At 64.6% G+C, this 57,671-nt stretch carries 50 protein-coding genes, 1 tRNA gene and 2 pseudogenes (2 of these 53 running past the window's edge); 26 read left to right on the top strand and 27 right to left on the bottom strand.

Annotation, left to right across the window (positions count from 1 at the left end):
* Nucleotides 1-1,109: the 3' portion of a family 20 glycosylhydrolase gene (locus ACQPW1_RS43895; RefSeq protein WP_433659412.1), read on the top strand. It extends 457 nt beyond the left edge of the window; only the last 1,109 of its 1,566 coding nucleotides appear in the window; its start codon lies beyond the left edge, outside the window; its stop codon occupies nt 1,107-1,109.
* Nucleotides 1,110-1,121: 12 nt separating this feature from the next.
* Here ACQPW1_RS43895 and ACQPW1_RS43890 read toward each other — a convergent pair whose 3' ends face one another.
* Nucleotides 1,122-1,583 (bottom strand): hypothetical protein, encoded by a 462-nt coding sequence (locus tag ACQPW1_RS43890; RefSeq protein WP_433659410.1) that lies wholly within the window; start codon nt 1,581-1,583, stop codon nt 1,122-1,124.
* Nucleotides 1,584-1,794: 211 nt separating this feature from the next.
* Here ACQPW1_RS43890 and ACQPW1_RS43885 point away from each other — a divergent pair, with 211 nt between their 5' ends.
* The gene (locus tag ACQPW1_RS43885; RefSeq protein ID WP_364723042.1) at nt 1,795-2,361 is read left to right on the top strand and encodes a LysM peptidoglycan-binding domain-containing protein; all 567 of its coding nucleotides are present in this window, start codon (nt 1,795-1,797) and stop codon (nt 2,359-2,361) included.
* 75 nt (nt 2,362-2,436) lie between these two features.
* Here the strand turns inward: ACQPW1_RS43885 and rpsR are convergent, their stop codons facing one another.
* Genes rpsR through rpmB form a run of 4 tightly spaced genes read right to left on the bottom strand, consistent with a single transcriptional unit; the run spans nt 2,437 to nt 3,489 of the window.
* The gene (gene rpsR, locus ACQPW1_RS43880) at nt 2,437-2,691 is read right to left on the bottom strand and encodes a 30S ribosomal protein S18 (protein WP_433659408.1); all 255 of its coding nucleotides are present in this window, start codon (nt 2,689-2,691) and stop codon (nt 2,437-2,439) included.
* Between the two features lie 32 nt (nt 2,692-2,723).
* Entirely contained in the window at nt 2,724-3,029 is a 306-nt protein-coding gene (gene rpsN, locus ACQPW1_RS43875; RefSeq protein ID WP_433659406.1) for a 30S ribosomal protein S14, read from the bottom strand.
* A 39-nt stretch (nt 3,030-3,068) separates the two neighbouring features.
* On the bottom strand, nt 3,069-3,239 hold the full coding sequence (gene rpmG / locus ACQPW1_RS43870) for a 50S ribosomal protein L33 (RefSeq protein ID WP_150402028.1): 171 nt from the start codon (nt 3,237-3,239) through the stop codon (nt 3,069-3,071).
* 13 nt (nt 3,240-3,252) lie between these two features.
* Nucleotides 3,253-3,489: a 50S ribosomal protein L28 gene (rpmB, locus tag ACQPW1_RS43865; protein WP_433659404.1), complete on the bottom strand. Its 237-nt coding sequence runs from the start codon at nt 3,487-3,489 to the stop codon at nt 3,253-3,255.
* A 95-nt stretch (nt 3,490-3,584) separates the two neighbouring features.
* Between rpmB and mrf the strand changes: the two genes are divergently transcribed.
* From mrf to rpmF, 3 genes are read left to right on the top strand one after another with little or no spacing between them, the layout of a single operon-like run.
* Nucleotides 3,585-4,907 carry a ribosome hibernation factor-recruiting GTPase MRF gene (gene mrf / locus ACQPW1_RS43860; protein WP_433659402.1) on the top strand — a complete coding sequence of 441 codons (1,323 nt, stop codon included), beginning with the start codon at nt 3,585-3,587 and terminating at the stop codon, nt 4,905-4,907.
* On the top strand, nt 4,904-5,167 hold the full coding sequence (locus ACQPW1_RS43855; RefSeq protein WP_433659400.1) for a type B 50S ribosomal protein L31: 264 nt from the start codon (nt 4,904-4,906) through the stop codon (nt 5,165-5,167). Before mrf ends, ACQPW1_RS43855 begins: the two co-directional genes overlap by 4 nt.
* 1 nt (nt 5,168) lies before the next feature.
* Nucleotides 5,169-5,342 carry a 50S ribosomal protein L32 gene (rpmF, locus tag ACQPW1_RS43850; RefSeq protein WP_150402032.1) on the top strand — a complete coding sequence of 58 codons (174 nt, stop codon included), beginning with the start codon at nt 5,169-5,171 and terminating at the stop codon, nt 5,340-5,342.
* A 71-nt stretch (nt 5,343-5,413) separates the two neighbouring features.
* On the opposite strand, the gene ACQPW1_RS43845 is transcribed toward rpmF, so the two are convergent.
* The 7 genes from ACQPW1_RS43845 to ACQPW1_RS43815 form a co-directional block, all read right to left on the bottom strand.
* Nucleotides 5,414-5,638, bottom strand: a complete 225-nt coding sequence (locus ACQPW1_RS43845) for a hypothetical protein (protein WP_364723029.1) — start codon at nt 5,636-5,638, stop codon at nt 5,414-5,416.
* A 452-nt stretch (nt 5,639-6,090) separates the two neighbouring features.
* Nucleotides 6,091-7,110: a glycoside hydrolase domain-containing protein gene (locus tag ACQPW1_RS43840; RefSeq protein ID WP_433659397.1), complete on the bottom strand. Its 1,020-nt coding sequence runs from the start codon at nt 7,108-7,110 to the stop codon at nt 6,091-6,093.
* A gap of 70 nt (nt 7,111-7,180) precedes the next feature.
* Nucleotides 7,181-7,939: an MHYT domain-containing protein gene (locus tag ACQPW1_RS43835; protein ID WP_433659395.1), complete on the bottom strand. Its 759-nt coding sequence runs from the start codon at nt 7,937-7,939 to the stop codon at nt 7,181-7,183.
* Complete coding sequence (locus tag ACQPW1_RS43830; RefSeq protein WP_379281097.1) at nt 7,936-8,562, bottom strand: GTP-binding protein; 627 nt, start codon at nt 8,560-8,562, stop codon at nt 7,936-7,938. The genes ACQPW1_RS43835 and ACQPW1_RS43830 overlap by 4 nt, the downstream gene beginning before the upstream one ends.
* A complete protein-coding gene (locus tag ACQPW1_RS43825; RefSeq protein WP_107659355.1) occupies nt 8,552-8,923 on the bottom strand; it encodes a DUF742 domain-containing protein in 372 nt (123 codons plus the stop codon). The genes ACQPW1_RS43830 and ACQPW1_RS43825 overlap by 11 nt, the downstream gene beginning before the upstream one ends.
* Before the next feature lie 7 nt (nt 8,924-8,930).
* The gene (locus ACQPW1_RS43820; protein ID WP_107659354.1) at nt 8,931-9,338 is read right to left on the bottom strand and encodes a roadblock/LC7 domain-containing protein; all 408 of its coding nucleotides are present in this window, start codon (nt 9,336-9,338) and stop codon (nt 8,931-8,933) included.
* Nucleotides 9,335-12,118: an ATP-binding protein gene (locus tag ACQPW1_RS43815; RefSeq protein WP_433659391.1), complete on the bottom strand. Its 2,784-nt coding sequence runs from the start codon at nt 12,116-12,118 to the stop codon at nt 9,335-9,337. The genes ACQPW1_RS43820 and ACQPW1_RS43815 overlap by 4 nt, the downstream gene beginning before the upstream one ends.
* A 363-nt stretch (nt 12,119-12,481) precedes the next feature.
* Here ACQPW1_RS43815 and ACQPW1_RS43810 point away from each other — a divergent pair, with 363 nt between their 5' ends.
* The 7 genes from ACQPW1_RS43810 (at nt 12,482) to ACQPW1_RS43780 (ending at nt 19,830) form a co-directional block, all read left to right on the top strand.
* Nucleotides 12,482-13,168, top strand: a complete 687-nt coding sequence (locus tag ACQPW1_RS43810) for a response regulator transcription factor (RefSeq protein ID WP_150402038.1) — start codon at nt 12,482-12,484, stop codon at nt 13,166-13,168.
* An 8-nt stretch (nt 13,169-13,176) separates the two neighbouring features.
* The gene (locus ACQPW1_RS43805) at nt 13,177-14,661 is read left to right on the top strand and encodes an ATP-binding protein (protein ID WP_433659389.1); all 1,485 of its coding nucleotides are present in this window, start codon (nt 13,177-13,179) and stop codon (nt 14,659-14,661) included.
* A 202-nt stretch (nt 14,662-14,863) separates the two neighbouring features.
* The gene (locus ACQPW1_RS43800; protein ID WP_433659387.1) at nt 14,864-16,324 is read left to right on the top strand and encodes a trypsin-like peptidase domain-containing protein; all 1,461 of its coding nucleotides are present in this window, start codon (nt 14,864-14,866) and stop codon (nt 16,322-16,324) included.
* Between the two features lie 80 nt (nt 16,325-16,404).
* On the top strand, nt 16,405-16,899 hold the full coding sequence (locus ACQPW1_RS43795; protein WP_357381779.1) for a MogA/MoaB family molybdenum cofactor biosynthesis protein: 495 nt from the start codon (nt 16,405-16,407) through the stop codon (nt 16,897-16,899).
* A 695-nt stretch (nt 16,900-17,594) separates the two neighbouring features.
* Complete coding sequence (locus ACQPW1_RS43790) at nt 17,595-18,269, top strand: MspA family porin (protein WP_433665509.1); 675 nt, start codon at nt 17,595-17,597, stop codon at nt 18,267-18,269.
* Nucleotides 18,270-18,331: 62 nt separating this feature from the next.
* Nucleotides 18,332-19,000: an MspA family porin gene (locus ACQPW1_RS43785; RefSeq protein ID WP_433659385.1), complete on the top strand. Its 669-nt coding sequence runs from the start codon at nt 18,332-18,334 to the stop codon at nt 18,998-19,000.
* A 167-nt stretch (nt 19,001-19,167) separates the two neighbouring features.
* Nucleotides 19,168-19,830: an MspA family porin gene (locus ACQPW1_RS43780; protein ID WP_433659383.1), complete on the top strand. Its 663-nt coding sequence runs from the start codon at nt 19,168-19,170 to the stop codon at nt 19,828-19,830.
* Between the two features lie 80 nt (nt 19,831-19,910).
* Here ACQPW1_RS43780 and mscL read toward each other — a convergent pair whose 3' ends face one another.
* The 4 genes from mscL to ACQPW1_RS43760 all read right to left on the bottom strand — a co-directional run bounded on the left by mscL (nt 19,911) and on the right by ACQPW1_RS43760 (nt 22,201).
* On the bottom strand, nt 19,911-20,315 hold the full coding sequence (gene mscL / locus ACQPW1_RS43775) for a large conductance mechanosensitive channel protein MscL (protein ID WP_433659381.1): 405 nt from the start codon (nt 20,313-20,315) through the stop codon (nt 19,911-19,913).
* Nucleotides 20,316-20,460: 145 nt separating this feature from the next.
* Nucleotides 20,461-21,120, bottom strand: coding sequence for an SAF domain-containing protein (locus tag ACQPW1_RS43770; protein ID WP_433659379.1), 660 nt, complete (start codon nt 21,118-21,120; stop codon nt 20,461-20,463).
* 88 nt (nt 21,121-21,208) lie between these two features.
* Entirely contained in the window at nt 21,209-21,535 is a 327-nt protein-coding gene (locus tag ACQPW1_RS43765) for an FmdB family zinc ribbon protein (RefSeq protein WP_433659377.1), read from the bottom strand.
* Nucleotides 21,536-21,604: 69 nt separating this feature from the next.
* Complete coding sequence (locus tag ACQPW1_RS43760; protein WP_433659375.1) at nt 21,605-22,201, bottom strand: 5-formyltetrahydrofolate cyclo-ligase; 597 nt, start codon at nt 22,199-22,201, stop codon at nt 21,605-21,607.
* A 79-nt stretch (nt 22,202-22,280) separates the two neighbouring features.
* Between ACQPW1_RS43760 and ACQPW1_RS43755 the strand changes: the two genes are divergently transcribed.
* The 5 genes from ACQPW1_RS43755 (at nt 22,281) to ACQPW1_RS43735 (ending at nt 26,878) form a co-directional block, all read left to right on the top strand.
* Complete coding sequence (locus ACQPW1_RS43755) at nt 22,281-23,237, top strand: UTP--glucose-1-phosphate uridylyltransferase (RefSeq protein ID WP_433659373.1); 957 nt, start codon at nt 22,281-22,283, stop codon at nt 23,235-23,237.
* A 132-nt stretch (nt 23,238-23,369) separates the two neighbouring features.
* Nucleotides 23,370-24,629, top strand: a complete 1,260-nt coding sequence (gene glp / locus ACQPW1_RS43750; protein ID WP_357381761.1) for a molybdotransferase-like divisome protein Glp — start codon at nt 23,370-23,372, stop codon at nt 24,627-24,629.
* 12 nt (nt 24,630-24,641) lie between these two features.
* Nucleotides 24,642-25,295 carry a GNAT family N-acetyltransferase gene (locus ACQPW1_RS43745; protein WP_433659370.1) on the top strand — a complete coding sequence of 218 codons (654 nt, stop codon included), beginning with the start codon at nt 24,642-24,644 and terminating at the stop codon, nt 25,293-25,295.
* A 281-nt stretch (nt 25,296-25,576) separates the two neighbouring features.
* Nucleotides 25,577-26,704, top strand: a complete 1,128-nt coding sequence (sepX, locus tag ACQPW1_RS43740; RefSeq protein WP_433659368.1) for a divisome protein SepX/GlpR — start codon at nt 25,577-25,579, stop codon at nt 26,702-26,704.
* Between the two features lie 101 nt (nt 26,705-26,805).
* Nucleotides 26,806-26,878 (top strand) — tRNA-Ala (locus ACQPW1_RS43735).
* Between the two features lie 196 nt (nt 26,879-27,074).
* Here ACQPW1_RS43735 and ACQPW1_RS43730 read toward each other — a convergent pair.
* Complete coding sequence (locus ACQPW1_RS43730) at nt 27,075-28,577, bottom strand: recombinase family protein (protein ID WP_433659367.1); 1,503 nt, start codon at nt 28,575-28,577, stop codon at nt 27,075-27,077.
* A gap of 905 nt (nt 28,578-29,482) precedes the next feature.
* Here ACQPW1_RS43730 and ACQPW1_RS43725 point away from each other — a divergent pair.
* Entirely contained in the window at nt 29,483-30,022 is a 540-nt protein-coding gene (locus ACQPW1_RS43725; protein WP_433659365.1) for a hypothetical protein, read from the top strand.
* Between the two features lie 261 nt (nt 30,023-30,283).
* Here ACQPW1_RS43725 and ACQPW1_RS43720 read toward each other — a convergent pair whose 3' ends face one another.
* Nucleotides 30,284-32,440 (bottom strand): recombinase family protein, encoded by a 2,157-nt coding sequence (locus ACQPW1_RS43720; RefSeq protein WP_433659364.1) that lies wholly within the window; start codon nt 32,438-32,440, stop codon nt 30,284-30,286.
* A gap of 256 nt (nt 32,441-32,696) precedes the next feature.
* Between ACQPW1_RS43720 and ACQPW1_RS43715 the strand changes: the two are divergent.
* Nucleotides 32,697-33,920, top strand: a pseudogene (locus tag ACQPW1_RS43715) (ISAs1 family transposase).
* 580 nt (nt 33,921-34,500) lie between these two features.
* Nucleotides 34,501-35,778: a group II intron reverse transcriptase/maturase gene (gene ltrA / locus ACQPW1_RS43710; RefSeq protein WP_433659362.1), complete on the top strand. Its 1,278-nt coding sequence runs from the start codon at nt 34,501-34,503 to the stop codon at nt 35,776-35,778.
* A 627-nt stretch (nt 35,779-36,405) separates the two neighbouring features.
* Here the strand turns inward: ltrA and ACQPW1_RS43705 are convergent.
* From ACQPW1_RS43705 to ACQPW1_RS43685, 5 genes are all read right to left on the bottom strand, one after another.
* Nucleotides 36,406-36,633 (bottom strand): DUF7336 domain-containing protein, encoded by a 228-nt coding sequence (locus ACQPW1_RS43705; protein WP_433659360.1) that lies wholly within the window; start codon nt 36,631-36,633, stop codon nt 36,406-36,408.
* A 14-nt stretch (nt 36,634-36,647) separates the two neighbouring features.
* Entirely contained in the window at nt 36,648-36,869 is a 222-nt protein-coding gene (locus tag ACQPW1_RS43700; protein WP_433659358.1) for a DUF7336 domain-containing protein, read from the bottom strand.
* A gap of 31 nt (nt 36,870-36,900) precedes the next feature.
* Complete coding sequence (locus tag ACQPW1_RS43695; RefSeq protein ID WP_433659356.1) at nt 36,901-43,440, bottom strand: PA14 domain-containing protein; 6,540 nt, start codon at nt 43,438-43,440, stop codon at nt 36,901-36,903.
* A 1,418-nt stretch (nt 43,441-44,858) separates the two neighbouring features.
* Nucleotides 44,859-46,244 (bottom strand): IS1380 family transposase, encoded by a 1,386-nt coding sequence (locus tag ACQPW1_RS43690; RefSeq protein ID WP_433655183.1) that lies wholly within the window; start codon nt 46,242-46,244, stop codon nt 44,859-44,861.
* Nucleotides 46,245-47,157: 913 nt separating this feature from the next.
* Complete coding sequence (locus ACQPW1_RS43685; protein ID WP_433659354.1) at nt 47,158-47,325, bottom strand: hypothetical protein; 168 nt, start codon at nt 47,323-47,325, stop codon at nt 47,158-47,160.
* 23 nt (nt 47,326-47,348) lie between these two features.
* Here ACQPW1_RS43685 and ACQPW1_RS43680 point away from each other — a divergent pair.
* Nucleotides 47,349-47,516, top strand: a pseudogene (locus ACQPW1_RS43680) (IS982 family transposase); the annotation flags it as partial.
* A gap of 422 nt (nt 47,517-47,938) precedes the next feature.
* Here the strand turns inward: ACQPW1_RS43680 and ACQPW1_RS43675 are convergent.
* The gene (locus tag ACQPW1_RS43675) at nt 47,939-48,772 is read right to left on the bottom strand and encodes an IS5 family transposase (protein ID WP_433665222.1); all 834 of its coding nucleotides are present in this window, start codon (nt 48,770-48,772) and stop codon (nt 47,939-47,941) included.
* 494 nt (nt 48,773-49,266) lie between these two features.
* Here ACQPW1_RS43675 and ACQPW1_RS43670 point away from each other — a divergent pair, with 494 nt between their 5' ends.
* Nucleotides 49,267-49,680: a hypothetical protein gene (locus ACQPW1_RS43670; protein WP_433659352.1), complete on the top strand. Its 414-nt coding sequence runs from the start codon at nt 49,267-49,269 to the stop codon at nt 49,678-49,680.
* A 156-nt stretch (nt 49,681-49,836) separates the two neighbouring features.
* Entirely contained in the window at nt 49,837-51,381 is a 1,545-nt protein-coding gene (locus ACQPW1_RS43665; RefSeq protein WP_433659350.1) for a DUF6119 family protein, read from the top strand.
* A gap of 48 nt (nt 51,382-51,429) precedes the next feature.
* Here ACQPW1_RS43665 and ACQPW1_RS43660 read toward each other — a convergent pair whose 3' ends face one another.
* The gene (locus ACQPW1_RS43660; protein WP_433659348.1) at nt 51,430-52,533 is read right to left on the bottom strand and encodes an IS630 family transposase; all 1,104 of its coding nucleotides are present in this window, start codon (nt 52,531-52,533) and stop codon (nt 51,430-51,432) included.
* Between the two features lie 41 nt (nt 52,534-52,574).
* On the bottom strand, nt 52,575-54,062 hold the full coding sequence (locus tag ACQPW1_RS43655) for an alpha/beta fold hydrolase (protein WP_433665508.1): 1,488 nt from the start codon (nt 54,060-54,062) through the stop codon (nt 52,575-52,577).
* A 279-nt stretch (nt 54,063-54,341) separates the two neighbouring features.
* Between ACQPW1_RS43655 and ACQPW1_RS43650 the strand changes: the two genes are divergently transcribed.
* Nucleotides 54,342-55,400 (top strand): alpha/beta hydrolase family protein, encoded by a 1,059-nt coding sequence (locus ACQPW1_RS43650; protein ID WP_433659346.1) that lies wholly within the window; start codon nt 54,342-54,344, stop codon nt 55,398-55,400.
* 25 nt (nt 55,401-55,425) lie between these two features.
* Here ACQPW1_RS43650 and ACQPW1_RS43645 read toward each other — a convergent pair whose 3' ends face one another.
* Nucleotides 55,426-56,220 carry an alpha/beta fold hydrolase gene (locus ACQPW1_RS43645; RefSeq protein ID WP_433659344.1) on the bottom strand — a complete coding sequence of 265 codons (795 nt, stop codon included), beginning with the start codon at nt 56,218-56,220 and terminating at the stop codon, nt 55,426-55,428.
* A gap of 118 nt (nt 56,221-56,338) precedes the next feature.
* On the opposite strand from ACQPW1_RS43645, the gene ACQPW1_RS43640 reads away from it, so the two are divergent.
* Complete coding sequence (locus ACQPW1_RS43640; protein ID WP_433659342.1) at nt 56,339-57,181, top strand: helix-turn-helix domain-containing protein; 843 nt, start codon at nt 56,339-56,341, stop codon at nt 57,179-57,181.
* Between the two features lie 71 nt (nt 57,182-57,252).
* On the top strand, nt 57,253-57,671 hold the 5' portion of the coding sequence (locus ACQPW1_RS43635) for a dihydrofolate reductase family protein (RefSeq protein WP_433665507.1). The gene runs 196 nt beyond the window's last position; the window shows 419 of its 615 coding nt (coding positions 1-419); the start codon lies at nt 57,253-57,255; the stop codon falls past the right edge of the window.

Below are 57,671 nucleotides of genomic sequence, written 5' to 3'. Positions count from 1 at the left end.
CCGTGACGGATTGGCCGCAATACCGCGAACGCAGCCTCATGCTGGACGTCGGCCGCGAGTTCATGCCGATCGATATGCTGCGCGCCCAGATCCGCCGCATGGGCTACCTCAAGCTGAACCTGCTGCACCTGCACTTCTCGGACACCTTCGGTTTCCGCCTCGACAGCGACAAGCACCCCGAAATAACTGCCGCACAGCACTATTCGAAGCAGGAGATCCGCGACCTGGTCGAGTACGCCGCCAGGCACCAGGTCGAGATCATGCCCGAGGTGGACTTCCCCGGCCACATGAACGGCATCCTGGCCGCGCACCCCGACCTGAAGCTGCGCAGCGCGAACGGCCGGGTCTCCGACGCCGCCATCGACATCGCGAATCCGCGCGCCTACGACCTGATGCGCGACATCCTCGACGAGTTCCTACCGCTGTTCTCCGGCCGCTACTGGCATCTCGGCGCCGACGAGTTCCTGCTCGACGGCGCCCGCGTCGCCAGCTTCGACGAGTACCCGCAGATCGGCGAGTACGCGCGCGCAACCTACAGCTCGCAGGCGCAGCCCGTCGACGCATTCCTCGGCCTGATCAACTGGGGTGCGGCCATCGTGCGCACGCACGGCAAGCGGCCGCGCATCTGGAACGACGGACTACACACCGGCGCAGGCACCCTGACCGTCGGCAGCGACATCGTCGTCGACTACTGGAGCAGAGCGGGCATCCCGCAGCTGCCGCTGCCGTACTTCGGAACTGCCCGCAGCCCAGCCGATCTCATCGCGGCGGGCCACGAGCTCAGGAACGCCTCGTTCACGCCCACCTACTACGTCGCGGGCGGACCGACCTCGGCGGGCAACGTACCCCCGCCCATCGCCTACCAGGTGTGGGATCCCACGCTGTTCGTGGACGGCACCCGCCTGACACCGGAACAGAACACGCACAACCTCGGCTCGGGTCTGTTCGTCTGGTGCGACGACCCGACGGTGCAGACACCGGACCGGATCGCGGCGTCCATCACGATGCCTTTGCGGGTCACCGCACAGCAGACCTGGGGTCCACCGCAAGCAGGCAGCTATCCCGAATTCGCGGCACTGTCCGACGCCGTCGGCGAACCTGCGGCGTAGCGCGGCCGCGGCTTACGCCGCGCTCAGCACCTGACGGTTGCCCAGCGGTGCCTTCAGCGGCAACTCGACCGTGCCGAACACCGCGTTCATGGTGCACATCCGGCCGACCGCGTCGGCGCGGGTGCCGGCCCGCAGCTCGACGGTGACCGTCGAATCAGTCTCGCGCACAGTGGCGTCCACGCCGTAGCACTCGGGCGTCCCGGTCTGGAAGTTGACCGCGATCCGGTCGTCTGCCAGCCGCGTCCACGAGCTGAACGGAATCGGGCGCGGGTTGACGATGGTCGGGTCGGCGGTGAACGCCCTGCCCTGGTTGCCGCCCGTGTCCTCGGTCGGCGTGCTCGGCGCCGCGGTGGTGGTCGTGCTGGTTTTCGGTTGCGTCCCAGCATCATCCGAACTACTACACCCCGCCGCGACGAGGCACCCGAACACAACGGCAACAGCTGCGGCGGCACGCCCGCCCGAGATCCGAGTCATGGCGACCACCCTAGTGGGCAACGCCCGCGGCCATCTCACATAGAACATGACACGGCAATAGGACACACCCCACAGTGAACTTTCGGCGAACCATGCGCGTAATCCCTACGTAACCCGGTCCAGGCCAGTATCTTCGGGCCTAGATGCGCGCCTGTGTCTTCGGCGCGCGTCGATTGTCGGATGCTCTTCAGAACCTTCGAAAGGAAGAACCGTGGGCGACACACTGCGCGTTGGTGAAGAACTCGGACTGGGTCAGTCCCTGCAGGGTGGTGCTTACACCCTTACGTTGCAGGACGACGGCAACCTGGTGTTGTCCGAGCCGGACGGAAATGTGGTGTGGTCCACCCTGACTCACGGTCAGAGTGTCGACCGCGCGGTGCTGCAGGACGACGGCAACTTCGTGGTGTACAAGGGCGACGCGTCGGCCTGGTCCACCGAGACCAATGGCAAGGACGCGGACCGGCTGGTCGTGCAGGCCGACCGCAACGTGGTGCTGTACGGCAAGGACGGCAGCGCGCTGTGGGCCTCGAACACCAAGTCCGACAACCCGCTCTCGGCCCCCGAGCCGGAGCCGGTCGCCGAGGCCCCTGCCGCCGAAGAGGTTCCGCCGCCGCCGGCCCCCGAGGTGCGCACCTACACGGTCGAGCCGGGCGACACCCTGTGGGCGATCGCCGAGCGCTTCTACGGTGACGGCAACCGCTACCAGGAGATCGCCAACGCGAGCGGCATCGACAACCCGGACCTGATCAACCCCGGCCAGGTGCTGACCATCCCGTAATTTATTGCGGCGCAAGACAAAACGTGGGACCCCGGCAACATGCGGGGTCCCACGTTCGTGTTCGGGGGAGTGCGACTACCGGCTGGTGAAGGGGAGCAGCGCCATCTCGCGGGCGTTCTTCACCGCGACGGCAACTTGACGCTGCTGCTGCGGGGTGAGCCCGGTGACCCGGCGGCTGCGAATCTTGCCGCGATCGGAGATGAACGTGCGCAGCAGATTGACGTCCTTGTAGTCGACCTTCTCGATGCCTGCGGCAATGAGCGGGTTCTTCTTCGGACGGCGGGCCTGTTCGGCGCGAACCTTCTTCGACGGTGCTCGCTGGACTGCCATATACGGATCCTTCGTACGAGAACGGTGGTTGTCTACCAGCTCGATTTGCGCACACCGGGCAACTCGCCCCGGTGGGCCATCTCGCGCACACGCACACGGGACAATCCGAACTTCCGGAGGTGACCGCGCGGTCGTCCGTCAGCGGCGTCCCGATTGCGCAATCGTACCGGACTGGCGTCCCGCGGCTGTCGTCGCAGCTCAGCGAGGGCTTCGGCGCGCACGGTGTCCGATGTGCTGGGCTTGCGGATGAGCTCCTTCAGCTCGGCCCTGCGCTCGGCGTAGCGCGCGACGACGGCCGCGCGCTGCTCGTTGCGGGCGATCTTCGACTTCTTCGCCATGTCAGCGCTCCTCGGGAAAGACGTTGTCCGGCATGGTGTTCAACGCTCCTCGCGGAAATCGACGTGCTTGCGCACGACCGGGTCGAACTTGCGCAGCACCATCCTGTCAGGGTCGTTGCGGCGGTTCTTCCTGGTCACGTACGTGTACCCGGTGCCCGCGGTGGACTTCAGTTTGACGATCGGCCGGAGCTCGGTCGACTTGGATGCCATGGGTTTCTCCTGGTCAGATCTTGTCGCCCCGGGCCCGGATGCGGGCCACCACGGCCTCGATCCCGTCCCGGTCGATGGTCTTGATGCCCTTGGCCGAGACGGTCAGCGTGACGCGCCGCCCTTCGCTGGGCAGGAAGTAGGTCTTGCGCTGGATGTTGGGGTTCCAGCGGCGGTTCGTTCGCACGTGTGAGTGCGAGACGGACTTGCCGAACCCGGGTTTGCGCCCGGTGACCTGGCAGTGGGCCGACATGCGGGCTCCCTCCGGTAGATGACAATCATTTTCGACAACGCTCGATCGACAATGTACCGTTGCCTTGACGCAAATGAAAATCGTTATCGAAAGGGGTGCTGTCAGTGCTCCCACCTGGGACCGACCGGAGAACGCCGGTCGTGGTGCTCGCGGGATTCGCCGGACCGGCCGCGGCGGGCGCCGACCACGCGGCGACCGCGCTGTGCAATGACGCGCCCGGCACCGTCGTCGTGCACCACGACCTCGGCCAGTTGCGCGAGGGCATCGTGCATCGCACGGTGCGCAGCGCGACCTATGAGACCTCGGACGTGCTCGAACTCGCGCACGGCTGCGTCTCCTGCACGCTGCGGATCGACCTGCTCCCACTGCTGCGCACGCTCGCCGCGCGGGACTCCGTCGACCGCATCGTGCTGACGCTGGATCCCGCCTTCGAAGCCGAGGCGGTCTGCCACGCCATCGAACATGTTGTGGTGGAAGGCATTCTGGGCCGTGTCGACGGCCCGGCCGGACGTGATGTGCGGATCGATGCCGTGCTGACGTTCCTCGACGCGGGTGCGTGGCTCGCCGACGCCACCGGCGAGGAGACCCTCGCCGAACGCGGCCTCGCCCGGGCCGACGATGAGCGCACGGTCGCGCAGGTAGCCGTCGGCCAGGTCGAATTCGCCGATGCCGTAATCGCTTTGGGCCCTGTCGCGCCGGGCGACGAAATCGATCGCGGCAGGCTGGGCGCGGTACTGGCCCGGCTCGTCCCCGACGCGCCGGTGGGCTGGGTGGATGATCCCAACATGCTCACCGCGGCCCGCATCGAGCGGCTGCTGCGGCGAATCCCGGCCCACTCCCGCCGCGGCAGGATGTTCGACGCACACGCCCCGCTGCTCCGCGGACAGCCGCCGCTCACCAGCGATTACGGTGTCGCCCTGCTGGAATTCGCCGCCAGCAGGCCGTTCCATCCGACACGCCTGCACGAGGCGCTCGACGTGCTCTTCGACGGCGTGGTGACCGCCCGCGGCCGCATGTGGCTGGCCACCCAACCCGACGAGGTGACCTGGCTGGAGTCCGCGGGCGGCGGACTGCGTGTCGGCAGCGCGGGCCGCTGGCTGGCCGCGATGTCGGAAGCCGAACTGGCGCAGGCGGATCCGGACCGGCGGGCGATGGCCGCGCTGCGCTGGGACGACCAGTTCGGCGACCGGGACATCTCGCTGGTGATCCTGGTGCACGACGCCGATCCCAACGAGATCCGCGCGGCGCTGCACTGGGCGCTGGTCGAGGACGACGAGCTGCGGCTGGTCGAACGCGCACCCGAGCGAGTTGCCCAGTGGGAGGACCCTTTCGGCGCCTGGCATGCCGACCCCTGCGAGACCGTCGAAGCCACGTTACCCATCGAAGACGTGAAAAGCCCGAGAGGAGAAGCGAAATGAAGACAGGGATCCATCCGGACTACCACCCGGTGGTGTTCGAGGACGCGGGCACCGGCAAGCAGTTCCTGACCCGGTCGACCGCGACGAGCACGCGCACCGTGCAGTGGCCGGACGGCAACACCTACCCGCTGCTGACCGTCGACGTGACGTCCGACTCGCATCCGTTCTGGACCGGCGCGCATCGCGTGCTGGACAGTCAGGGCCGGGTGGAGAAGTTCGAGCGCAAGTACGGCAAGCGCCCGCGCCGCGGGGAGGGCTGAGATGGCGGTTCCGAAGCGGAAGATGTCGCGGTCGAACACCCGCAGCAGGCGCGCGCAGTGGAAGGCGACCCCGCCGGATCTGGTGCCGGTGACCGTCGCGGGTGTGGTGCACAAGGTGCCGCGCCGTCTGGTCGCGGCCGTGAAACGGGGACTGATAGACCTCGATCGGCTCTGACTGGTCGACCGGGAAACGACAGCGGGCCTACGGAATCTTCCGTAGGCCCGCTGTTATCGATCTCGGCTCGCTCAGCCTTCCTTGGCTGCGAGGTCCGCGAGGGTCGCGGCGAGCCGGAAGTACTTGTTGTTGGCCAGATCGGCGATCGTCTTGATCTTGAGCGCGTCCAGCAGCTGCTTGTCGTGCGCTTCGGTGAGACCGGCGAGGGCCGAGGGCGGAGCGGAGAGGATTTCGTTCAGCGACTTGTTCTCGTACGCCTTGTCGAGAGCCTTGTCGAGCACCACGTTGACGGCCATGCGAACTCCTTCGAACGAACCTGGATGTGCGGCGCCCGATGAGCGCCATGTGCCAGCCGACGATAACTCGCATGGTGCTGTTGTGGGTGGCGAACGCGCCGGGTCGATGGTCGAACGACCGGATCGGGACGTCGGGCCGGGTTGATGACCAACTTTCGGCCGAGCCAGGAACGTGTGGCAATCGGATAGCAACTGCCCTGGTCAGGGCGACGTTGCAACCTTGTGCGCGATGCAATTGCGGCCGGGTAACTACCGGGCGAAATACCTACTGTTAGTTGGTTTTTGGCGGCCGGAAAAGTCTCCGCGAAGTGATGCGAACGTGTCCTGACGTCAGTATTCTCGTGCACGAGGGCGGGTTCTCCCGGTTTCCGAGAGAACCCGCTCATCGCCAATATCCCGGCCGCGGAACGTCTGTCCCGCGCATGCGGAACCACCCACCGCACCAGCCGACATCATCGCGTTGAACGCGAATCCAGCGCACCACTACTAGATGTGTGCTGCGTACCCGGAGTCGGCCCCGGCAAACCGGGCAAGTCGGGCAGAATCGCCTCCAGTCGCGCCAGCTGCTCACCGACCAACGCCGCGGGTCCCTCGATCAACGAGAACGGCCACGGCCAATGCCGCCCACTCAACCGCGCCACCTGCTCCGCCAGCTCGGCCGTAGTCGCCTCCAATTCGCTGATCTCGGTGCGCAACTCGCCGACCTCGCCCTCCAACTCCGCGATCCGGGTCAACGCGGCCGCGACACCGTCCACCAGCGTGCGCGCTTGCCCGTCCCCGTCGCCCAACTGCGGCCAGCCTGCCAGACCGGGCCCACGCAACTGGACCTGGATATCGCGCAGCACTGCCTCTTGCTCCGGCGTCACGTCGGTGTCCTCCTGTGCAAAGAAATCCCACTGACCGAAATCGGTCGTCTCGGCCTCGTTCACATCGCAGACCACGCCACCGACCACCTGCTGCCGCAGCGTCTGATGCATGTTGCGCCGCGTCTCCACATTGCCCCCGGACCAGGCATCGGTCTGCCACGCCCAGCTCGCGCTACCCGCGTCCAACGCCCGGCTCACCGACCAATACCCGCCATAGATACCGACATTCGCGCGACCGAGCACCGTCGCCGCACCATCGAGGTAGGTATTGATCCGCTGCTGATCCTGCGGCGTCACATCGAAATCGGCGGAGAAGTAGATCGGCCGGTCCGGCCGGCCACCGCAGCGCAGCACCTGAGCCAGGCCTGCGCGCGCGTCCACCACCCCCGCGCCGTAACCGTCCAGCATGCGGGTCGCGGTGGTCTCCCAGTTCGCCGCGATCGACACCCCGTGCGCGCGCAGATCATCGGCCTCGGCCGGGGTCAGCAACTTGCCTGGCAAGGTGACACCACCGTCGGACAGATACCGGACCACGAAGTCGAAACCCGCCGCGCGGATTGCCGCGCCGCCCGGACGTGCCGCGGCGTAGTCCAGACCGAAACGCATGTCTCTCACTGTAAATCGGGCTGTCAGGGATTTCGGCGGCATTACCGAACCGGTGCCGCGTGAACTCGGCTCAGAACGCGGAATTCGGCGCGGGCACCCGCACGGGCGCCGAGGTGCGCCGATCCGGTGCGATCAGGATCGCGCTGATCGGGATGGCCAGCGACAACATGCCGACCACGAACGCGGGCACGAAGAACCCGAACAAGTCCTCACCCGGTGGCGTCGAATTGGCCTTGGCGAGGTCGATCTGCAAGCCGAGCAGATCGGTGTAATGCATGCCCGCGATCCCGGCGGCGAACACCAGCGCCGCGCCCGCCAGCATCGACAGCGGCCGCCTCGGCTGGGTGAACCACAGGGTGGCCAGCGACAGCACGACCGCGATCGCCACCGCGCCGGTGACCAGCAGCGGCTTCAGCGTGACCGAACCCTGGATGTGCATGGCGTCCAAGGCCAGATAGTGCATCAGGCCGAACCCGCCGCCCATCACCGCGCCCGCGCCGATCAACCGTGGAATGTTCAGCGTCCGGCCCATGAGCACCAGCGCGGCCCACACCGCGAACACCGAAATGGCCGCTGCCGCAGTGACACTCCACACGTCATAGTGAACCAGGCTGCCCGGCACCGTGACGCCGAGCATCGAGACGAAGACCGGGAGCCAGACACCGATCCCACCGATCGCGACTGCCGCCGACGCCTGCCACACCACCCGGAACTTGGCCGTCACCGATCTCGTCGACTGCCGGATGCAGCTGAAACCGACCAGCGCGCCGACCAGCGAGACCGCGATCGACAGGCCGATGATCCAGTAGCCCATGCTGAAGTAAGTCAAAGTACCGCCTGTTCCCGTTCCTGCGCGGCGAGGCGTTGAATGGCGTACTCGGTCACCGCGGCCAGCGACTGGCGCACCTCATTGGCATTGCGCGCGTCGATGTCCACGATCGGCACACTCTCCCGCACCGCGAGCGCCTCGCGCAGTTCGGCAATCGGGAAGCGAGGCGCGTTGGGGAAGCGGTTGACCGCCACCAGGAACGGCAGCTGCCGCGCCTCGAAGAAGTCGACCGCCGCGAAGCTGTCCTCCAGCCTGCGGGTGTCGATGAGCACCACGGCGCCGATCGCGCCACGGATCAGGTCGTCCCACATGAACCAGAAGCGGCGCTGGCCCGGCGTGCCGAACAGATACAGCGCCAGGTTGCCCGGCAGGATGATCCGGCCGAAATCCATGGCGACGGTGGTGGTTTCCTTCTCCGGCGTTTCGGCGAGATCGTCGATACCGTCGGAGAACCGGGTGACCATGGCCTCGGTGCGCAGGGGAACGATCTCCGACACCGCGCCGACAAACGTTGTCTTACCTACCCCGAAACCGCCGGCGACCACGATCTTCGTGGACGCGGTCCGATTGTCCCCGTCGGCCTGGCCGGGGTTGGTGTCGGGCCCGATTCTCTTATAGGGCACGGAGTCCACGCAAAGTCCTCTCCATCAAAGAACGGCGCTCATCGAAACTCGCCTCGTCAGTCAGTGTCGAATGCAGGCGCACAATGCCGTCGACCACGAGGTCACCGATCATCACCCGGATCATGCCGAGCGGACGATCCAGGTGAGCGGCGATCTCGGCAACGGAAAGCCGGTGTGTACCGAGACGAAGGATATCCGTGCGGACATCACCGGTGGGCCAGTCGAGATGCGCAGTGTAGGACAGGGTCTCGATGACCGCTTCCAGCGGCAGGTCGACCGCGGGCTCGGTGCGCCCGGAGGTCAGGGCATACGGGCGGACGCGCGTGGTCGGTCGCGGTCCAGGTCCGTAGGGATTGGACATCTCCCGCTCAAACCGCGGTACGCGCGGTAGCCGTGACCACCGTGCCGACCCGGTCGACCAACAGCGCCATCTCGTAGCCGATCCGGCCGATGTCGTGCGACTTGTTGGCGAGCACAGCCAGGTGCGAGCCGTTGCCCACGCTCATCACCAGCAGATAGCCGCGCTGCATCTCGACGATCGACTGCATCACCTTGCCGCCGTCGAACAGCGACGCCGCGCCCATCGACAGACTGGCCAGGCCAGCGGTGACCGCCGCGAGCTGCTCGGCCCGGTCGGACGGCAGATGCGGGCTGGTCGCCTGCAGCAGGCCGTCGGCCGACACCAGCACCGCATGGGACACGCCGGGCACGTCCCGGGTGAATCTGGCGACCAGCCAATTCAGGTTCTCATCCGTGGTGCTGTTCGCGTTGGTCATGCAAGCCCTCCGTCGTCGTACTGCGCATTGGCCCGCCCACTGCGGACCCCGCTGAGATGCCTGGTCAGGTTGTTCCGAATCTCCTCGGGATCACGGGCTCCCGATTCGTCTGCCTGGGCCAGACCGCCGGGGACGAGCTGCGCGCCCGGCGTTCGGATAGGAAGTCCACCGGTGGTGCGACCGGTCGGTGTCGGGTGGGTCGCCTCTTCGGCGGCGGTCCAGCCCACGTCTGCGGGCGAGGTCCAAGTGCTCTCCGCGGCTTGCGAAGTCGCCGGTTCGACCAGCCATTCCGAAACCATGCGCTGATAGATCGGGGTCGGCGAGGCACCGGCCACCGGCTGCAACCGGGATGAGGTCACCATCGCGGGCTCGACCGCTCGCGGCGGCGCGGGTTCGGGTTCCGGCACGGCGGACGGTCGCCGGATGGGCAGGCCGGATCGCGCGGTGGTGCGCGACGGCTCGCGCGCGACGCTCGGTTGGTCCGGCTCGCGCGGCACCCGCTGCTGCGGGATCGTCGGCTCGGGTTCCGGCTCGTCGGCCTCGGACTCGGCCCAGAAACCGGCGAGCCGTTCCTGTTCCGGTTCGGCCGGTCGACTCGGCCCGCTGTTCGAGCCGACGCCCACCGTCGGCGGGCCGAACGGGGACCGGTCATCGGTCGGGGTGTTGATCGACCACGGCTCGGTCGGCGGTTGCGTATCGGAGTCGGTGTCGGGGGTGTTGGTCCGGGCGGGCACCGAGACGGCGGGCTGGCCGGGCGGCTCGGCGACCCGGATGGCGGGCCTGCGCTGCGGCAGACCGGAACCGGTGCTGGACACCTCGAACCTCGGCGAGTTCGGCTGCGGCAGGTTCGGCACCGGTATCAGCGTGCGCGGCTGGGCGGGCAGCTCGTAGTCGCCGGTCAGTTCCAGCGGCTTGCCGGTCGGGTCGGTGGCGTCCAGCGGCGGCGCGACCAGGGCACCGGGCAGGTGCACGCTCGCGGTGACGCCGGGCTGCTGCGCCGTGGTGGAGGTGCGCCGCAGGTTGGCGGTGATGGTGTGCCGCTTGGCGAGCCTGCCGACGACGAAAAGGCCCATCCGGCGCGCGGTTTCGACGGTGACCTCGCCACCGGAGCTGAGCCGGTCGTTGATCGCGCGCAGATCCTCCGTCGACATGCCGAGGCCGCGGTCGATGATCTCGATCAGGTAGCCACCGTCGACGGCACGGGCCACCGACAGCGTGACCGGCGTGGTCGGCGGCGAGTAGCGCAACGCGTTGTCGATGAGTTCGGCGAGCAGATGCTCGATGTCGATGGCGGGCTCGCCGGCCACGATGCCGTCCGGCACGGCGCCGATCTCGACCCGCTGATAGTCCTCGACCTGTGAGACCGCACTCCAGAGCATGTCGGAGAGCTGGACCGGGTGCAGTTGGCCGCGGCGCAGCGCGGTGCCCGCGAGCACCAGCAGGTTGTCGCCGTTGCGGCGCATCCGGGTGGCCAGGTGGTCGAGGCGGAACAGGCTCTGCAGCCGTTCGGTGTTGTCCTCGTCGTGCTCCAAGTCCTCGATCAGCGCGAGCTGCTGCTCGACCAGCGATTGGCTGCGCCGCGACAGCGTCTCGAACATGCTGCCGATCTGCACCCGCAACCGCGCCTGCTCGGCGGCCAGGTGCAGCGAGGCCTGGTGGATATCGTCGACCGCGCGGGCCAGCTGGCCGATCTCCTCGGTGGTGCGAATGTCGACCGGGGTGATCTTCGGCGTCGCGCCGCCGGTGCGCACCACCTCGATCTCGTTCGGCAGATCGACGTGCGCGACCTGGAGCGCGTCGTGGCGCAGCCGGCGAATCGGCACGACCAGCGAGCGGGCCACGCCGAGGGCGAGGGCGAGACCGGCGAGCAGCGTGGTGATCACGATCGCGACGTCGCGCAGCACCGCGCTGCGCAGTTCGATGGTTCGGTCGGCCAGCTTGGATTCGATCGTGTTGAGCAACGCCGTGGTGGCCTGGCGGTAGGCCTCGGAGCTGGTGTGCAGCGAATCGGTGATAACCCCGTTGCTGCCAAGGCTGTTCGGGCTCTGGCTCAGCGCGCCGATGCGGGCCTGCACCTGATCGATCAAGACCTGGGCGTTGGTGGCCGAGGCCGGATTCATCTGCGGATAGGAATAGGTGAGCATCATCTCCGCGCCGAGCGTGGTCAGCATGCTGGCCAGCGCGGCCGGGTTGTTGCCGCCGCTCGCCGTCGCCGACATGATCTGCTCCTGCGTGAGCAGGCGGGAGGCGTTGGCCATCAGGCCCAGCTGCAGGAAGTAGCGCTGGATGACGATCTCTTCGATCGACGAGGACACCGAGATCGCGGTGATGATGCGGGTGCCGACCTCGTCGACCTGTCCGCCGATGGTCGCGGGCGAGGAGGTGCGCACGCCGTTGCGCATGGTGCGGGCCACCGCGATGGCCGCGGGCAATTCCTTGGTGATGCCGTCGTCGGTCTTTCGGGTCCGCAGCGCGGTTTCCAGATCGATGGCCGCCTGATCGAACTTGGCCGCGACCGTATCGATCGGATCCTCCGGCCGGGCGTTCACCGCCGCGATCGCGAGTTGCTCGGTGGCTTCGCCGAATTCGAGCATCGGGCGCAAGATGCGGGCCTGCTCGGTAGCCGCGTCGAGCTTCGAGATCACCCCGAGCTCATCCTTGATGCGCAGTCCAGCGAAGGCCGAGGCGAGCAGCACCGGCAGCAGCAGCACGATGCCGACCTTGCGCGTGACCGACATGTTGGACAGGCTGAACTGCCAGGAACGCGGTGCAGCTTCCATTCCGCTTCCGTCGCCTCCACTCCGCGCATGGTCCCCGAATGAAGGCTGTCTAGGAGCAGTCTGGAGCAACCCGCCGAGAACCAACTCAAGGTCTTCTTTTTACCGCAGGGAACATACCGTGCTGACTGGCCGTCGGCAATCCGAGGGACCCGGTCTGCTCATGGCCGAATATGGCTACGCGGAACAGGTTTCGCGCTGTATGAGTTTGTGAGTCTACATAGCTCCTGGACGATTGATCTATACGGCGTGAGATCGCTGATAGCTGATCGAGTGCTGGCGTCCGGCGGGTCGACCGGACCTGGACGCGGCGTGTCGAGCGTCCCCTCTCAGTCGGCTCTCAGTCGATACGGTCAAACTGGTCGCATGCGCATTCTGGTAGTCGACGACGATCGCGCCGTCCGCGAGTCACTGCGCCGGTCACTGACCTTCAACGGCTACTCCGTCGACCTCGCGGTGGACGGCGTCGACGCCCTGGACAAGGCGACGAGTCAGCGGCCGGACGCGTTGGTGCTCGACGTGATGATGCCGCGGATGGACGGTCTCGAGGTCTGCAGGCGCCTGCGCAGCACCGGTGACGATCTTCCGATTTTGGTTTTGACGGCCCGGGATTCGGTGTCCGAGCGGGTTGCCGGACTAGATGCGGGCGCCGACGACTATTTGCCGAAACCCTTCGCGTTGGAAGAATTGCTCGCGCGTTTGCGTGCGCTACTGCGACGCACGACCGCCGATCCCGGCGAGGTTTCCGAGGCAATGACGTTCGCCGATTTGTCGCTGGATCCGGTGACCCGCGAGGTTTCTCGCGGCGAGCGTGGGATCAGCCTCACCCGCACCGAGTTCTCGTTGCTGGAAATGCTGATGGCGAATCCGCGCCGGGTGCTGACCCGCAGCCGCATCCTGGAGGAGGTCTGGGGATATGACTTCCCGACCTCCGGCAACGCACTCGAGGTCTACATCGGCTATTTGCGCCGCAAGACCGAGGCCGAGGGCGAGTCGCGGCTCATCCATACCGTCCGCGGCGTCGGTTATGTGCTGAGGGAGACGCCCCCGTAGGGGAAGCCATGGCACGCACAATTCCCAAGCGGCCCGTGGTCGCCGGGCTCGCACAGGGCCAGCGCCCGCCCGACCCGGCCGAGATGCGGCCACCGATCCCGCTCACCCGTTCGGTGTCGCTGCGCTGGCGGGTGACGCTGCTCGCCGCGTCGGTGGTGGCCATCGCCGTCGCGGTGACCTCGATCGCGGCCTACGCGATGGTGGCGCGCGCGTTGTACGGCGACGTCGACGCGCAGCTGCGCACCAGGGCCGCGACGATGATCAGCGGCGACATCGACAGCATGCCGTTCCAGTCGCTGTCGACGGCGACGCTGTTCTCCAACGACATCGGCGTCGCGGTCATCTATCCGATCCCGCCCGGCTCGCCGCCGGATACCCTGCCCGCCTACCGGCCGCAGCAGTCGACGCTGCCGCCGATCGGTTCCGAGGAGGTCGCGGTCGCGCGCGGTCAGCAGCCCTCCTCGCTGCGCACCTTCAACAACCAGCGGGTGCTGGCGCGACGCACGGATTCGGGTGTCACGTTGATCATTTCGCAGCGGCTGGAGCCGACCCGCGAGGTGCTCGACCGGCTGGCCTGGCTGTTGTTCGTGGTCGGCGGCTGCGGCGTCGTGCTCGCCGCCGCGGCGGGCACCGCGGTGGGCCGCACCGGCCTGCGCCCTATTGCGCGGCTGACCGCGGCGACCGAACGGGTGGCGCGCACCGACGACCTGACGCCCATCCCGGTCACCGGCGACGACGAATTGGCCAGACTCACCGAGAGTTTCAACACCATGCTGCGCGCGTTGACCGAATCACGGGACAGGCAGCGCCGATTGGTGGCCGACGCCGGACACGAACTGCGCACGCCGCTCACCTCGTTGCGCACCAATATGGAACTGCTCATCGCGTCGAGCAGGCCGGGTGCGCCGCGCATCCCGGACGAGGACATGGCCGAGCTGCGCGCGGACGTGATGGCGCAGATCGAGGAATTGTCCACGCTGGTCGGCGATCTGGTCGATCTGGCCCGCGAGGACGCACCGGAGACCGTCTACGACCGAGTCGACCTCGGCGAGGTGGCCGAGCGCGCGCTCGAACGAGCCAGGCGCAGGCGCACCGGGATCGAGTTCGTCGCCGGACTGCGGCCCTGGTTCATCTACGGTCACGAGGCCGGGTTGGAACGGGCGATTCTGAATGTTCTCGACAATGCCGCGAAGTGGAGTCCGTCCGGCGCGCAGGTGCGGATCACCATGTACGAGACCGGTCCCGGGCTGCTCGAGTTGATCGTCGACGACGCGGGCCCCGGAATACCGCCTGCCGAACGTGAATTGGTGTTCGAGCGCTTCTATCGGACGACGGCGTCGCGCTCGATGCCCGGTTCCGGACTCGGCCTGTCCATCGTGAAACAGGTGGTCACCAAGCACGGCGGCACGATCGTCATCGATTCCTCGCCGCGCGGCGGCACGCTGGTGCGCATCGTCCTGCCGGGGGAGCCCGGCGCGCCGATCGCCGAATGACGGCCTGATCGGGGGAATGGATTCCGGTGCATTCGTGGACGCGCGAACCGGAGTTCGGACCCGTATCGTATGGCTGGGGGAGCGGTCGGTAGGGCCGCGCGCGTGGGTACACAGTCTCGGACAATTGAAAGCACGGTCTCAGTCCGCTCTCAGTAGTCGTCGTCAAGCTTGTCGACAGACGCTGAGGAGAAACGAGGAGTCCATGACCGAGGATTCGAAGGACCGGCGGGACGAGCCGGAAACGGCGAACGCCGCACCGGATCAGCCCAACCCGACCGATCAGATCCCGGCCGCACCGGCGGGGCCCGTTGGCGCGCCATACGGGGCGGGCTATGCGCCGCAGGGGCCCGGGTACGGGCCGTACGAGGCACCGCAGCAGCCGTATGAGGCGCAGCAGCCGATGGGGCAGTACCCGCACCAGCACACCCAGCCGTTCCCCGGCCCGGAGTACGGCGCGCCGCCGTTCGAGCACGGGCAGCCGTTCGAGCAGCAGTCGCCGCAGGGCGCGCCGTTCGGGGTGCAGCCGCCGCCCGCCAAGCGCCCCGCCCGGACCGGCCTGGTCATCGGTGCCGTCGCGCTGGCGTTGGTCAGCGGCGGCGTCGGCGGTGCCGTCGGCGCGCTGGCCACCCACTCGGACAACGGCAGCTCGAGCATCAGCAACGCGCTCGATCAGCCGAAGCCCAACGTCAACAACGTTTCCAACGCGCCGGCGGGCTCGACCCAGGCGGTCGCGCAGAAGGTGCTGCCCAGCGTGGTGATGATCAAGGTGGCCAGCAGCCGGGCCGAGGGCGAGGGCTCCGGGGTGGTGCTGTCCTCCGACGGCCTGATCCTGACCAACAATCACGTCGCCGCAGGCGGTGGCCCCGGCGCCAAGATGGAGGTGCTGTTCTCCGACGGCACGTCCGCGCCCGCGACCATCGTCGGCGCCGACCCGGTCTCCGACCTGGCCGTCATCAAGGTCGCCGGCAAGACCGGTCTGACCCCGATCGAGCTGGGCACCTCGGAGAATCTCCAGGTCGGCCAGCCGGTCGTGGCGATCGGCTCACCGCTCGGCCTGGCCGGGACCGTGACCACCGGCATCGTCTCCTCGCTGAACCGTCCGGTGTCGACCCAGGGCGAGGGCCCGCAGAGCGCCCCGGGCGTGAACCCGGTGATCGACGCCATCCAGACCGACGCCGCGATCAACCCCGGTAATTCCGGTGGTGCGCTGGTCGACGGCAGCGGCAAGCTCATCGGCATCAACACCGCGATCGCCAGCCTCGGCGCGGGCGAGCCGGGCGCCGGCCAGCAGAGCGGCTCGATCGGCCTCGGTTTCGCCATTCCGGTCGACCAGGCCCGGCGGGTGGCCGACGAGCTCATCAAGACCGGCCACGCCACCTACGCGCAGATCGGCGTCAAGATCCAGGCGCAGGACACGATCAACGGCGCCAGGGTGATGGAGGCCACCCCCGACGGTCCGGCCGCGAAGGCGGGGATCCCCTCGGGCGTCGTCATCACCAAGGTCAACGACCGCAGCATCACCACCGGTGACGCCCTTGTCGCCGCGGTCCGCTCGCACCAACCAGGAGACAAGGTGAAGGTCACCTATACCGATGAACAAGGCAACAATTCCAAGACCGTCGAGGTGACCCTCACCGGTGCGCCCGCGGACGGTGGCAGGTGATGCGCGTGCTCCAGGGTGGCTGGACGCCGCTGCTCGACACGGCCGCAGAGGTTCTCGGCGCAGACGCTACGGTTAGCACCATGGAAATCGATGCTCCGGTGGCGGGGCGTGCTCTGGTGGTGGTCGTCGATGATCGAACGGCGCATGGAGGTATTGACTCGCTCGGCCCGCTCGTCACCGAGCTGCTCACCGAGGCAGGCTTTCTCGTGGACGCGTCGGTCTCGGTACAGGCCGACGAGGTCGAGATCCGCAACGCGCTGAACACCGCGGTGATCGGCGGTGTCGACCTGGTCATCTCGGTCGGCGGCACCGGCATGTCCCCGCGCGATGTCACCCCCGAGGCCACCTCCCAGGTGCTCGACCGCGAACTGACCGGCATCAGCGAGGCGCTGCGCTCGTCCGGCCGGGTGGCCGGTTCGCTCGACGCAGGACTGTCCCGCGGCGTCGCCGGCATCTCCGGCAGCACGCTGGTGGTCAACCTGCCCGGCACCCGGGCCGCGGTTCGGGACGGGATGGCAACTCTCGGCCCGCTCGCCAGCAAAGTGATCGGCGAGCTGTCCGGATTGGTTGAATAATTACGGTTTCCAGTTCTTCCGACGACATCCCTCGTCCGGTTCGCCGGGCGAGGGATGCGGCGCGTCTCGCCGAAATCTTCGGTGACGCCCTCCCAGACACCACGAGCGACGAGCGCGGACACGACGCGGAAAACGAGTCCTCGTCCGATGAATGGCTGCGCGCGCAGAAGCCGCCGCATCACGGTTGATTGCCATATCTACGTAGTAGCTACGTATCGATTTGTTGGCTCACCGTAATTTACTTGTGATTGTTTCAGATCGGCGTATTTCCGCCGAGATTCGTACGGCCCTGTCCCGTATTCAGCGCTTGGCGCTTTAGTGACTCCGTCAGCACCGTCCGGTCGGTCCGACTGTCTCCACCAATGCATTTATGCATGTCGCGACTAGTTTGCCGGGGACTCAATGTGATCTACATCACATTGATCTTTACGAAAGCTTACGTTGCAGCGTCGTTACCTAGCGTTTAATGTTCGCACGAGCCACCCACACTGGACTTCATAGGCCCGGGTGCGTCACGTACGTGTCGACCCGGCGGAACCTGGCTCGGTTCCGGTCGCCAGCCGGGGCGTCGCGCCGAACTTAATTGCCGGTTACACACCGGCAACAAAGGCGGGACAAACTGAGCTGGGCCTGCGAGGACCACCTGTTCGATCTCGATGGTCGAGATTGACTGTTTTAACCTGATGAGGGGAAGTATGAGCGAGAACCGCACCAACGGTCTGCGCCGCGGTGCCCGCGTCGCGGGCGTCGGCGCTGCCGCTGCCGTGGCCATGGGCCTGCTGTCGACCGGCGCTGCCAATGCTGATGTTTTTGTGCCGTTGCCGGACGGACAGAAGATCGGCCCGGGCGTGACCATTACCCGCACGGGCGAGCATGCCGTCGTCTCGCCGTCGCTCGCCGCCAACGGCGCGGGCCGCGTTGTCTGGGTCTCCGGCAACGCCTCGGCGGATGTCACCGATACCCCGGAAGGCACGGTCGGTCCCTGGAACGGCCCGAAGAACAACCCCGGCACCAACAACTCCTCGACGCACGGAACGTCGCAGCTGAACACCGGCTACATCATCGGATGTCAGGTCAGCATCGCCGATGACGCGATCTCCCTTGGCGTTTCGGGCAATGTCAACCTCACCAGCGGTGGCCTCAGCGGCTCGGTCGGCCTGAAGCTGGGCCCCGGTGACGTCAAGTTCGTGCAGATCGAACTGAAGGACATCACCAAGCCGGGTGCCTACTCCGTCGAGTACCAGGACGTCGAGATGGAGATCCAGGGCTGCGCGGGCTACGCCCAGGCTCGCTCCTACACCGTGGTCGAGATCATCGGCAACGACTACTCGAAGACCACCCTTTACGGGGCGCCGTTCAGCATTGGCTGACGACTGTCGACTGTCGAACACTCTTCTCGCTGAAACGAACTCAACCCCTGAGGGAATTACACATGATCAACCGTAAGAATGTGGCGCGGGCAGCTGGTGTCTGCGCCGCCGCAACCATGGCTCTCGGCCTGTTCTCCACCGGTGCCGCGAACGCAGACACCTTTGTGGCGCTGCCCGGTGGCGAGATCACCAAGACGCTGTCCGACGGCACCGTGGTGACGGCCCGTCTGATCAACGAGTCCGCCAACATCAACCCGTCCATCGGCTCGACCCCCGTGCACCGCAACGCGTGGGTGTCCGGTCGGGCCGAGGTCCAGGTGTCCGGTGCCGGTGCCTCCGGCGGCAAGATCCGTCCGGGCTACGTGGTCGGCTGCCAGGTCAACATCGACGGTGGCGGCGCCACCGCCGGCGTCGAAGGCAGCGGCCAGTGGGACGGTAAGAGCGGCGACGTCGGCGCGAGCTCCGGTGGCGACCTGACCCTCGGCCCCGGCCAGGCGACGTCGTTCTACCTGCTCGACCGTGAGGTGGCGGATGACTTCGGCAACGAAGATCACTCCACTCAGATCACGTTCAAGGGCACCAACGGCTCGGTCACCTGGGCCGATTCCACCATCGGACTGTCCGGCTGTGCCGGCTACGCGCAGGCTCGCGCCTTCGTCAAGGTCAAGGTCGAGACCGACAACGTCATGTCGTACGTGACGCTGTGGGGCGCGCCCTTCAGCATCGGCTGACACCGAATATCAACTCGCACAATCTGAGCGGGCCCGTCGCCTTTCGCGACGGGCCCGTTTGGTATTGCCGCCTGCCGCCGACGGCACTGCCACCCCAAGGCATCCTGGTAAGGCATCAAAGCTTCACTCGCTGTTGAGAATTCGTTTCTGCTAGGGGTCTGACAAGCATGATCAACCGTAAGAAACTGGCGCGGCCGGTCGGGCTCGGGGCCGCCGCCGCTGTCGCGCTGGGCCTGTTCTCGACCGGCGCGGCCAACGCCGACATCTTCATCCCGCTGCCGGGTGGCGAGCTCACCAAGACGCTGGCCGACGGCACCGTGGTGACGCTCGAGCTGGTCGGCGAATCGGCGGAGATCGGCCCGTCGTCGGGCGCCGCCCCGGAGCACCTCAACGCGCGGGTCTCCGGGAAGGCTCAGGTCGGGTTGTCGGGAACGCCTGGCGGCCAACGTGGTTCGATCTTTCCGGGATACACCGTCGGCTGCGAGGTGGACATCGCGCACGGCGCCACCGGTGATGTCGGCTGGACCGGCGACGCGATCGAGCCGAATGCCGGTATCGGCGCCGGTCGCAATCTGTCGCTCGGACCCGGCCAGGCGAAGTCGTTCTATGTGCTCGATCTGGAGCAGGACGGTTATTCCGGTAGCGCGGATTACGAGACGCGCAACCAGTTCGAGGGCGCCAGTGGCTCGGTCAGCTGGGCCGGCGAGACCATCGACCTGTCCGGTTGCGACGGATACGCGCAGGCGCGCGCGTTCATCAGCCTGAGCGTCGAGACCGATTCCATCGTCACCTGGATGACGTTGTGGGGTAAGCCATTCATTCTCGGCTGACGCCGAATATCAACTCGGACAAAGCAAACAGGCCCGCCGCTATTGCGATGGGCCTGTTTCGCGTTCGCACGCAAGCACATTCAGGACTCGTGCTTGCCACCAGCGCTGCGCTGACCCTCGGCGAGCAGATCGCGGATCTGGATCAGCACCTCCGTGTCGCTGAGCTCGACGGTTTCCGGGCTGAACTTCTTCTTCACGTGCATGGCGGGCAATACGAGCACGAGGTACAGCACCGCGGCGATGACCACGAAATTGATCGCGGCGGTGATGATCGGACCGACCTGGACGAAGGTCGCGGGTTTATCGGCAACCAATTGGAAACCGAGCCCCAGTTCATTGCTGCCGCCGAAGACGGCCAGGATCGGGTTGACGATGCCATTGGTGAACGCGGTGACGATCGCGACGAACGCGGTGCCGATGACCACCGCCACGGCCAGGTCGACAACGTTTCCGCGGAATAGAAAGTCCTTGAAACCCTTGAGCATTGCCGATATCTCCTCCGGGGACGGCAGCCGGCGAAGCCGGCGGGGTGGGTAAGCCCTGCGTGTGGAGCTGACAAGTCGTGCTCGGCGGTCGACGCCTTTGGTATCGCCGATGCTAGTTGACCTTGATGGCAAATGTGCGGACAACTCAATGGAAGACAACGGTGAGCGCGGTATGTAGTGACGCGGCCGCGACGACGGTGGCGTGTTCGGCGTCCATCGCGACCAGGACGACCCGTTCTTTCGTGGCGCGTCCATCACCTGGTCCGGACACCAGCACCACCGCGGCGTCGGTGGCCAGCGTGCGGGCGGGTCGCGAGCCCTGTTCTTCGCCGCCGACCACGTCGACGCGGTCGCCCGCGCGCAGGATCTCGGCGACGGCGGTGTCGGCCAGTCGGATCGGCACGATTCGCGCGTCGCGCGCGCCGGTTGCCACGGCGGCCAGGCGTGGTCCGACGATCCGGATGTCGGTGAACAACTCGCCGCCGCGCATCGCCCCGGTCAACGTGGCACCGATCACGTCGGAGGGGTCGCGCACGACACCGTCGGGCAGTGCGGCGGATTCGCGTGGCGCTGATCGAAGATCGCTCGCGTCGAGCACATGTCCCGGTGCGAGATCATGCCCGGCGACTACGACCGATGTTCGTTCCGCGCCTGGATCACCGCGCAGGAACAGGATCGCCGCCAGGAGTACCAGGCCTACGGCGAGGAGTCGCCGCGCCAGCAGGCTGTCCGCCCAGGGTGGTCGATGCCACACCCCGAAGCGAAGGCCACTGCCGCGACCGAGATCGGCGAATGAGCGAGTCATGACCGGATCCTATGACCGCGGACACACCCGCCAGGCCCTGAAAAGGGCTAGCTGTGGATAACTGAGGGGCTGTGGATAACTCGGCGAATCAGCTGGCCACGGCCGTGCTGGCCGAGGTGCTGCTGCCGTTGGACGAGCCGGAATCCGAACTCGTCGACTTCGGTGAGCTCGACTCCTTCGAGCCGCTGTCGGACTTGGCACTGTCGGACTTCGCGGGCTCGCTCGCGGTGGACGCGCCGTTGCGGCTGTCGGTGCGGTAGAAGCCGCTGCCCTTGAACACGATGCCGACCGAATTGAACAGCTTGCGCAGCTTCCCGGAGCACTCCGGGCACACCGTCAGGGCATCGTCGGAAAAGGACTGAACGATGTCGAAGCGGTTGTCACACTGGGTGCACGCATACGAGTAAGTTGGCACAGCATCCTCCGCAAGTTTTCGTCCTCTGGCACTCTACAGCCGACAGTGCCAACGTTGCCAATCTACCTTTCATTCCGCGGCGTGATCTTCGCCGAGCCGTTGCAGGCCGCGATGCGGAGTGAGCGCCCACCCCATTTTCCGGTCGTGTGGCTCCTCCGGCAGCCGGTTAACGAGTTCTTCATCACCGACCACCGCGACCAGCCGCGCGTCCGCCCGGGCCGCGAACAGCGTCCGGTCGTAATAGCCCGCTCCTCGCCCGAGCCGCACCCCGCGCCGGTCCACCGCGAGCGCGGGCACCAGAATCAGCTCCGCCCAGCCGACCGCGGCAGTGGGCAGCGTCTCACCGATCGGCTCGAACAGACCGAACCTGGCTCGCCGCAAGCTGTCCCGGCCGGTGTACTCGGCCCAATTCAGCGGTCCCGGTGGACCGGTGACCGGCACGAGCACCCGGGCGCCCGCCGCCCGCAACGCATCGAGCATCGCGGTCGAACCCGGTTCACCGCCCACCGGCACGTAGGCGCAAACCCACTCGCGAACGTCGAGCCGACCGACCGCCGCGACCAGCCCGAGGGTGTTCGTCGCATGCTCCTCGGTGGACATCGCCGCCCGTCGAGCAAGAATTTCGGTGCGCCATGCATGTTTATCGCGCTCACCGGGCATCTCCATGGCGATCACCATAGGCTGACCGGACTACCGGTCGGCTCGACGCCGAGCCAGGAGCTGTGACGATGGATAGGGTATGCGCATGACAGCAAAGGCCGGACAACCCGGCGATGCCACGCTGACCTCGTGCTTCCGCACGGCCGTGGTACCCGCCGCCGGGCTCGGAACGCGGTTCCTGCCCGCGACCAAGACGGTGCCGAAGGAACTACTCCCGGTGGTCGACACCCCGGGCATCGAGCTGGTCGCCGCCGAGGCCGCCGAATCCGGCGCCCAGCGGCTGGTGATCGTCACCTCGCCGGGCAAGGACGGTGTGGTCGCGCACTTCGTCGAGGACCTCGTGCTGGAGGGCACCCTCGCCGAGCGCGGCAAGTTCCAGCTACTCGAAAAGGTGCGCAAGGCGCCGGGCCTACTCGACGTCACCTCGGTGGTGCAGGAGGAACCGCTCGGCCTCGGCCACGCGGTCGCCCAGGCCGAGGCGGTGCTCGACGACGACGAGGACGCCATCGCCGTGCTGCTGCCGGACGATCTGGTGCTGCCCTCGGGCGTGTTGGACGTGATGTGCCGGGTCCGCCGCAAGCGTGGCGGCACCGTGCTGTGCGCCATCGATGTGCCGAAGGACGAGGTCAGCGCCTACGGCGTGTTCGATGTGGCGACCGTGCCGGACGCGGTGAATCCGAATGTGCTGCGGGTCAAGGGCATGGTGGAAAAGCCCGCGCTCGCCGATGCGCCGTCCACTTTCGCCGCCGCCGGTCGATACCTGTTGGACCGCGCCATTTTCGACGCGCTGCGCCGAATCGAGCCGGGCGCGGGCGGCGAATTGCAACTCACCGACGCCGTCGCGCTGCTCATTGCCGAGGGTCATCCAGTTCATGTGGTGGTGCACCGTGGGTCGCGCCACGATTTGGGCAACCCGGGCGGCTATCTTCGTGCTGCGGTCGATTTCGCTTTGGAACGCGACGAATACGGCCCTGCCCTACGGGAGTGGTTGGAGCATCGGCTCGGTCCCGACTGGGATCCGCAGCTGACGACCTACGACTGAGGCGTCGGGTTTCGTCGATAGTGGGCCGTCGGGTACGAATGATGGTTCACCATCGCGCGCGCCGAATTGGTTGTGCCGAAGCGAAATCGCGCGGTGGAATCACAGGTGTGCGGAGAGATCAGGAAGGGCTGGATGCGCTCGGTTGAGGATCAGCAGATCAAGGTGACCGCCGCGGCGGTCGCCCCTCGGCCGGTCCGGGTCGCGATTTCCGAGGCCCAGGGCCTGCTGTGTGCCGAGGACGTCGTCACCGAACGACCGCTGCCCGGATTCGATCAGGCGGCGATCGATGGCTACGCGGTGCGCAGCGTCGACGTGGCAGCCGCGGGCACCGACATTCGCAACGAGGACGACGAACTGGTCGATCTGACGCTGCCCGTGGTCGGCGAGGTGATCGCCGGATCGCGCCAGCCGATCCGGCTGCAGCCGCGCCAGACCGTCCGCGTCGACACCGGTGCTCCGCTGCCGACGCTCGCGGATGCCGTGCTGCCCTTGGACTTCACCGACGGCGGCCGCGCGAAGATCAAGATCTACGAACCGGTCCGGTCCGGCGACTACGTGCGGCGCATCGGCGACGATGTGCAGCCCGGCGATGTCGCGGTGCGCGCGGGCACCATCATCGGCGCCGCCCAGGTGGGACTACTAGCGGCCGTCGGACAGGACAAGGTGCTCGTGCATCCGCGGCCGCGGCTTTCGGTGATCTCGGTCGGCGGTGAGCTCATCGATATCGATCGCACGCCGGGGCCCGGTCAGGTCTATGACGTGAACTCCTACGCCCTCGCCGCGGCGGCCAGAGACGCGGGCGCGGACGTGAACCGGGTCGGCATCGTCAGCGCGGATCCGCGGCGGCTGCGCGATGTGGTCGAGGGGCAGCTGGTGCGTTCCGAGGTCGTCGTCATCGCGGGCGCGGTGGGCGGCTGGGCCTCGGATCAGGTGCGCGAGGCCCTCGAAGGGCTCGGCGAACTCGAAATCGCCCGTGTCGCCATGCATCCCGGCTCGGTCCAGGGCTTCGGGCGGCTCGGGCGCGACGAGGTGCCCACCTTCCTGTTGCCGTCCAACCCGGTCGGTGCGCTGGTCGTTTTCGAGGTGATGGTGCGTCCGCTGATCCGAATCGCCCTGGGGCGCAGGCATCCCATGCGACGGATCATCATGGCGCGGACCATCACGCCGATCAGCTCCATGGCCGGCCGCAAGGGTTACCTGCGCGCGCAGCTCATGCGCGACGAGGCCACCGGCGACTACCTCGTGCAACCACTCGGCGGCGGCGCGGGCGCCTCGTCGCACCTGCTCGCCACGTTGGCCGAGGCCAACAGCTTGATCGTGATAGACCCCGACGACACCGAGATTCGCACCGGTGACGAGGTCAGGGTCGCTTTCCTCGCACAGCGCGGCTGAGGCGTGGAGGCGATGAACGTATTCCGGGTCACGCAGCATCCGGGCTGGCCCGCGCGCCTCGGCCCGATCCGCGTCGCCGCGGGCGAGGTGACCCTGCGTCCGGTGCGCCTGCGCGACGCCGCGGCGTGGAGTCGTATTCGGTTGCAGGACAGGGCACATCTGGAACCGTGGGAGCCCACCGGCCGTGGCGCTTGGGAGGCGCGCAACCACGCGTCCAACTGGCCGTCGCTGTGGTCGAGCCTGAAGGCCGAGGCCCGGCGCGGCGCGATGATCCCGTTGGTGATCGAGGTGGACGGTTCCTTCAGCGGGCAGCTGACCGTCGGCAATATCGTGCGCGGCGCACTGCGTTCGGGCTGGATCGGTTACTGGGTGGCCAAGGACCTCAGCGGTCAGGGCGTCGCGACCGCGGCGCTGGCGCTCGGCCTCGACCACTGCTTCGGGCCGATCGGCCTGCACCGCGTCGAGGCGACGGTGCGACCGGAAAACAAGGCCAGCCAAGCAGTCCTGCGCAATGTCGGCTTCCGCGAGGAAGGACTGCTGCGCCGCTACCTCGACGTGGACGGCGCTTGGCGCGATCACCTGCTGGTCGGCATCACCGTGGAGGAGCTCATGGGCACGGTCGTCGACCGCCTCGTTCGCGAGGGCCGGGCGATCTTGCCCAGATAAACGTGCAATACGGACACGCCCGGTGCGTCCGACGCGCGGAAGAATTGGTGGCTTTGTGACTCGTGTGGCGTGTGTGCACGGCGCGCCTGCCGGATCTCGACGTGTCGCGGAATTAACCTACGGACGTCGGAGGTGCGTCCTGCACCCTCGGCAGGGAGCCTGCGAGGCGACCGGCATCCACGCCGCAGCGACGGACGGAAGCCGGGCGGACGCGGGGCGTGCTGCGCACCGCTCGCCGGCCGAACGGACCAAACCAGGCCGGGACGGAGGTGCTGACCGAGATGCCGAACTCAATCTTGTGGATCGGCCTGGTCGTGCTCTGGGTCTTCGTCCTGTTCCCCATCCTCGCCGACCGGCACCCGAGGATCCGGCGGACCACCGACGCCGCCCTCGCCACCCGCGTGCTCGTCCGCGGAGATTCCAAGCGGCGCACCAAGAGTGGACCGGCCGCGGGCCACGAAACCGACCCCAACTGGCGCCCACGCCGTACCCAGAGAAAGTATGCCCACAGCGATGATGCGGAGGACCGGATGACAACACCGGCCGACGAACCCGTCACCGAAGGTGACCTACCGGCGATTGCCGAATCCGCGGCATCCCGACCCGATCCCGACATCGCTGACGCCGAGCTCGACGACACCGAACTCGCCGAAGCGGCGGCCGCCGAGCCGTCCGACGACGAAACCGTAAGCGCGGACACCGATTCCGAAGACGAAGTCGCCGCGCAGCACGACGACACCGTCGATGATGACGAGGTGGGCGAAGAGCGCACCGAACCGGCCGCGGCCCGGATACCACCCGCACCCTCCACCGCACCCGCGCGCGTCGAACACGACGACGATTACCTCGACGACGAAGCCGACCTCGAACACGCCGAGCGACGCGCCCGTGACGACTACGACCCCGACGACCTCGACTACGTCCCCACCCGCCGCGGCCGCGGCGGCTACGACCCCGAGGCCGACGCCATCGCCCGCGCCGCCCGCTACACCTTCCGTCAGCGCGCCGTCCTCGGCCTCGTGCTGACCGGGCTGCTGTGCGGCGGACTCGCGGTCGCCATGTCACCACACTTCTGGTGGGGCTCCGGCCTGGCCGGCGTCGTACTCATCGGCTACCTCACCTACCTGCGCAAACAAGTGCGCATCGAAGAAGACATCCGCCGTCGCCGCGCCGCCCGCCTCAGCCGAGCCGAACAACTCGGCGAACACACCGGCCCCCGCCAATCCCAGGCCGCCCGCGCCGCCATGGACCGCGACACCGCCCGCGCCCTGCGCCGCCGCTCCGCCCTCCTCGAAACCGACGACGAAGACCCCATGTTCGACCACCTCGACCCCTTCGACCCCGCCACCGCCCGCGCTCTGCGCGACCGCACCGGCGGCGGCGACATGCGCCGCGCCGCAGGCGAGTAACCACACCGCGTAACTCCGAATCACCCCAGGTAAACCGCCCGATTCGGAGTCTCGCGACATCCTTTGCTAGAGTGACACAGCGCGGTTCCCAGGAGCCGCACGGGGCTATAGCGCAGTTGGTAGCGCGTCTCGTTCGCATCGAGAAGGTCAGGGGTTCGATTCCCCTTAGCTCCACCTAGTGTCTCTTACTCGAACCCGTGACCATAGCGACACGGGTTCGAGTAAGAGACCAGCGTTGACCTGCTGAGATGGTCAATCTTCTTCCTGTTGCTCCTAGTCCGTCGCCGTTCTGCGATTGGGCATTGAGTGAGGGTCGAGCCGATGTCTGTGCGGGCTCTGCGACGTTCAGCCGACGGTGCGTAGTGCCTGTCTAGATCAGGTCGTCGTCTACGTAGAAGCGTTCGTAGAAGGTGTGATTCATCAAGCGGCGGGTGTTGTCGTCCGCGTCGCGGTACATCGCGTGGGGGTTGGATAGTACGTCCAGGGCTTCGTGTAGCACGCCCGTTCCGGCTGCTAGCTCCGCAGCTACGGAGGAGAGTGCGTCTTCTGCTGTGGCTCGATCGGCCTGGATGTGGTGGAGTCGGATTTTGATCTTGGCTTGCGAAAGTGTGCCATCGGCGGCGAGGTCGAGAAGTCGTTCCTCCTGCCCGTCGAGTTCGGCAAGACGTGCCTTGAGGGTGGCGTGCTTGGCGTGGATAGTGCCTTGCTCGTCGGACAGTGTCGATTCGAGCAGGGTGTTGACGTCTCTGGAGAAATCAGGCGGCAGGCGAAGCATCGCGTAGTGGCCGACGATGGCTTCTTCGACGAGAGCGACCGGCAGGTGCGGCAAGTCGCAGGTACCCTCCTGGCGGCTGCGGCATACGAAGTATTCGTAGATGCGGCCGGTGTGGCTGCGAGCCTCGGTGTAGATCAGCCGCGATGTCCGGCCATGGTCGCGGTGGCATCGACGGCAGAATAGGTCTCCCTTGAGGTAGTGCTGGTAGATGCGGTCGCGCTGGCCGGGTTGGCTGCGGAAGTTTCGAACGTCCTGTACACGCTCGTAGAGGGTTTGATCGACGATGGGTTCGTGCCGGCCCGGGTAGATACTTCCCTTGTAGACAACGAATCCGAGGTAATAGAAGCGCTGCTCGCCGAACATTCGATGGAATTGTTTGGCGTAGACCGGTCGTTCGGGCAGGTCGCCGCGGGCACGTGCAGTCAGGCCTCTGTCGGCCATGGTGGCTTCGAGGCGGTCAAGGGTATAGTCGCCGGTTGCGTACAGTTCCCAAGCCAGCTTCACTAGGGGTGCACGTTTGGGGTCGAGTTCGACGGAGTTGAACTGTTTGCCCTCGATTTCGGCTTGGCGGTTGAGGTAGCCGAGTCTGGCGTAGCCATTGGTGCCGCCGTTGATGGCCTTCTGGAGCATCTTGTCGGCGATGTCGAGTCCTTGCAGTTTGTTCTGCAAGTCGTTCATGATGTCGAGCATGCCCTCCATGGCTTCGGCGTAGGGGCCTTCTCCGAAGTCTTCCTTGACCGAGACCAGACGCACGCCCATCTTCTGCAGTTGAGATTGGACGATTGCGGCGTCGAAGCGGTTACGGAATGCGCGAGATCGCATGTAGACGATGACGTAGTTGACTTCAGGGTGCGTGTGTAGGTATTTGATCATGTCGCCGAACGCTGGGCGGCCTTCTAGGGTTTTCGCTGACTTGGATTCGATGAATTCTGTGACAACTTCGGCCTTGAGGGTTTCGGCTTTGGCAGCGGTCTTTTCCCGTTGGGTATGGATCGACAGTCCATCCGGATCGAGGTCGATCGCGGTGTTCATCTGTTCTTTGGTGGAGACACGAAGGTATAGAACAGCGGCATCGATTGCGACGGTGGTCTTCCGCATCGGGCGGTAGACCTCCTTTCGTGCGTGAGACCTCATCAGGTGACGTATAGCTACGCCGGAACGGCGGGATGAATTGCTGTGTGCCAGGCGCAGCGCCCAACAAAGAACGCAAAACAATTACGCAAGCCACAGGAGACGCGGGTGCCGGTCCGGCAGAGGGCTACGGACGCGGACCGCGTTCACGGCTACGTCCGGACTTGTGCAGCGCGTTTGCTACAACTGCTCGGCTGAGTGCGTAGATGTCTGGGGTGCCGCGTTTGACGCTGTCAATTGCGATGCGGTGTTGGCCACGGGGCCTCTCTGAGGGGGCACGGCGCTTGTTCCTACGCGTGCGAGCCATCACGAGCTCCGCGTCTTCGGATGCCGCTGACGCCGTTCCTGAACGGTATTGGGTCTCGATCGTGCGGGGTGACGCTGCCAGGGCAAGCGGGTATCGATCGCCGATAGAGGAACCGATAAGTGAAATTTGATCGGCATGGGAGATCTGCTTTCCACCAACCCGTCCGCTGATTCCCTCACACCCATAAAACCTGATCTTTGCCCGGCGCGCTACCTGAGGACGGACTGAGCGAGGGGACGGAGGTTCAAGTCCCCTTCGGCCAATGTTCAAACTGCCAGGTGGAACGCAACTGTGGTGTGCTTCGACCGGTCCGCGTCATCAGGTGTATTACCAGTGCGGTCTCCGATTCGATTTAGTCGACCGACATAGCGTGGCCTTCCGGCCTGCCGATGTCACGGCGGAACTGCAATGCACGCGTATTCAGCCGCTGGCGACAGAGCGGTCGTTGACTTGGGAGCCGGGCTCTGTAGGCAACGTTAGACTGGCTGTCACAGGGGTTACGTAACCGCTGGTGGTCATCAGCTTCTCAGGCTATGCGTCGATATTCGACACCTGAGAGGTTCGCATGCACACACCTCGCCCGCGGCCGCGTAAAGACGGCAGCGTCGGCTGGCAGGTTCCCTTTCACTACTACGACAAACATGGCAGACGTCGCCAATCTTCGGAAACCTTCGACGACTACGACGAGGCTGTGTCGTGGGCTGACTTGATTGCTCGGGTTGGGCTCGATGAAGCATTGCGGGCGATCGGGACCGAACCAGGTGCTGATTCGGGAATGGTGCTGCTGGTCGACTGGCTCGCACGATATGCCAACCAGCTCAACGGAATTCAGGAAGATGTCCGCCGGAAGTACCAGTCCTATATCCGCAACGACATCGCCCCGTATTTCGGTGAATGCGCGGCGATCGACGCGGTCACCCGTGAGGCAGACGCAGCTTGGGTCGTTTATCTCAAGCAAGTCAAAGGTAACGCACCGAAGACGATCAAGAACAAGCATGGATTTCTGTCGGCCGCGCTGCGTGCAGCCGTTGAGCTACGCCCGACCCCATTGCTGGAGTTCAACCCGTGCGCCCAGACGCGTCTACCCACGGCAGTATGCGACTGAAGGGCCGTGATCTGGTATTTCACCAGGCGCGTGCTGGTCGAAGCGGCGGTCGCATTACCCGATTGAGTTCGGGTGGTGTCCACGCAGTGGCTGCACGGAGTGGGCGCTCATGGTGACCTCCGTGGAGGTGTCGGACTGCGGCGACAGGTGCGGTGTGTGCTGGCCATAGAGGGCCGGAACATTAGCCGGCTGGTGAATTGCCGTCGATTGCTGAGGCGATGTCGCCGGCGGTGAGAAACCAGATGCGGGCCGGTGATCAGCTTATCGAGGCCGTCCGTGGGTGTCACGTCGGGGTATGCCTCGGCGTTCGAGACCGGCGCTGACCGTATCGGCGGCGACGCCGAGATCGGCGGCGATGCGGGCGAGTGATTCGCCGTTGCGATAACGGGCGATGGCGTGGTCGATTTCGTTGTCGGTGAGGCGGCGTTCTTGCCGGATGGTGGCGCCGCTGGCGCGAAGGAGCCGGAGGACGCTGCCCTTGCCGAGTTGATACTTCATGGCGAGTTGGTTTGTGGACCAACCGTCTTCGTAGGCTGCGCGGATCTCGGCGAGTTGGTCACCGGTGAAGCGGCGCCGTAGTGCACGAGGTTGTGGTGGGAGATTGGGGACGCGCTCTGTGCGGTCGGCGAGTTGTTTGCGGAGCCGGTCGAGGTTGGCGGTCAGGTGGGTTTCGACGCAGTAGACGCGCATCAGTTCGATGACCGCTGTTGTTGTTTGCGCTGCACTGGTTACGGGTGCTGTGTAGATGGCGGTGAGGGAGGGGTGGTCGGCTGTCGTCGCGGGTGGGTTTGGGCGGACGATGGTGGAGAGCCCGGATGTCTGGTGGTCGGCAGGGGGAGTGTGTGGTCCGGTGTGGAGGCTCGATGCGTGGTGGAAGTCGTCGAAGGGTGGGGTGAGTGTGTGGGTGACCACGATGTCGGCGCGGTCATCGAGATGGATTGCGTGATAAAGGGTTTGGTTAATGAGTCGGCGGATGGTATCGGGGGCGGTGCTGTAGAGGGTGTGAGGATTGGTGAGCAGTTCGAGTGCGTTGCGCAGGTAGTTGGCGCCAGCGGCGAGTTCAGTGCTGGAAGTCTGTAGTCCGGCGGTGGTGTGTTCTCGCTCGGCCTGGATACGCCGGAGCCGGGTTTTGATTTTGGTTTGGGGCAGGACTGCGTCGGCGGCGAGGTCGAGCAGCCGTTCTTCCTGTGCGTCGAGTTCTGTGAGTCGTTGCCGCAGGCTGGCATGCAGGGCGCGGGTGCTGGTGTGTTCGTCGGCGAGGGCGGTGTCGAGGAGTCGGTGGACGTCGCGGATGAAGGCGGTGGGAAGTCGCAGTGTGGCGTAGTTGTCTATTACGGCTTGCTCGACCAGGTGCGCGGGCAGGTGCGGGAGGTCGCAGAGTCCGTCTTGTCGGCCGCGGCACATGAAGTAGCCGTATCGCCGGCGAGTGTGGCTGGTGGCCTCGGTATAGATCAGTCGCGCGGTGCGGCCGTTGGTGCGGCAGCGCTGGCAGAACAGTGTTCCCTTGAGGTAGTGGGTGAGGATGCGGTCGCGTTGGCCAGGGTGGCTGCGAATGTTGCGGACTGCTTGGACTCGGTCGAAGAGGGACTGGTCGATGAGGGGTTCGTGGCGGCCTGGGTAGATCTGGTTCTTGTAGACCACGAATCCGGTGTAGTAGAGGTCGGCGAGCATGCGGTGCAGTTGGCGGGCTTCGACGGGGCGTTCGGGCAGTTTGCCGCGGGCTCGGCTGGTCAACCCGCGATCAGCCATTGCCGCTTCGAGTCGTTCGACGGTGTAGTTGCCGGTGGCGTAGAGCTCCCACGCGGTGCGCACCAGCGGCGCGCGGACCGGGTCGAGTTGGATGCTGTTGAAGAGTTTGCCGTCGATTTCGGTTTGGGTGTTGAGGTAGCCGAGTTTGGCGTAGCCGTTGGTGCCGCCGTTGATGGCTTTCTGCAGCATCTTGTCGGCGATGTCGAGGCCCTGCAAGGTGTTTTGCAGGCCGTTCATGATGTCGAGCATGCCCTCCATAGCCTGGGCGTACGGGCCTTGGCCGAAGTCCTCTTTCACCGAGACCAGCCGTACGCCGATCTTTTGCAACTGGACCTGCACGATGGCGGCGTCGAACTGGTTGCGGAACGCGCGTGAGCGCATGTAGACGATGACGTATTTGACCTCGGGGTGGGAGTGCAGATAGGCGATCATCTGCTGGAACACATCGCGTTCGATGATGTCCTTGGCAGATTTACCTGGCTCGACGAATTCCTCGGCGACGATCGCATTGAGCGAATCAGCTTTGGCCGCACCGTGTTCGCGCTGGGTGTGGATGGAGAGCCCGTCGGGGTCGAGGTCGATCGCAGTGTTCATCTGTCGCTTGCTCGATACCCGCAGATACAGCACCGCAGCATCGCATTCGCTCGGATCGAGGGTTGAACGGTTCATACGAAGGTAACTCCTCCCGGGCTGTTGGAATACGAAACACAGACGCGCTTACCTGCGGACTACGCGAATCACGGTGAAATGCAGACGGATTCGCAGCTGAGCCACACGTCCCCAGGGCTCCGGCGTTGTCGGATGCGGTAGCGCTGATCTGCGGAAACATAGTGGGCGACACGACATGTCGGCGTCTTGGGCGGGCACGGGTTCTTCGGAGACGATGAAGGTCTCTTACGCCTGAAATCGATCCCGGAGTTGCCCCGTGCCCGCTGGAACAGTATCCCCTGCCGAGACCGTTGTGGGGGTGTTGAGGCAGTGCTGCGGCGAGGGGAACGCAATCAACGCAACCATTGCGCCGTCGTTGCTGGAAGTGCTTCGCGAGGTCCCCGATCCGCGCGATCCGCGCGGGATCCGGTACCCGTTGGCGACGCTGTTGGCGATCGCGATCCTGGCCGCTGCGGCGGGCATGCGGTCCTTCGCCGGGTTCGCGACCTGGACGCGCACGGCCCCGGTGGAAGTGTTGGCGGAGTTGGGTACTCGGTTCCGGCGGCCCAGCGAGAAGACCTTCCGTTCGGTGTTGAGCAGGCTTGATGCCGCAGACCTGGACCGTCGGCTCGGTGAATACTTCATGATCGTCGCCGCCACCACGGTCGACATCGAGGCCGGGGAGTTGTTGGCGGTCGCGTTGGACGGCAAAACGGTGCGGGGTGCCCGCACCGGTGGTGGACGCGCCCCGCACCTGGTGTCGGTGTAGGCCCACCACGCCCGGATGGTCCTCGGTCAGATCGCCGTGGCGATGAAGACGAACGAGATCCCCACTGTCCCGACCCTGCTGCGGCTGCTGAACCGGACCCGAATGTTGGTAACGATCGACGCAATGCACACCCAGGTAGCGACGGCGAAACTTATTTGCGGACAACTGAAGTCGCACTATTTGATGACCGCGAAAGAGAATCAGCCGAAGTTGCTCGCGCGGATCAAGGCCCAGCCGTGGGCGCTCGTGCCGACCGTGCTGCGTGATGCCGACGACAAGGCGAGCCATGGCCGTTTGGAGACCCGGACCTTCAAGATCCTCACCGCGCCCCGCGGTATCGGATTCCCCTACGCCCGCCAGATCATCGAGATCACCCGCGAACGGGTCGAGGTCAGCACCGGCAAACGGAGCCGCGAGGTCGTGTACGCGCTGTGCAGCGTCGCTTTCGAGCAAGCCCCGGCCAAAATGATTGCCGCATGGTTGCGGAACCACTGGGATATCGAGAATGCCATCCACTGGGTTCGTGACGTGACCTTTGACGAGGACAGGTCGACCGTGCGGACCGGGAACGCCCCACAGGTCATGGCGACCCTCAGAAATACCGCGATCAACCTCCACCGGCTCCAAGGAGAAATCAACATCGCCGAGGCATGCCGCACAACGGCATTCACTCCGGACCGAGCGCTACACCTCGTCACCAAAGGACAAAACTACTGGTCAGAGCTGGCTTAACCGACAACGCCGTAGCGTGTGCCACGAACAACGAGGAGGTCAGTGTAGGTAGCTGAGCTTGGAGTTGATGCTGTGCCAGAGATGAAGGTTTGGCCCTTCGGAGTCGCCGCTCGGGCGGAGGCTTCAAACCGCCACATGCTGCGTTGGCTGAAGACCGTCGTGGTGAGCGATGTGGAAAAGGCGTCGTGAGAGGCGTCAGGTGGGGACCAGGAAGATGAGTGAACCCGAACCGCTGTTGACGTGTCGTTACGTTCGAAGTGACGTCGAAACCGTGGCCATGTTCCGGGCTGCGGGAGCTGGGCCTGACAGGTTGTCCCGATTGATGGTCAGGTGGCGTCCGGCATTGAGGCGGCATGAGCCTGGTCTGCGGCTTTGGCATGGAACGTGGGAAGGCGTGCCCTGAAACCGTTTTCGTCGAGTAGATCGGCGGCGAGAGGGAAACCCCCGTCGCGGGGTGCGCCGGCGGACCGGCTCGTAGTAGTGGTGAAGCTTCTGTAATGGGTGTGGAGCGAAGGGGCCGGGTCGTCTGTGGCTGTTGTTTGTCCTGTCAACCGGGCCGTGTGGTCCGGGAGGAGCTGTGGTGAGCGAGCTGAAGTCGTCAGCGAAGTCGTTCGAGATTTTCAAGTGGGAAGTTCAGGAGGCATACGAGAAGGTCAAAGCGAACAAGGGTGCGCCGGGAGTGGACGCGGTGAGCTTGGCGGAGTTCGAAACCGATCTGAAGAACAATCTGTATCGGATCTGGAATCGGATGTCGTCGGGCAGCTACTTTCCGCCTCCGGTCAAAGCGGTGGAGATACCGAAATCGCATGGCGCGGGCACGAGGATGCTCGGGGTGCCCACGATTGCGGACAGGATCGCTCAAACGGTGGTGGCCGCGAGGCTGGAGAAGAGGGTCGAGCCGATCTTTCATCCGGATTCTTATGGTTACCGGCCGGGGCGGTCGCAGTTGGACGCGGTCGGGGTGGCTCGGCAGCGGTGTTGGAGATACGACTGGGTCATCGACTTGGACGTGGAGAAGTTCTTCGACAGTGTCCCTTGGGATCTCGTGCTCAAAGCGGTCCAGGCGCACACCGATCAGCGTTGGGTGGTGCTGTATGTGAAGCGGTGGCTCGAAGCGCCGCTTCAACTGCCCGATGGCACTGTGGCGCAACGAGATCGAGGTACCCCGCAGGGGTCCGCGGTCTCGCCTGTACTCGCGAACCTGTTCCTGCATTACGCGTTCGACATGTGGATGGTCCGGGAGTTCCCCGATGTCGTGTTCGAACGTTATGCCGACGATGCGATCGTGCACTGCGTCAGCGAACGCCAGGCTCGCCTGGTGCTGGCCGCGATCGAGAACAGGATGAGCGAGGTCGGGTTGCGGTTGCATCCGGACAAGACCCGGATCGTGTACTGCAAGGGCGGCAAACGGCGGGGCTCGGCTGAGCATACGTCGTTCACGTTCCTCGGTTACACATTCCGCGCTCGCAGTGCTCGCGACAAGCAGGGCACGGTGTTCACCTCGTTTCTGCCCGCGATCAGTAAGGACGCTTTGACCAGGCTCGGTCGTACGGTACGGGGGTGGCGGTTACATCGCCGCACCGATCTCGGTTGGGCTGAACTCGCCGCGATGATCAATCCGGTCGTCCGGGGTTGGATGAACTATTACGGGGCGTTCTACCCTTCGGCGATACATAACCTTCTGGCCCGCATCAACACCTACCTGGTGCGGTGGATCCGCAAGAAGTTCAAACGGTTACGGCCGCGCCGCAAGGCCAGGGAGTACTGGGAACGCACCACCACCGAGTACCCGCGTGCCTTCGCCCACTGGCGTTGGGTGGCCTATCCGCTGATGATCAAGACGACAGGAGCCCGGTGAAGGGAGACCTTCACGCCGGGATCTGCGGGAGCCCGAGGGTGCAATCCCCTCGGGCCACCCGACCCTGGGGCTGCTCCTGCCAGCTGTTCAACCGACAGTGCAATGCGTGGAGATCCTCCATACTTCAGATTCCCAACGAACCATAGTCATGAGCAGGCTCGTCCGCATCTGTGCAACTCGTCCGGTTGCTAGATTCAGTTTGTCCAGCACACCGTATTGAGGTCTGCACCTCCTCGATGTGCGATCCACCAATTGCCCGATTGGTTCGACAGTCCGCCGGGGTGTGACAGTCCGAGTCATATCACCAGATCTATCGCTGTCCGAACTCCCGTTCGAAGTACCGTTGCAATATTTACCGACCTTGGCCAGGACGCTCGAATTGCGTGCACCCCCGAATGCGCGACATGTCCTCTCGCCGACGACCCCGAAGAAGGCGGCTACTCCGCCGTCGTGATACTCACCGAAGACTAGCTTGAGTTCCATGCTTTGCGGCGTTGGCAGGGCTCAGCATGAAACTCAAGCTAGTCCGAACTCATACGATACAGAACGGGCGATTCGTTGCAATAATTAGCAGACCTGCGTACCCCAATCTGGATTGAGCCAGGAGATCGTTTACGGCTGTATTTGTCACTCGATTGTGGCCTGCTCCACGAATCCCTCCGTCCAGTAATCCTTGTCGATCTCGTATCGGTGAACAACGAAAGAATCAGGATGGTCCTGGAATCCAGGCTTAGGGCTAAGTCGTTCAATCGCAGCCTGCGCTTCCACCTCCGAGGAATACACCCCTATTTCCTTAACGTCACAATCGCCGCCCTCAGGTTGATATTCGTGATTGACCAGATACACGTAATTCATTTGAATTCTCCATGTCAGTACAAGTATGTAAAGAAACCTTCTACCCACGCGTCCTTGTTCAACGGCTGACGGACGATATGAAAGTCGTCAGGGTGGTCGCAGAATCCAGGCAGTGCTCTGGCGCGACGCGCAGCTGATTCCGCCTTGGCCTCGCTCGAGTACATACCTAAGATCCGCCCTTCACTGTAGTCGTCACCGATTCCATAGTAATGCTGAACAACATAGACTTCCTGCATCGCAACTCATCCTTCGGTCAGTTATCGCCCGTCACTTGGGGTTCTCCCATGAACGATCGCCGTACTTTTGGATTTTGTTGTATTCGGTATTCGGCCCCTCCTTCCAATTGCCTTCTCCGTACTTCTCGTTCATGAGGCGGCGGGCGTAGTCTTTTCCACTCTCCCCTACGTATGGTGGCCGCCCCTTGGCCCAGCTGGGCGCATCGCTAGCCTTCTCTTTACCCGATCCCGTTTTCGGGACCTGCGGTACACGTGCCGTCCCTGCGGCGTTGGCCTGCGATCCCGTCTGGTTAGCTGGATTCGCCGCAGTTTTAGGGGTGTCCTTGGGTGGCGCGGATGTCGTTGGTTTGTCTTCCTTGCGGCCCATGTTCCAGACCATCGCGCCCAATCCGAGCGTAACTACAACACCTACGCCTGCGCCCACCAACGCCCCGGGTGGGCCGCCGACCAGTGCCCCGGCCCCCGCCCCGAGCGCCACGGCATTTTCGCCGGTAAGGTCGCGCGAGTTTATGGGGTCGGCGTTGCAGTAGTCGTAGTTGTTGGCTGAGCCGCCGGAGATCGGGTCGGTTTGCAGGAACCGGCCGAGTACGGGCAGGTACGTGCGGGTGCCCATTTCGAGAGCCTGCTGGCTGGCGATGTGTTCGACCGGGACGGTGTGTTGTCCGAGGTAGCCGAAGTCCATGCCGCCTTCGGCGGTTGCCGGTATCGGGATGTCGGCAAGCGCACCCGTTTGGGGGTCGATGTTCTGGCCGAACGGGTCGTAGAGGCGGATCGCGCTGGTGCGTGCGCCACCGTCATCAGCGGTGAACAGGATGTTGCCGTGAATATCCGGGTAGGACCAGTTCGTGGTCTTGGCCTGGGTGTAGTTCTTGGTGAGAACGACACCGCCGGGCAGTTTCAGGATGCGTTGGCGCAGGTTTCCGGATGCATCGTTGACGAAATCGGGGCCGCCAGAGTCGGAGGTGAACCCGTATCGGGTGACCTCTTCGGGGTTGTTTCCGTTCTTGGTTGTGCGTGCCGCGATGCGGTTGGTGACGTCGCGAGTGTATTTCACCGACTGGCCCGCCTCGGTGGTTGTAGTCACGTGACGACGGGTGGAGTCGTAGCCGAGGGTATCGGTACCGACCTTGACGGCGTTGCCGTAAGTGTCGTATGCAAATGACAGCTTGGTGGCTCCAGCAGTGGAGATCAGCCGGTCGGCATGGTCGTAGCAGTAGACGGTGCTGGTCGGGATGCCGCCTTTGAGGCTATCGATGAACACGGTTCGGTTGGTATTTGCGCCAGCCTTGCGATTGGGCCCGCAACCGTTCTCGGCGGCGTAGCCGTAGGTCAGCTGATGGTGCGGCACTGTGGCCGCGGTCAGGCGACCGACCGCGTCGTAGCTATAAGAGTAGTTGTACCTCGTTTCGGGGGCGGCGCTGTCAGCGATGACAGCATCGGTGATGCGTTGGTCGCGAGACCGGGTCACCTCACTGGTCACCGTCGAACTCGACATCTTCCAGACGAAAGCAGCCAGCGAGTCAGCGTTATTGCGGCTGATCGCCAGACTTGATCCGTTGCCGTAGGTAACGCTCTGCAGGACGCCTGCGTCGTAACCGGATGTGGCGACAGTCGCACCGTCCAGATCCAGCCTGACCAGGCGAGATGCGTCGTCCCAGTAGTACTTCAGCGTGGAGGTGACACCCTTGACGGTGCTGGTCTCGGTGGTTCTTCGCCCTGCGCGGTCGTATTCGCTTGCCGTGGTGAAACCGGTGGCGTCGGTGTAGGCCACGACCCGGCCATGCAGGTCAATCTTGGTAGTGGTGGAACCGCTCTCGTCGCTGACCTTTCTGATGAGTGGGTTGCCGCTTACCGCGTAGTCGTAGGTGATCGTCCGTGCGGGCTGTTGCCCCATGGCCGGGAACGATCTCTCGGCCATCCGGCCGCGAGCGTCATATCGCACACACGACCAGGGCTCGGCATTGATCCGGGTCGCGACGGTGCGGCCTGCGCCGTCGTACACGCGCTCGAGCACGTTGGGTGACCCGTCGGCATTCGGCGCCGAGGTAACGGTCTTCTCCATCCCAGCCTGGTTGACTGCCGCGGATTTCGAATCGCACGGATTCGTGCGGGTTTCGGTGCCTCCGTAGTAAGTGAACGTGCCACGCTCGTTCGGGTTGGTGATATCACCACCAGGTAGGGCTTGGGCCAGTTTACGCAGGTATCCTTCACCGGGCTGCTCAAAGCTGTTGCGCCGGACCAGATTGGCCCCATCCGAGTCGTTAGTCTTGGACACCACCAGCCCGTATACAGGATCGATCCCGTTGGCCGAGTCCGAGTAGCCGGTTGTGATATCCATTGACGGCGCTCGTTCGACGCTGCCACCAGAGGTGCTGGACGTAGCCTTGCTGGTTTCGAGTCCGTAGCGCGGTGCCAGGTTCTGGCCTGGGACGGTTATTGCGCTACCTGTACCTGGTGGTGTCCACGTGAAGTCGAGTGCACCGGTGGTGCCGCTACGGTTGTAGTAGTCGACCCGAACACGATGCCGACTACCGGGTGTGGTGTTGGTATAGGTCCCGCTCACCGCGGTGGCAGCCTTGTCGGTCCAACTGTCGATGACCAGTGCGTTATCGATCCACAACCGGACACCGTCGACGACAGTGAACCCGAGCTTGTACTCACCGGTCGCGGGAAACTTGACCTCACCCATGAACCGGCCCGACCAACCACCGCTGTTGGCGACCGGCGGCGCCGAGCCCCAGTTGCGCTTCAAGCTGGCGTCAGCGGTGCCGACACCGGTGCCCCACTCCTGGGGAACACCCGCGAGGAACGGGTTGTCGTAGAACGCAGCCTCGAGCCCGTTCAGGTTCTCGTCGTACCCCTTCCGGGTGTGCGGCATCGTCTGAGCGCATTTCGGGGTCGGAAGCTGCCCGTTGAAGCACTCGGCCGGGGCCGGACCGTACTGATCAATGGGACGATCCGCGTGGTCATAGATCAGCGTCGTGCGCCGACCGGTCGTGTCGATGCTGGCGGTCTGTTTGTCTTTGGCGTTCCATTCGGTGCGGACGGTGTCACCGACGGCGTCGGTCGAGGTGAGTTGACGCCCGGCGTCGTCCCATGTGACATGACGGGCGCCCACCTTGGTTCCGTTGGTGTAAGCGGATGCCTTTTTGTGGGACAGGGCAAGTTCGTAGTCATAGGTACGCGCTGTCCGGTAGACCCCTTGCCTGCCTGTTGGGGTGGGGGCCTGGATCTCGGTCGGCGCGAGATGCGTTCGGGTGGAGTCGATTTCGTCGTCGAACGTGTCGTAGACGATCAGGGTGCGTTCGAGGTTGTCGTTGTAGGAGGCCAAGGTGGCTCGCCAGTCCATGGCCAAGCTGTCGCGGATCTCGTTGAGCGGCCCGACCGCATCGAGTGCTTTCTGCATTTTCTCCGGGTCGTTGCCTGCTGCGTCGTAGTTGGCTTTCGCGGCTGCCAGATCCAGGTAGCTGTAGTCCCGGATTTCCGAGCCGGGATTTTCGATACGGGTGAGGGCGCCGACCATGTACCAGAGTCGGGTTTCGGTGCCGTCCCAATAGGTGATGCGGCACAGCTTCTGCGCCGGAGCCGAGTGCGCGCCCGGCGGCAACGATGCACCGCCGTAGCAGCTGTTGCTGTTGTCACTGTTGTAGTACAGCGTGTGCGACCGCCCCGAGACCGGGTCCTTGATCTGAGTCAGCCGTGCGGGGGTACCGCTATAGAGATATTGCAGCGACGCCGGCTTCTTGCTGTCTGCCACAGTCGACACCGCGGCCAGGGTGCCATCGACGTTGAATATCGACACCACACCGTTCTCGGTGACCGAGATCCGGCCACCGGCATCGACTGCGAGGACGCCGTCGCTGGTGTGTGGCGGCGCGTAGCCGCCCCCGGAGGTTTTCGCCCAGGTGTGTTTGCCACCCGTGGCGTCGGTGAGAATGACAGAGCCGCCCAGCATTTCGGCTGAGGCATAACTGCTGCCCATCAACCCGAGGGTCCACCCGTGCGGCATCGGTCCGGTGTCCTGGGCAAACAACACATCGGTCGTCACGATCCGCGGACCCCAATTGTGCGAGCGCGTGGTAATGCCAGTGGTGCTCTTGGCCCACAACACCATCTTCGGCTTCTCAGTGCTGCGGTGATACAACTCGACCTTGATCGGCACCCGCTGCAAGCCGGTCAGCGACACATCGGTGCTCTTCTTCGCTGTGGCGGTGTCGAATTCCGACCCCACCGCGGCCGCATTCGGTCCGTCATAGACGAGTTTGTTATCGACCCAGATCTTCGCGCCGTCGGCATGGGAACCGGCGAAGCTGTAATCACCGGTCACCGGTGCCCGGAAGTGGCCTTCCCATCGGACGACGAACCACTGCTTGTCCAAAGCGGCGGGCAGCGGGTCTTCGCGCCACGGATAGTTTTCCGGAACGCTCCACGCGTTGCCCCAGTCCAGATTCACCTGGGCTTCGTCGCGCACCATCACCGGCGCCGCGTCTGCGACCCCGTTGTGGTCGGCGTCGTTGAAATACGACGCCCGCAGACCATGCGCCTCCCCGTCTTGACGGGAGTTGTAGGCGAAGGTGACACCCGCGGACCCGCCGAGCGCCTCGAAAACTGGCCCTGCGGCTTCGGTCCGGACATTGCCGTTGAACATGTTCACCGTGACCGGCCCGAACTGATCAACGGGCGACGGTCCCGCGCTACCGATGCGCTTGTCGACCCTGAAATGCCCGACCCAGTTCTGCGGCGACGGAGCCGATCCACCCGACTCCACGGTAGCCACCGTCCAGGAGTAGCGGCCACCGTCGCGCAGAACGTCCTTCGGGACAGCCCACTTCGGAGAGCTCAAACAACCGGAATCGATGACGCTGCCCGACCGTCCGTCGAAACCGGTCGAAATCTTGAAACAATATTTGGTGCCCGACGCCGCAGCGCTGACCACCAAGGACGGGGTAACACTCGCGATCACCGAATCCTCGACCGGAGCAACCAGATTCACCTGTGGACCGAGAGTAGGATCAGTTGGTTTGGTCGGATCAGTGGGCTTGGTGGGGTCAGTGGGTTTGGCAGGATCAGTGGGGTTGGTGCCGGTGCCGTCGCTGTAGTCGACGATCAACGCTGCCTGGAGTTGTTTAAAGGTATAGGAATTGGTGGTTTCGGCGCCGCCGAGCATGAACCAGGCGTTCTTGTCGGTGGCCTTCACACGATCACCGAGGTATGTGGTCAGCGCGGGGGCTGTCAACGAGCCGGAATCACCGACGCTCGCCGAAGCCAGCTGATCCCCGAGCGCGTCGTAGCCCAACGGAGATTTGGCTTGGAACAGCGTTATCTGCGACGCGGCCGTCATTTCCACCGGCGGCACCGGCGGGTTCGGCACCTTCACGTCCACGCGCGCACCGGTCACGGTCTTGCCCGCGAGTGGGGCGAGGTCGTAGCGAATCGCTGAGCGCCACAAAACGTTCTGGCCCGTCCAGTTCCGGGCGTTGCCGGTACGGATTCCGCAGTCGGTGCAGGGGGCTGTGCCTTGCTGGTAGGCGATCGTTTCGGCTTGCTGACCGAATCCGAAGGTGTAGGTCGGATCGACCACCACCGGGAACTTGCGGGCAGAGTCTTTCAACCATTTCGTGTCCACCGCCACGGTGAGCTGCCAGCCTTCGCCGTCACGGGCCAGGGTGTAGATGCCGTCGGTACGCGCCGAGGCCTTCTTGTCCTTCTCGCTGCCCGAAGAATCCCAGACCTCGATCGGGGGTAGCGCGGCGACGACCTTGCCCGCTTTGTCGCTGATCTTGATGGTCTTGCCGTCGACCTTCGGGGTCAGCGCGCCGGTGTTCAGCTTGAATACCCAACGTCCTTCGCCCACAGCAGGAGCGGACTTCAGGATGATCGACTCTTTGATCGCGTCTGCGGTCACGTCGTAGGTGACGTCGGTGTTGGGCAGGGCGTTGGCATAGGTCGCGGTCGATCCGGTGACCTTGCGGCCAGCCTTGCCCGCGCCCTTCAGCTCGAGGGTGACCGGTGTGCCGTTCTGGTTGACCCGGAACAGATTCGGGTCGTTGGCGAACTCGGCCAGATCGATCCCGACGGTGCTGCGTGCGGCGGTCACTCGCTTGGAGTCCTTCTGCTCTACGAGCCGGGTATCGATCGGATCCCAACCGCCCTTGCTGTTGCGGACGCTGACCGGCACCTGCGAGAGCACCATCGTCTTAGTGCCGTTGGTGTTGGTGAACTCGACCGAATCCTCGGTCCGCGCCGACTCTTTCGAAGTCTTCGGATCGAAACCACCCTTCACCGGGGCAGCGGCGGCGGTGCCGCCTGCGAGCAATGGCGTGAAGTCCGCCTCCGGTGCGGGCTGCTTATTAGTCAGGGATGGCTTCGGAACGGCCTTGGACATCATCAGCGGAATATCGCGCGGGTTCGTTCCTTTCGGTGCCGCGGCGGCCTCCGGAGAAAAAACCACCGGCACCAATGTCGCGATCAACGCGGCAACCAAAACCGCCGACCACGAAACGACCTTCAACCGATACCAACTAGCAGGGAGCCAACGCGCCAACGCGCCGCCCTGATGGCGAAACCTCATCACACTCCAAATTCCCCAAGCCCATCGACGGGCATACTGAATCAGACAGAAACAGCTGCCACGTCACACGCAGATTTGCGTGGAAGTAGCAATCCTGCAATCACATACATCGGAAGTAACATCACAGCAAGCACGTTGGAGATTCGCCTCTGAATTCCTATCCAGAGCCGATTCTGTCGTGCGGAGCTGCGATAACATGTTTGAGAACTGGCGCTACGACCACCTTGTGATCGATGAGCAATTTAACTGGTATTCAGGCGAGTTCGATACCGCGATCCCCGCCGACCACGCATCGAACAATGGCTTTCAAAGGGCGAAAGTATCGAATCGACCGCGTACTCCGCCGGACTCGAACAACTGATCAGGCGGCGCGCAGGGAGGAGCCCGGACATACGCCGAGGCTGCACAACTCGTCGCGGGCATTCACTTCAGGACGACATCCCCGATCCCCTCCGCCAGCGCGTAATGTCTTGACAACGACCGATATTGAAACATCGGTTAGCCACACGGGAGACGGTACAGCGGAACCAGATGGGGAGTATTCAGCCACCACAACTGGGGAGCCGAATACGGGAGCGCCCGACACACGCCCGCGCAGAGTCGCTCCGAGACCGGACGCCAGGGTAATCACCGCGGCCAGCCGGGCAGACAGCCCGATCGGCGCCCGCTGGCCATCGCACGCTCACTAGCGTCCCGCCGATCCCCTCCCCCGCATCCAGTACGCGGTGGCACCCATCGCCGGACCGGGTCACAACCCGCACCAGCACGGCAACCAACGCAGCCGCCCACGAAACCACTTTCCAGCGATACCAACTAGCAGGGGACCAACGCACCAACGCGTCGCCCTGACGGCGAAACCTCATCACACTCCACAACACCCGAGCCCATCCCCTTGATGGGCCATCCCCAAATCGGGCGAAAGCGTAACAACGCGACAAAACACGTCAAGGCGGAGCGAGTTGCGCACATGTACTCGTTTTGTGAAACGAGTCACACCATCCTCCCGGCCGAACAAGCCGAGCACGGGCATCTAGACGTTGTTACTTCAACTTCATTCCAGGACAAGTAGTTTGAGAGCTCAACTCGCCAACTCCGCCACGTCGAGTTCCCTGAAAAGCCAAGCCGCCCATGCTGATTCGCATCCTGCCAATGAAGTTTCATCCTGCATAGGAAGCAGCACGTAGTCGAAATCACATAACCGCCAAGGCATCCCGCGTCACGGAGCCCTCCGACCGCTCATGCGCTAGCCTCGATCTTTCGCCGGGTTGATGTGCTGGCCTGATCGGGTTCGGATTGGGTGTTTCGGTCGTAGTTTTCCGGTTGCGGGCAGGGCAGCTGGCCCGCGCAGCGGGCTGGCTGCCGGGTTCCACTGGCCCGGGTGGTTGGTTTCCTTGGTTGCAGGGACGGTTTCTGGCTGGTCAGCCGGGTTGCAGGCGTGCTGCGGCGGTGGTGAGCAGTTCGGTGTAGGGGGCGTGCCGCGCCAGGTGCAGTGTGGTTTTGCGGGCATGGCGGGCGATGCGTCCGGCGGCTGAAAACAGCCGCAGCCGTAGCGTTTTCGGTTCCCAGCGACGTGCGGGGTGGTCGTGCAGGGCGAGTGTCTGCATCCAGGCGGTCAGGTCGAGTGCGAGCGCGACGACGGCGAGCCAGATGCGGTTGGCGTCGAAGCTGTGGAACGGAAGATTGCGCAGGCCAGTGTCTTTCGCGTTTCTGATCCGGTCTTCGCAGCGGGCCCGCTGGCGGTGACGCAACTCGAGGTCGGGCAGCTGGCCGCGGGTGGTGTTGGTGACGAACGCGGTCAACCGCATCCCGTCGCGGTCGGTGAACCGCAGCTGAGCACCGGGGTGTGGTCTCTCTTTCCTGACGATGAGCCGCATGCCGGGCGGCCATCCGGTCAACTCGGTGATGCCGGTGACTTCCACGACCCAGGCGCCGTCGCGGACCTCGCCGTCTGCGTCGTAGGCCGGTGTCCAATCCTGCGGATTCAGGTGGGTGCCCATGGCGGTGACGATCTCGTCGGTGAGAGTGAACCCGACCGAGTACTGCAGCCGGCGGCGGTGGCAGTAGTCGAGGAACTCGTGGGTGCCGCCACCGGAATCGGTGCGCACCAGCACTTTCCGGCCGACCCGCCATCCCGGCTGCCACGGCAGCTGAGCGAGGGCATCGCGGAGAACCTGCTTGTGGTCGGCAGCGGTATTACTACCGGCGTTGCCCGGCCGCAGCATGGGCGCGGCGGGCTCGCCGGTGCCGGTGCGACCGTGGTCGATGAACGACCACAGCGAGTGGAAGCCGAAGCCCCGCTTGAACGTCGGTGTGGCGTTCTGTTTTTCCGAGTGCGCGTCGGTCAGGGTGGCGTCGAGATCGATGATTAACGGATCATCGATGTTGATCCCGTGACCGGGGGCGTTCGGCCCAGCCACGGCCCACGCCTGCGCCCGCGCGTCCGCGCGTGCAGAAGCGATGGCGGCCAACGCTTTCGGTGCCTGGGCAGCCAGCGCGGTGATCGTCCGCGACACCGTCGGATCCGAGGCCACCAGACCGAACACGCCCGGCTCGGCCCGTAACAACGCCACATCCGCGGCGCAGTCACCACCGACCGCGAGTGTCACCGCCAAATCCAGCACGATCTTGCCCGGGTCGTGGACAGCCATCGGTTTGCGCCACGGCCCCAACTGTTCCGACAAACCCCAGGTCAAACCAGTTATCTCGGCAGTACGCAGCAGCAGTGCCGCACCTGCGTGTGACACCACGCCCGCACCGTCACCGTCGATGGTCAGCCGCGGATACGGCGATATAGACTTGCCCACCAGAAAGGTGCTCCAAAACCTCGATCAATTCAGCCTTCGCAAGTCGAATTATCGCAGGTCGGAGCACCTTTCGCCATTCCCGCCGCAGGTTAGGCGCCATTACCATGATTGGCCGAGGCTAGTAGATTCGGTGCCGATACTGCCGTCCGGTCAACATTTTCGCCACATTCGCGGCATGCGCAGTCGTACTCCCCCATGACTCAACGTCGGCCAGACTCGCTGTCCGCGAACGACATTGACGCATGCCAGTACCGCCTGGAATGCCATACACATCGAGGGCAACGCCATCGAGCCGCTCACGGCCCCGCGCCTTTCCGGACATGGTATCCACGAGGCTCCACCTGACTACCTGGCCAGCCGAAACACCCCCGCAGCGATTTTCACTGTCTACGAAACCGGCTGCACAGCTGGCAATCTGGCGCACCGCCTGCCATCGCAACACGTCAGCGCATCACCCCGATAGCGGTGCAACCCTCGACGCCAACCGAGGCTGAACGGTCGTGCGCTCAGACGTCTCACAGCTTCTCCTCGGCATTTCCTCATGTACACCCCCGACAGCATGGAAGTCTGCACATCCGTGTAATGAACATAATATGCAGGGCAGCAATATGTTTCATGACTCCATCGATGGTCGGCCATCGTCGATGACATCCCATCACATGGTACGGCGACCTGGGCATGCGTCATCGTAAACAGGCATGAAGGCCGAGCCTATCGAACTTCAGACTATGATATAGATCACCCCGAAGGGGCTCCGGTAAATCCCCCCGGTGAGTCCGGAGACTTCCTGGTGTGACAGCTCAGCGAACTGCTGGGCTGGTTGTTGAGCGTAGTAGGCGGTCTCCATCTGCGCTGGTGGCATTTCGCCGCAGTATTGGTAGAGCCGTCGATGGTGTAGCGGTAGCGGTTGACGTCACCGATCGTGGCCGGAACAGCTCGACGCCTGGGCCCTGATCCGGTATTCGGGCCAAAATTGGCGGCGTAGCCTGCCCCAGGTCAAGCCGAAGTGCCGTTTGCGCAACCAATACGCGATCCGCATGAAAGCGAAGTGGTCGACGTAGCAAAAGGTCTGCTTGGACACACCGTGCTCGAAATAGTTGCACCAGCCTGATCGGCGACAAGAACTATTTCGGCAAAGAGTTCGAGACCGCACTGGCCGACAGTGCCATGCGCCTGCTGCGCCCGGCACGCAAAGGCGAACCCGAACGGGCCGGTGCCACACTGTTCAAACCGCTGCGCCAGATCATCGAATCGATCAACCAGACCTTCAAAGAATCAGGCTGTAAGCGTGGAACGTGAAGCCGCAGATGAGCGCGCGGCAGCCGACAAGGCACGCGAGGCCGAGCGGCGGCAGGCCGAGTTAGACCAAGCACGGGACGCGGCGTATCGCGAGATGCTGAATCAACCTCAGGTGCCGGAGCATATTCGGCTGGCGTTGTCGCACGCACAGGCACCGGAGGCGGCGGTACGAACTCCGCCTGGACAAGCGCCCAGCGTCCAACGAGCTGGCAGGGGACCGGACGCACGCGGCATAGAGCGCACCCGTTGATCGTTCGGTAGTGGACGCTGACAGTCGACACCTGCTGACTTGTACTCATAGACGGGCCGAGCCCAGTCCGGAGAAACGGAACTGGGCTCGGTGGCAAGCTCAGATCGATTGGCCTACTCGCTTAGTGAGCGTCCGGGAACTTCGGTCATGCTCGGGTGAGTCGGCGTGACATGGTCATGATGGTGGCGATGTAGACCATGGCTTCGTGGTGCTCGGGTCGGGTTTCGTAGTCACGGACGCAGCGGCGGTGTTTGCTGATCCAGGCCAGTGTTCGTTCCACGACCCAGCGGCGCGGCAGTATGACGAAGCCGGGATCGGTGCGTTTGGCGATCGTCACGGCCAGGTCCAGGACCTGGTGCGCCCAGGCCACCAACCTGCCCCTGTAGCCGGAATCCGCCCAGGTCAGTGCGATGGTGGAGAACCGCTCCCGTAGCTCGGCCAGTAGCGGGACCGCGCCGTCGCGGTCCTGGGTGCTGGCGGCGGTGACCACGACCCCCAGTAGCAGGCCCATGGTGTCGGTGGCGATATGACGTTTGCGTCCGCCGACCTTTTTGCCGTTGTCCCATCCGCGTGAACCGGTGGGCACGGTGTCGGCCCCGCGCACCGACTGGGAGTCGATGATCGCCGCCGTCGGGATGGGCCGCCGGCCCGCGCGGACTCGGATCCGGTCACGCAACACATCGGTAATTCGTTGCCACACGCCGGCTTTGGTCCAGCGACAGAAGATGTCGTAGACCGTCGTCGGGGGCGGGAAGTCGGTGGGCAACGCTCGCCAGGCGATGCCGCCACGCACCAGGTAGAAGATCGCGTCGAGCACCAGGCGGCGGGGATGTTTCTCACCGCGCCCACCCTTACCCGCGGTGTTGCCCGGCGCGGGTAACAGCGGTTCGAGCAGCACCCACTGCTCGTCGCTGCACGAAGATGGATACGCCGGACACGGCGTCGGCGACTTGCCGTGGGCCGGGCATGACGAACACAGACAACTCGGCAATACTGGCACACGAACTCCTGGTGGAACTTGGTCTCGACAACCGTTGATCTACCAGGAGTTCTTCATGTTCGGGCTACGCCACGCCGACCCGAATATCATTCACCCGCAACCACATTCATCGATCCAGCATCCCGGCCCCCGGCGTGGGCGCATCCAAGGGCAACCCACCACCAGCCGCCGCTGGCGAGAGTTCCCGGACGCTCACTAAGGCTGTCTCTAACATGTGCCATCCAGTTACCTCCGGCGAGGCGACCTGATCTGCGGCGATGCCGCAGCCGGCCCGCCATCGGCGCCACACCTCGTCTTGACGATCAGCAGACATGACGTAGTCCCGCACCCAAACCTCCACGCCGACAGGATCATCCACGCGGTGATGCAATGACCCCTTGAGCCCAAGATCGTTTATGAGACACACCCAGGCGGTGTATGAACCCTTGAGGGGCGAGCGTCCAACCGCAGACGCGAACGTCCGCACATAGCCGATGACAGCGCATGTTCGACAGTCGTGCTCTCTCAATGGCAACGACATCCCCGGCGGCTGGCCCGAGCTCGCCGGATTGGCTCCAGCGCATCCAGGCGTCGTGGTCGATGACGAGATCGTGGTGTTCGGGCCCAACGGCCTGCCGTCGTTCTCGGCGATGCAGCCCCGTATCCATCAACGCAACCCCGCCGCCGTGCAGGCACTGGCCACGACCTCGCCCGCCACCTACGTCATCTTCGATCTTCTCCACATCGGAGGCCGCTCGCTGATCCAGCTCCCGTATCAGCAGCGGCGCGCCCTGCTTGAGCAGATCGGTCTGCAAGGTCCGCATTGGCGGATTTCTCCGCGCCTGACCGGCCGTGGCGCCGACATGCTCGCCGAGTCGGCGCGGGTGGGGCTGGAGGGGCTGTTGTAGCCAGGCTTACCGCCGACATTTCCGTTACCGATCCCGGTGGAATGCGGTACTTTTCGAGGCGGGGTAGCGCCGGGCAATGGATCACGGTGGTGTAGACCGTGACCTGCCGTGACAGCGCTCGACGTTCGACCACGAGCAACGGCCGGGAGCCACGGGATGGAACTGAGCATCTTCAAGATCCCACGAAATTCGTTGGAGGCACTTCGCGCACGTCTCCAAGACAACGGCTATACGTTGATCCGCGCATACGCTGACAGCGGATGGGATTCGGAATTCTGGTTCGAGGAGGGCGAGGATGCCGTTACGGGGTGGGTGAAGCGGTACGAGTCGTTCTTCCAGAACCGGGAAGTTCCCACCAGGAAGGAGCATGCGGGCCTGCACATCTTCCACCGCGACTCCTCGTGCTACGCCGCGTCGTATGGATCAGGCCACCACCAGGCCCGGTCGCTGTGTGACTACGAGTTCGGTCTCGACCTCGCCAAACGGATCGCCAACGAACGCGATGTCAAGCAAACCGGGACGAGGCGGTCCCACAGCGTCAGGAGGAGGGAGAGCCGGGTCTACCGGTCGCACACCTACCTCGACATCGAGGGCGGCGAGTCGATCGACCAGATCCGTGCGGCGATCGTCGCATCGAAGCGGGAAATGTACGGCGCGGTCGGCAGTTTCAGCGCCGCTGCCGCCCTGTCCCCGCCTATCGACATACCAGGAATCCCCGCGTTTCTGTCGTCTATCGAGACGGAACTGAAAAACCCGGAACAGTTCAGTCTGCCCCGGGAAAAACCGGTGAAGGACAAGCAACTGCTAGCCGTACTGGACGACCTCCTCCTCGATGCTATTCTCGGAATCGGCGACCAGGGTGAATTCGCCACAAACAGCTTGGATCTGTGCGATGCCGACTTCAACTCCCTGTTTGGAAAGCCCGGAAAATATGACCTGAAAGCCCGTCACAAGAAGTCGATGCTGTTCCCGGAGAAGGGTTTCGACCACGACCTCACCGTCGCAGACCTCCGCCTTTACATAAGTTCCCGACAACTGACGCGCGACGAAATATTCGCCATAGAGATCACACGGTTCGCGGACGGCGGTGACTGGCACAAGCCGCACCTAACCTTGAAACAGGCCCTGGAATACACGGTCGACTCGCACAGGGCGACACTGTCCGGCGGGGTCTGGAAGCAATTTAACCAGGACTACCTGGCTTTCATCGATAAGTACGTGCGGGAAATCAAGGTCGAGCCGACCGAGGAGATCTTCGAGGTGCTTACCGGAACAGAACCGTCATTCAATGATTCCGATCAGGTCGGCGGGGCGGGTTACAAGAAGGCCGACAAGGATTTCAGTCTGGCGGTGATCGCGTCCGGAACACCGGTCGAAGCATGGGACCTGAGCCTCGAAAAGACCGTGTTCGCCGTTAAGTTCGGCACCGCGCAGAAGCTCGGCTATGTCTGCGACCAGGCGACAACGGTCCTGGAACTCATCCGGAACAATGCCACCGTCACCGACCTAGCCAAACCTGAACGATACTGCCTGTGGCTCGGCTACAAGGCGAAGAAGCTGCCCGCCAACATCGCCGACATCAAATCGGTCATCCTGAAGCAGAAGATTGCCGACTGGGCGAAGCTGTGCCTCGACGTCGGAGTTGTCCCGGTCATTAAACTGAGTAGGCACGCCGGAAGCGACCCGACGCTGAGCTACTAGAAAATGAGCGGGCCCGGTATCCGCTAGTGTCTCGTGATTCTGATGGCGTTACTTCCCGTTGTTGTCGACGAGCTTCTTGATGTTGGTTTGAGTGAGTCGGACCTTGGCGAGGATCTCGTCGGTGGTCGCGGTCCATTCGAAGGGCTTCGGGTCGGTGTTCCAGTGAGTGATGTAGTCACGGATCTGTGTGACAAGGACTTTCACCGAACTGAAGGTGCCACGGCGGATCGACTGGCGGGTGATAATGCCGAACCAGATTTCGATCTGGTTGATCCACGACGATCCGACCGGGGTGAAGTGGAACTCCACGCGCGGGTGGGCCTCGAGCCACTTCACCACCTCGGGTGTGGCGTGGGTGGACAGGTTGTCGAGCACGATGTGGATGTCCTTGCCACGGTGTGGCTTGACGGCCTTGTCGAGGAACGCCACGAAGTCGGCGCCGTTGCGGGTCGGTTTGCATTCGCCGTAGACGCGCCCGGTGCCGATATCGAGGGCGGCGAACAGGTTCGTGGTGCCATGGCGCACGTAGTCGTGGGTGCGTTTCTCGGTCACCCCGAAGCAGATCGGCAACACCGGCTGAGTCCGATCCAACGCCTGCACCTGCGTCTTCTCATCGATACTGAGCACCACCGCGCCACCGGGCGGATCGAGGTAGAGCCCGACGATGTCGGCGAGCTTGTCGGCGAAGGCCGGATCGCGACTGAGTGTGAACGTGCCGTGGCGGTGAGGCTTCAATCCGGTGTCGCGCCAGAGTTTGGCCACATAATGCCACGACACCGACACGCCCTCGGTACGCGCGATGAACTTCACCATCTCCCGGCTCGACCACTGCGACAACCCGGCCGGCGGACTGGTACGCGTCGCCGCGAGAATCCGGGCGCGAATCCGCGCGGGCACCTGCTCGCGCCCGGCCCCACGCTTGTGATCAAGCAGCCCGGCGATACCGTCGGCCTCGTACCGGGCCAGCCACGCATCGACCGTCGGCCGCGACACCCCGGCCAGCGCCGCGATCTCGGTCTTGCGCCGATTCTCCGCGCGCCACAACACGATCCGCGCCCGAGTACCCACTGACGCAGCCACATCCGGGCTGTTCACCAGTCCCCGCAACGCCGCTACCTGATCCGCCGTCAACTCCACTCCGACAGTAAACACGACACTGAATCATCCTGTAAGACAATGAGAATCACGAGACACTAGTCGGTATTGCCAGCGCAGGTGGAACCGGTTGGTGGGGCAGCCGATTCGATCAGGTAGGCCGTTTCGATATCCCGCGCGCACTGGCTGTGGCCGAAGCCGGAATGCCCCTCACCGTCGACGGTGAGTAGTCGGCCGTTCTTCAGCATGCCTGCTAGGGCGACCGCGTCCGGGTAGGGCGTATCGGGATCGCCAGTGGTACCGACCACGAGGATGGGCGCGGAGCCAGCGGCAGACCACGGACCCGCATAGCGGCTGGCTCTGGGTGCGGACCAGCGTTGACAGGCATTGGCGTGGGAGTGGTCGTAACCGGGCGGTCCCCAGGCGGCGACCGGGCCCAGGCGGGGTCCGGCGGCCACGTCGAAGGCAAGGCGCGCTCGGAGTTCCAGTGTCGTGGGCGGGTATACGCGGTCGGCGCATTCGACCGCGACATTGGCGGCGAAGAATTCTGCGTAACGGCTCACCGGGCGCAGGGCGGGTCCGTTCCGGTGTTCGGCGGCTTGCCGGAGCGAGTCGGCGATGGTGGGCCATGCCGCGCGACCGCCGTTGAGCTGCATCATGAGTCCGTAGACGAGGGACGCCCCGTTGGCGACGACCTGACCGCTCTCGTCGCGCACCGGCCTGTCGGTGAGATCGGCTACGAGGGCGTCGTATGCGGCCGCGGGTCCGCCCCGCGCCGGATCGCCGAACTGGCAGGCCGCTCGATCCGCCGCACACCAGCCGAGGAACCGGTTGAGCGCGCCCTCCAGCTCCCGGTATTGGCCGTAGTCGTAGGTGTAGGGGTCGTTGGCATAGGTCTCGGGGTTGTAGGCCCCGTCCAGCACCAACGCCCGAATTCGTCGTGGGAACAGGTTGGCGTAGACCGACCCGATCATGGTCCCGAAAGACACTCCGAGATAACTGGATTCGTCGTCCCCGACCGCGGCCCGCAGCAGATCCATGTCCCTGGCCACGAATTCGGTTCCGATATAAGGCAATAGGTCCCCACTGCGCGCCTGGCAGGCCGAGTTGAACCGTGCGGCCGAGTCCTGTCCGCGCTCGAAAGCCCCCGGCCGCCACTGCGTAGGCACCTCCGCCCACTCACGCTGCATCTCCTCGGCCGTCCAGCATTCGACCCCGCGACTCTTACCGACCCCGCGTGGATCGAACCCCACCACATCGAACCGCGCCGCAATCTCCGCCGGCATCGTCTTGATCACACTGGAAACGAACCCGACACCGGAACCTCCAGGCCCGCCGGGATTCACGAACAAGGATCCGATCCGCCGCGCTTGATCACCGGCTGCATGTCGCCGCACTGCCAGGGAAATCGTTCCGGCCCCCGGATTGTGATAGTCGAGCGGTACGTCCGCCGTCGCGCATTGATACCCGGGATCCCCGCAGTCGACCCAGGAAAGCTTCGGCACCGCCACCCCCGGTACTCCACCGGGCGGAGTGTCTGGGGACGCTGTCGCCAGATGTTCTCCGGCCGTGATGATCAGCGCCATCGCGGTGAGAAGGATGGCTGCACGACTACGCCAGTGATCGAACACAGGCGTCAGCATATTGGGTTCGGACGAATTGTGTTGTGCCCATATGGCTATGGCTGGAACTGGGGATCAGACCGGCGACGACCGAGTCCGGGCGACCCGAGCACACCCACAGCCGTTGACGTGCCGATGATGAACAAAATCAGGGGTAGACCTCCGGGTCTTCCCGGATACGTGGACCGAACACCTACGCCTACAGTCCGTGTGTAATTCAGATCTGACGGATGGCGGGTAGCTATGAAGTTCATTGCCAGCCGCGGTGGGCTTGCCGTCGTGTTGCTGCTGTCGGCCGTCGTGACGGGGTGTACATCGACGATGAATACATCGGAAAAGCCTTATCGCTCAACTGATGTGACAATGAGCAATAACGGAATCACCATCGGCGGCACGCTGACGATCCCCGATCGAGGCGGCCCGTTTCCCGCGGTAGTTCTGATTCCTGGCGGCGGAAAGCAAAACCGTGACGAAGAGTTCGCCGGACACAAGCCTTTTCTTGTGCTGGCCGACGCATTGACCCGGGCCGGATATGCCGTACTGCGTACCGATGACCGCGGCGTCGGCGCGACGACCGGAGACAAAGGCAATGCCACATACGAGGATCTGGTGTCGGATGTTCTTGCACAGATCTCGTACTTGCGTGAACGACCGGATATCGATCGCACTCGCATCGGAGTTCTCGGTCACAGCCAGGGCGGATCCTTGGCGCCACTGGTAGCTGTAAACGCACCGGACAAGGTGGCGTTCGCAGTGCTCATGGCAGGGCCGGCGCAGACCGGGTGCGACGTCCTCGAGCATCAGATGCGAGTGCAGCTACAGGCGACCGGAACGACCGCGGCCGATCGCCTGGCAGCCAGCGACGATGCCATGCAAACCGAGTGCGACCTACTGCGCGGTGGCAATTTCGACGAAGCGCGAAGAAATGCGCGAGAAGCGAACCAACAGCTTCCGCAAGCCGAGCAGGCCGACGCCGACGATATAGACAAGGCAATCAATCAAGAGTATGCCGCCCAGGCGACTTACGAACCCGCGCCGACACTGCGCGCCCTCGAGGTCCCCGTCCTAGCACTCTTCGGAAGTAAGGACGTGCAGGTCGACGCCGCAGTCAATGAACCACTGATGCGTGAACTACTGGCAGGCAACCCGAGGTCGACAGTGCGTACCTTCGAGGGGGCCAATCATCTGATGCAACCAGCGACAACCGGCATGCCGGATGAATACGCAAGAATCGATGTGACCATTGATCCGACAGTGCTCGACTACCTGAAAACCTGGTTGAACCGGATGACGCAGCGATAGTCCTGCCCGTGCACCCGCCGACCGATCACTCGTCGATTCCGCCCAACTCTGCGAGGAATTCGTTGACAGTCTTGGCGAACCCGTCGGGGTCATTGACGTAGACGAAGTGATCGGTGTCGAGTTCGACCATGCGGGTGTTCGCGCGGCGCTGGACCATCGCGTCGGCCTGTTCCTGGGGAATCACGCCGTTGGCGGCGCGGATGAGCAGCGCGGGGCAGGTGCTGGCGTCCCAGTCGGCCCAATGGTCGCCGTGCACTTGGTCTTCGGAGTCGACCATGTCGCGGGGATGGAACGGCAGGGCCCAGCTGCCGTCGGCGCGTTCGCGCGCCAGGTCGCCGAAGTGGGCGGCCATCGGCCCCATGGCGTCGACCAGTTCCTGGCGGGTGGGTGCCTCGTAGGGCAGGGCGAGCAGGAACTGCAGCGGGTTGTGGCCGTCGAGGCCGAGGCTGGCCGGGCCCTCGGCGTCGATGAAGGCCGCGACGCGCTCAGGGTGCCGGGCGGCGAACTGGTATGTGTTGATGCCGCCGAGTGAATGTCCCAACAGCACAACGCTATCGAGGCCGAGATGGTCCAGCAGCGCGGCGATGTCGGCGAGGTATCCGGCACGGGAGTAGTCGCCGGCGCGGTCGGAGAACCCGTGTCCGCGCTGGTCGAGACCGATCAGCCGCCAGCCGGGCGCCAGCCGTTCGGCCAGCCCGGCGAAGCTCGCGGCATCGGACATGTGGCCGTGCAACGCCAGCAGTGGCCGTCCGGTACCACCGAAGTCCAGGTAGGACAGGCGGCGGCCGTCGATTTCGAAAGTGGCTCGGGTGGTGGTCATTTCAGTCTCCTTCAGGCTCTGACGAAGACAACACTAGCCACTTTTAGACATATGTGCAAGACATATGTCTAAATCTGTTGATGGCGCGGACCGAACCCCGCATCGGCACACTGAGTCCATGCAGTACGTCAGTCGGGTGCCCGCACCGCCGCTCGATCGGTTCATCGACGACGTCTACTGCCTGACCGGGGTGCCGCGGCACCGCCGGATGATCGTCCCGCCGCTGCCGTCGGCGCACCTATTCATCAATCTGGGTGGACCCGCTCGCCTGTTGGATTCCGACCCGTCGGTGCCGTCGGCGACGTTCGCCGATGGGTGGTTCATGGGCGTATGGACCAGGCGTTTCCTCTTCGAGTACCCCGCCTGGGTGCGGCTCGTCGGGGTGCATTTCAAGCCCTGGGGGATGTCGCCTTTCATCGACATGCCCGCGAGTGAGCTGCGGGACCGATGGGTACCGGTCGATGCCGTCTGGCAGCGGTCGGTGGATCGGATTCGCAACCAACTCGGCGATATCGCGTCGGCCGCCGAGACGCTGCGGGTAGTGGAGGAGGAGCTGCGATCACGACTTGCCGAGGCACCATCGCGGGGTCTCGACCTGGTCCAGTACATAGCTGGACGGTTGGCGACGTCCCACGGCGCGGTCCCGGTCGGTGCGCTGACCGATGCCGCGGGGGTGAGCGTCAATCACCTGGCCACGCTGTTCAAGTCGCACGTCGGGGTCACCCCGAAGCGGGTGGCGCGGATCTACCGCTTTGCACAGCTGATCTTGTCCGTCGACACCCTGCGTCCGGTCGACTGGTCGGAGCTCGCGCACACGGCGGGCTACTTCGATCAGGCCCACTTCAGCCGGGAGTTCAAGGACTTCACCGGCCGCACCCCGACGGAATACCTGGCACTTCGGCAGCGATTCCCCGCCGAACAGGGGTTCCCGCCGGATAACGGCCCGATGCCGGTTGAGTGATTTTCTACAAGACCGATCGCCTTCGGGGCGACAAGATCGGAGCGAACAACAAGCGACTCGAGGAGAACCCGGTGGGCACGGTAATCATGCACAACGTGATGTCGGTGGACGGCTTCATCGCCGACAAGAACGACGACGTCGGGCCACTGCACGATTGGTACTTCAACGGGGACGACCCGATCATCCAGCGCGGCGGCGAGCAGCAGTTCGACCATTCCGGCGACGGCGGCGGCTTCAAGGTGTCGAGCGCGTCGGCGGACTACGTGCGGTCGACGTGGGCGACGATCGGCACGATCGTGATGGGCCGCAACCTGTTCGACCTGGTAAACGGCTGGGAGGGTCGGCCGCCCGCGGGTGACCACGTGGTCGTGGTGTCGCACCGGCCCAAGCCCGAGGGCTGGCACCCGGAGGCGTCGTATCACTTCGTCGATGACGTGACGGCTGCGATCGACAAGGCTCAGGAGCTCGCCGGGGATCGCACCGTCGCGGT

The organism is Nocardia sp. CA-128927 (genome assembly GCF_050955855.1).
GTDB lineage: Bacteria > Actinomycetota > Actinomycetes > Mycobacteriales > Mycobacteriaceae > Nocardia.
The sequence above is the reverse complement of the archived record's forward strand: the minus strand, read 5'-3'. Positions and strand labels throughout refer to the sequence as shown.

Bases quoted from the DNA above. Each gene is read 5' to 3' on its own strand.
- rpmG (WP_150402028.1), bottom strand. From the start codon at position 3,239: ATGGCATCCAAGTCGACCGAGCTCCGGCCGATCGTCAAACTGAAGTCC.
- ACQPW1_RS43760 (WP_433659375.1), bottom strand. From the start codon at position 22,201: ATGGAGATGCCCGGTGAGCGCGATAAACATGCATGGCGCACCGAAATT.
- ACQPW1_RS43700 (WP_433659358.1), bottom strand. From the start codon at position 36,869: ATGCAGGAAGTCTATGTTGTTCAGCATTACTATGGAATCGGTGACGAC.
- ACQPW1_RS43800 (WP_433659387.1), top strand. From the start codon at position 14,864: ATGACCGAGGATTCGAAGGACCGGCGGGACGAGCCGGAAACGGCGAAC.
- ACQPW1_RS43820 (WP_107659354.1), bottom strand. From the start codon at position 9,338: ATGACCAACGCGAACAGCACCACGGATGAGAACCTGAATTGGCTGGTC.
- sepX (WP_433659368.1), top strand. From the start codon at position 25,577: ATGCCGAACTCAATCTTGTGGATCGGCCTGGTCGTGCTCTGGGTCTTC.
- ACQPW1_RS43855 (WP_433659400.1), top strand. From the start codon at position 4,904: ATGAAGACAGGGATCCATCCGGACTACCACCCGGTGGTGTTCGAGGAC.
- ACQPW1_RS43730 (WP_433659367.1), bottom strand. From the start codon at position 28,577: ATGCGGAAGACCACCGTCGCAATCGATGCCGCTGTTCTATACCTTCGT.
- rpsR (WP_433659408.1), bottom strand. From the start codon at position 2,691: ATGGCAGTCCAGCGAGCACCGTCGAAGAAGGTTCGCGCCGAACAGGCC.
- ACQPW1_RS43780 (WP_433659383.1), top strand. From the start codon at position 19,168: ATGATCAACCGTAAGAAACTGGCGCGGCCGGTCGGGCTCGGGGCCGCC.
- ACQPW1_RS43785 (WP_433659385.1), top strand. From the start codon at position 18,332: ATGATCAACCGTAAGAATGTGGCGCGGGCAGCTGGTGTCTGCGCCGCC.
- ACQPW1_RS43845 (WP_364723029.1), bottom strand. From the start codon at position 5,638: ATGGCCGTCAACGTGGTGCTCGACAAGGCTCTCGACAAGGCGTACGAG.
- rpmF (WP_150402032.1), top strand. From the start codon at position 5,169: ATGGCGGTTCCGAAGCGGAAGATGTCGCGGTCGAACACCCGCAGCAGG.
- ACQPW1_RS43795 (WP_357381779.1), top strand. From the start codon at position 16,405: ATGGAAATCGATGCTCCGGTGGCGGGGCGTGCTCTGGTGGTGGTCGTC.
- ACQPW1_RS43695 (WP_433659356.1), bottom strand. From the start codon at position 43,440: ATGAGGTTTCGCCATCAGGGCGGCGCGTTGGCGCGTTGGCTCCCTGCT.
- ACQPW1_RS43725 (WP_433659365.1), top strand. From the start codon at position 29,483: ATGCACACACCTCGCCCGCGGCCGCGTAAAGACGGCAGCGTCGGCTGG.
- ACQPW1_RS43645 (WP_433659344.1), bottom strand. From the start codon at position 56,220: ATGACCACCACCCGAGCCACTTTCGAAATCGACGGCCGCCGCCTGTCC.
- ACQPW1_RS43810 (WP_150402038.1), top strand. From the start codon at position 12,482: ATGCGCATTCTGGTAGTCGACGACGATCGCGCCGTCCGCGAGTCACTG.
- ACQPW1_RS43650 (WP_433659346.1), top strand. From the start codon at position 54,342: ATGAAGTTCATTGCCAGCCGCGGTGGGCTTGCCGTCGTGTTGCTGCTG.
- ACQPW1_RS43745 (WP_433659370.1), top strand. From the start codon at position 24,642: ATGAACGTATTCCGGGTCACGCAGCATCCGGGCTGGCCCGCGCGCCTC.
- ACQPW1_RS43840 (WP_433659397.1), bottom strand. From the start codon at position 7,110: ATGCGTTTCGGTCTGGACTACGCCGCGGCACGTCCGGGCGGCGCGGCA.
- ACQPW1_RS43770 (WP_433659379.1), bottom strand. From the start codon at position 21,120: ATGACTCGCTCATTCGCCGATCTCGGTCGCGGCAGTGGCCTTCGCTTC.
- rpsN (WP_433659406.1), bottom strand. From the start codon at position 3,029: ATGGCGAAGAAGTCGAAGATCGCCCGCAACGAGCAGCGCGCGGCCGTC.
- ACQPW1_RS43890 (WP_433659410.1), bottom strand. From the start codon at position 1,583: ATGACTCGGATCTCGGGCGGGCGTGCCGCCGCAGCTGTTGCCGTTGTG.
- ACQPW1_RS43720 (WP_433659364.1), bottom strand. From the start codon at position 32,440: ATGAACCGTTCAACCCTCGATCCGAGCGAATGCGATGCTGCGGTGCTG.
- ACQPW1_RS43640 (WP_433659342.1), top strand. From the start codon at position 56,339: ATGCAGTACGTCAGTCGGGTGCCCGCACCGCCGCTCGATCGGTTCATC.
- glp (WP_357381761.1), top strand. From the start codon at position 23,370: ATGCGCTCGGTTGAGGATCAGCAGATCAAGGTGACCGCCGCGGCGGTC.
- ACQPW1_RS43815 (WP_433659391.1), bottom strand. From the start codon at position 12,118: ATGGAAGCTGCACCGCGTTCCTGGCAGTTCAGCCTGTCCAACATGTCG.
- ACQPW1_RS43755 (WP_433659373.1), top strand. From the start codon at position 22,281: ATGACAGCAAAGGCCGGACAACCCGGCGATGCCACGCTGACCTCGTGC.
- mscL (WP_433659381.1), bottom strand. From the start codon at position 20,315: ATGCTCAAGGGTTTCAAGGACTTTCTATTCCGCGGAAACGTTGTCGAC.
- ACQPW1_RS43805 (WP_433659389.1), top strand. From the start codon at position 13,177: ATGGCACGCACAATTCCCAAGCGGCCCGTGGTCGCCGGGCTCGCACAG.
- ACQPW1_RS43655 (WP_433665508.1), bottom strand. From the start codon at position 54,062: ATGGCGCTGATCATCACGGCCGGAGAACATCTGGCGACAGCGTCCCCA.
- ACQPW1_RS43665 (WP_433659350.1), top strand. From the start codon at position 49,837: ATGGAACTGAGCATCTTCAAGATCCCACGAAATTCGTTGGAGGCACTT.
- rpmB (WP_433659404.1), bottom strand. From the start codon at position 3,489: ATGTCGGCCCACTGCCAGGTCACCGGGCGCAAACCCGGGTTCGGCAAG.
- ACQPW1_RS43790 (WP_433665509.1), top strand. From the start codon at position 17,595: ATGAGCGAGAACCGCACCAACGGTCTGCGCCGCGGTGCCCGCGTCGCG.
- ACQPW1_RS43825 (WP_107659355.1), bottom strand. From the start codon at position 8,923: ATGTCCAATCCCTACGGACCTGGACCGCGACCGACCACGCGCGTCCGC.
- ACQPW1_RS43670 (WP_433659352.1), top strand. From the start codon at position 49,267: ATGACAGCGCATGTTCGACAGTCGTGCTCTCTCAATGGCAACGACATC.
- ACQPW1_RS43705 (WP_433659360.1), bottom strand. From the start codon at position 36,633: ATGAATTACGTGTATCTGGTCAATCACGAATATCAACCTGAGGGCGGC.